Here is a 57072-nt window from a genome sequence, read left to right on the forward strand (position 1 = left end):
CGCCCTCGCCCGCTCCAACGCCCCCGACGTCTCGGCCTGCACCCGCTCCAACGCGGACGCATAATCCACCAACGCGCTCCCGGTGGCCTCATACCGCGCATACGCCCGCCGGATCTGGGAGACCGTGTCCTCCTTGGTCTCCATCAACGCATCCACCGCCAGGGAGACCGACCCCGCCACATCCAGACGCGACATCGCCCCCGCCGCACCATCGATCGACTCCGCGACCTCCAGATAGTCCTGCCCCCCGGCAAGCACCAGCACCGGATCCCCCGGCGTCGGATCCGCATCCAACCCCACCGGCGACCAGTCCGACGGCCTCACACCGGCCCCCCAAGGACCCGTCGGGGACGCCGTGTCCCCCTGTCGCACCGTCGCCTCGGCCACGTCGTCATCACCCCGTCGTCGTCGGTTCGCAGGTCAGGCGGCGTTTTCGTCTGACTCCTGTCCGATGAGAGAGTAACCGTGACCGGCGGTGCGTGACCATGGCAACGGCCGAGCCGCGCGATCCGCTGAGTTCGGGGACCCGCGCCCGGGTACACCGACTAAACTCGCCCACGTCGTGCCCAGCGGGCGCGACCGTCCCCCGGCCGGGCACCGGGGCGGCGACACCACGAGCCCACCCACCCGTCACGAAAGGACCCTCCGTGCTCCGCACCCACACGGCCGGCTCACTGCGGGCCGAGCACATCGGCCAGACCGTCACCCTCACCGGGTGGGTCGATCGCCGGCGGGATCACGGGGGAGTGGCCTTCATCGACCTGCGGGACGCGTCGGGCATCGCCCAGGTCGTCATCCGGGACGAGGCGGTCGCCCACCCGCTGCGCGCGGAGTTCGTGCTCCAGGTGACCGGTGAGGTCGGACGGCGTCCCGAGGGCAACGCGAACCCGAACCTCGCCACGGGTGAGGTCGAGCTCACGGCTACCGACGTCGTCGTGCTCAACGAGTCCGCCCCCCTGCCGTTCCAGGTCTCGACGGCGCTGGCGGACACCGAGACGATCGGCGAGGAGGCGCGCCTCGCGCACCGCTACCTCGACATCCGCCGGCCGGCGCAGGCCGCTGCGCTGCGCCTGCGCTCCCAGGTCAACGCCGCCGCGCGCGGCGTCCTGGCCGCGCACGACTTCGTCGAGGTCGAGACGCCGACGCTGACCCGGTCGACGCCCGAGGGCGCCCGTGACTTCCTGGTCCCCGCACGGCTGGCCCCCGGCTCCTGGTACGCGCTGCCGCAGAGCCCGCAGCTGTTCAAGCAGCTGCTCATGGTGGGCGGTCTCGAGCGCTACTACCAGATCGCCCGCTGCTACCGCGACGAGGACTTCCGCGCGGACCGCCAGCCGGAGTTCACGCAGCTCGACGTCGAGATGAGCTTCGTGGAGCAGGACGACGTCATCGCGCTCGCCGAGCAGGTCCTGGTCGCGCTGTGGAAGCTGGTCGACGTCGAGGTCCCGACGCCGATCGCCCGGATGACGTTCGCCGACGCCATGCGGCTGTACGGCACGGACAAGCCCGACCTGCGGTTCGGCAACCCGCTCGTCGAGCTCACGGACTACTTCGCGAGCACGCCGTTCCGGGTGTTCCAGGCCGAGTACGTGGGCGCCGTCGTGATGGCCGGCGGGGCCTCCCAGCCGCGCCGCCAGTTCGACGCCTGGCAGGAGTGGGCCAAGCAGCGCGGCGCCAAGGGCCTCGCGTACGTGACGTACGGCGAGGACGGCACGCTGGGCGGCCCGGTGGCCAAGAACCTGTCCGACGCCGAGCGGGACGGCCTCGCCGCCGCGACCGGCGCGCAGCCGGGCGACGCCGTGTTCTTCGCGGCGGGGAAGACGGCGGAGGCGCGTGCCCTGCTGGGCGCTGCGCGCATCGAGATCGCGCACCGCACCGGTCAGGTCGACGAGGACGCCTGGGCGTTCGTGTGGGTCGTGGACGCGCCGCTGTTCAAGCCCACGGGCGAGGCCGCCGACGAGGGTGATGTCGCGCTCGGCCACTCCGCCTGGACCGCCGTGCACCACGCGTTCACGTCGCCCAAGCCGGAGTGGCTGGACCGCTTCGAGTCCGACCCCGGCAACGCGCTGGCGTACGCCTACGACATCGTGTGCAACGGCAACGAGATCGGCGGCGGCTCGATCCGTATCCACCGTCGCGACGTGCAGGAGCGGGTCTTCGACGTCATGGGCATCGGCCCGGCCGAGGCGCAGGAGAAGTTCGGGTTCCTGCTCGACGCGTTCAAGTTCGGTGCCCCGCCGCACGGCGGCATCGCGTTCGGCTGGGACCGCATCGTCGCGCTGCTGACGAAGTCGCCCTCGATCCGCGACGTCATCGCCTTCCCGAAGTCGGGCGGCGGCTACGACCCGCTGACGCAGGCGCCCGCCCCGATCACCCCGGAGCAGCGCGAGGAGGCCGGGGTCGACGCGGTCCCGGAGCCCGTCGAGTCCTGAGCCCGAACAGCACCGACGCCGGGAGCGTCACCCCCGCGGGTGACGCTCCCGGCGTCGTCTGCGCCCGGCCGCGGCCACCGTCCCGCAGGTGCCGCGATCGGACAGACGGGGAAAGGGTGACCTCTGGACCACCTCAAGTGCCTGTCGCCCGCAGCGTGGTGCCCGCCATGATGACGGTGCAACGGCGACGTCGGGGGGTGTCGTCGTTCGCAACGGCCGCTCGGATCGGTCGGAGACGACGCGAGCAGAGGTGACGGCGATGCGCATCCTGGTGACCGGTGGCGCAGGCTACCTCGGGTCACACGTGACGGTGGCGCTGACCGAGCGCGGACATGACGTCGTCGTGGTCGACGACCTCTCGGCCGGAAATCCCGCCGCGGTGTCGCGCGCGGAGGCCCTCACGGGAGCCAGGATCCCGCTGCACGCCGTCGACGTGGCCGACATCGACGCGTTGGAGCGCATCTTCGACACCGAACGGGTCGAGGCCGTGGTGCACCTCGCGGGGCGTCGACCGTCCGGCGGGCGGGCGCACGGGCCGCTGGACTACTACGAGACGAACCTCGGTGCCACGTTCACCCTGCTGCGATGCATGGTCTGGTACGGCGTGGACCGGCTCGTGGCGGCGTCGACGGGGGCCGTCTACGGTTCGGACCCCGTGGTGCCCTCGCACGAGTCCGGCCCGCGGGCCGACTCCTCGTTCGGCCGGGCGGCGCTGATGGCCGAGCAGGTGCTGGCCGACGTCGCGCGTGCGAACCGGGGCCTGCGCACGGCGGCGCTGCGCTGCTTCAGCGTGGCGGGCGCGCACCCCTCGGGCACTATCGGTGAGCACGCCCCCCGGGGCGGGGGCCTCTTCTCGATGCTGGGGCAGGTCGCGCTCGGCCAGCGCGACGAGCTCGACGTCCATGGCGGCGACCACCCCACCCCCGACGGCACGCCCGTGCGCGACGTCGTGCACGTCGACGACGTCGCGGGGGCGTTCGTGGCGGCGCTGGACGCCCTGGGCCGGACCGACCGCCCGTTCTCGGCGTGGAACGCCGGGTCCGGGCGCCCGGCGAGCGTGCTGGAGCTCGTGCGTACCTTCGCCGAAGCCGTCGGGCAGCGGATCCCGTACCGGGTCGTCGACCGCCGCCCCGGTGACGTCGCGGTGTCGTGCGCCGACCCGACGCTCGCCGCGGAAGAGCTCGGCTGGCGCCCGCGCCGCACCCTCGAGGACGCGTGCGTCGACCACTGGCGCTGGCAGAGCCGCAACCCGGCCGGGTACCCCGGGCTCATCGGCGGGGAACGACCCTGGCGCGGTGGAGTGGGGCACCGCCTGCGGGTGGTGCCGCCGCTGCGGGTGGGCCACGGGGCCTGAGCCCGGCCCGGGGAGGCTGCCGGCGTGCAGGCTCGCCTTCCCCAGGGGTTACGTCTTGGTGTCCCGGAAGTACCGCAGGGCGCCCGGGTGCAGGGGGACCGGGTCGGTGAAGATGGCGCGGGCCCGGTCGAGCAGGGCGGCGGAGGGCACCGTCGCGGTGATCTGCGACCGGGCGTCGAACAGCGTCTCGACGAGCACCCGGACCACCGGCTCGGGCATGTCCGTGCGGACCACGAGGAAGTTGGGCACCGCGAGCGTCGCCACGGGCTGAGCCCCGCCGTACATGCCCTGCGGCACGACGCCGTGGCGGTAGCCGCCGCCGTGCTGCACCCGGACGTCCTCGACGAGGTCCCCGAGCGGCACGAGCTGGATCGGGAGCTCGTCGGCCAGCTCCGTCAGTCCGGGCGTGCGCAGCCCGCCCGACCAGAAGAACGCGTCGATGTCCCCGGCCCGCAGGGAGTCGATCGACTCGGCGAGGCCCAGGGAACGGGTGTCGAGCTCGTCCTCGCCGACCTCGGCCGCGGCGAGCACGCGGTGCGCGATGAGGGCGGTGCCCGAGGCGGGCGCGCCGAGCGAGACCGTCCGCCCGCGCAGGTCGCCGATGGTCTCGACGGGGGACTCGGCGCGCACGACGAGGTGCACGAAGTCGTCGTACACGCGGGCCAGCGCGCTGACGGGCACCGGCTCGGAGAAGTCGCCGCGCCCGGCCACGGCGTCGGCCACGGCATCGGCGGCGCTGAACCCGACCTGCGCGGTCCCGTCGGCCAGGCGCTGCAGGTTCTCGATCGACCCGCCGGACTCGGACTCGCTGACCGGCACGCCGTAGCGGCGCTCCAGCACGTCACCGACCGCGGCCCCGTACCCGTGGTAGATGCCGGAGGCGCTGCCGGTCGTGATGACCAGCGACGACGGCCGCGCCCCGTCCCACGGGTCGGACGTGCGCACGCCGCCGAGCGCGCCGGTGAGGACCAGGACCACCCCGAGCGCGACGAGGACGCCGGCCACGACCGCGACGAGGTACGCCCGTCCGCGACGCCGCCCGCGACCCCGTCCACGAGCAGAGCCGGTCGAGGGCCGCTCGGACGGGGACCGCTCCGTCGTGCGCGGGTCGGTCGTGCGCCGGTCGTCCGGGGGCGTGGCAGGCACGGGTCAGACCCCCCTCGCGTCGGCCGGGTCGACGGCGTCGCACCGTGGCACCCGCAGGGCGACCCGCAGGCCGCCGTCGTCGGGCAGGGTCAGCGCCACCTGGCCGCCGCCGGTGGCGAGGATCTCGGCCGCGATGGCGAGCCCGAGCCCGGAGCCGGCGATCGAGCTGTGCCCGGGGCTGCGCCAGAACCGTTCGGTGAGCAGGGTGAGCTCGGCCGGCGGTACGCCCGGCCCGTGGTCGCGGACGGTGACCTCGATGGTCCCCTGTGAGTCGGGTCCGCCATCGCGCGAGCCGACGGAGACCTCCAGGGGCGCGTCCGGCGGGCCGTACTTCAGCGCGTTGTCCAGGACGGCGTCGAACGCGCACTCGAGGGCCGTGATGCCCGCGGTGCCCCACAGCGGTGCGGAGGGTGCGTCCAGCAGGATCGTCCGCTCCGGCGCGAGGCCGCGCCAGGAGTCGACTCGGCGCACCACGAGCTCGCCGACGTCGAGCGGGTGGACCTCACCGCCTCGGTCCGCGTCGTCGGCCAGCAGCAGGAGGGCATCGAGGATCTGCTTCATGCGCACCGCCTCCGCGCGGACGTGCGCGACCTCCGTCGCGTGCTCCGGCGGGGTGGTCATCGCCAGGTCCTCGATCCGCAGCATCAGCGCGTTGAGCGGGTTGCGCAGCTCGTGCGAGGCATTCGAGACGAACTCCTGCTGGCGTCGCATCAGGTACTCCACCCGGGCCGCCATCTCGTTGAACCGCGTCACCACGGCACGCAGCTCCGGCGGGCCCGTCGACGACGGGATGCGTGCGTCGAGCCGGCCGGAACCGATCTGGGCCATGGCGCGGTCGACGGCGGCGACCGGCCGCATGACCCACCCGGCGGTGCGGTGTGCCAGGCCCGCGGCGAGCAGGCAGACCAGGGCGGCGCCGGCGAGCAGCATGGCCCAGCTCAGCCACACCCCCCGCGTCAGGTCGCCGGCGTGCGACACGGTGACGACCGCGCCCACGAGGTCGCCGCCGTCGAACACGGGCTCGGCCACCACGACGCGGCCCACGGTCCAGGGCAGCAGGCCCGGCTCGAGCTCGCTGCGGCGCCCGGCGAGCGCCGCGGTGCGCTGCTCGACCTCGGTGGCCTCGAGCCCGTTGGACGCCCACGTCCCGCCGGACTGGTCGAGCACCGCCGCGTCGATCCCGTACACGTCCCGGTACCGGTCGAGGTCTCCCTCGACGATCTCCGGGTTGTCGGCGAGCAGGGACTGACGGGCGGTGATGACGAGATACCCGGTGTCGGCGAGCCGGTCGAGGTAGACCGACTGCTGGTCCGCGCGCGCGACGCTCACGGCGTACGCGGTGCCCACGACCGCGAGCACGATCAGGAGCGGCACGAACAGGATGACGGCGAGACGGGTCCGCAACCGACGCCCCTCAGTGCTTGCCGGGCACGCGGTAGCCCACCCCGCGCACGGTCTGGACGACGTCGGTGCCGCTGCCGTCGTCCGCGGCGGCCACGAGCTTGCGGCGCAGGGACGCGACGTGCACCTCGAGGGTGCGGCCCAGGCCCTTCCAGCTCGAGCCCCACACCTCCCGCAGGATGCGCTCGCGGTGCAGCGCCACGCCGGCGTGCCGCGCGAGCAGCGCCAGCAGGTCGAACTCCTTGCGCGACAGCGTCACCGGCTCGCCCTGCGGCCCGGTGACCTCGTGGGCCGCGAGGTCGATCGTGAACCCGCAGACGGCGATGCGGGCGACGTCCGCGCGCTCGTCCCACTCGCTGGGGCGGCCGCGGCGCAGCACGGCGTCGATGCGCGCCAGCACCTCCGGCACGTCGTAGGGCTTGGTGACGTAGTCGTCCGCGCCGAGGCGCAGCCCCTTGACCCGGGCGTCGAGCTCGGTGCGGGCGGTGACCATGATGATGGGCACCTGGGAGACGGCCCGCATGCGGCGGCACACCTCGAACCCGTCCGTGTCCGGCAGGGCGAGGTCGAGCAGCACGAGGTCGGTGCGCGGCCCGAGCGCGGCGAGCGCGGACGCACCGTCCGGGGCGTGCAGCACCTCGAAACCGTGCCGCGTCAGGACGGACACGAGCGCTGCTGCGACGTGCTGGTTGTCCTCCACCACCAGCAGCTGCATGTGTCCCACCTCACTCCCGGTCGCCCTGAGGGTAGCCGAGCCGGGACGCACGGGGAACGGCGTCCTGCTGCTCAGGCTCCCAGGCGTCCGAGAGGTAGCCGTCGGGACGGACCAGGAGCGTGCCGGCCCGCCCGTCCGCGCGGTGCACGACGACGCGGTCGCCGACGTCCGTCTCCCCGGGGTGGGGCGCGGGGCCGGGGTCGGGGGCACCGTCGGCGCCGCCGTGCGGGGCCGGCCGCACCAGCACGAACCGACCGGCGTGCAGCGCCTCCGCGAGCCGTGCGGGGCCACCCGTGCCGTCCGCACCGCCTGCCAGCGGCAGGTCCGGGACCCGGCGTCCGGCGGCGCGGTGGGCGCCGGACGGGGGGTCGTAGCGGACACCGAGGGCGGAGATCGTCAGCGCGGCACGGCGCCGGACGGCCCCGAGCCGCGACAGCGCGAAGGTCACCAGTCCCCGCGCGGCTGCGACCAGCGGCCCTCGGCGGGTCGCGAGCCGCAGGATCGTGCCGCTGGCGCGGAGCACCTGGGTGCCCACCGGATGCCGCTCGTCCGCGTAGCCGTCGAGCAGCTCGTCCGGCGCGCCGCGGACCACGCCGGCCAGCCGCCAGGACAGGTTCGCGGCGTCCTGCATCCCGGTGTTCATGCCCAGGCCGCCGGCCGGGCTGTGCGCGTGGGCGGCGTCGCCCGCCAGCAGCACGCGCCCCGCCCGGTAGCGGGGCGCCTGGCGCTCGTCGGCGGCGAACCGGTCGGCGAAGCGGAGGTCGTGCATGCCGTGGTCGTCGCCGAGCGTGGCCCGGGCCACGGCACGGACCTCGTCCAGCGTGACCGGACGATCCACCTGCTCCTCGCCGGCCCACCCGATGAACCGGTACCAGCCGTCGCCGAAGGGCACCATGAACCCGAGGGAGCCGCGCCGGGCCGCCACCGTCAGGACGTCCGGCGGCGGTGTCGTGAGCCGGACGTCCGCCAGGATCATCGCGCTGATGACGGTCTCGCCCGGGAACGGGATGCCCACGGCGGCGCGCACCGTCGATCGCACGCCGTCGGCACCGACCACCCACCCGGCGCGCAGCGACGCCCGCCTCGAGGTCCCGGCCGCGCCACCGTCCGGCGTGCCGGACGTCGTGAGCGTCACCCCGTCCTCGTCCTGGCGCAGCCCCAGCACCCGCACGTCGTGGCGGAACGTGGCGCCCGCCGCCTCGGCCCGCCGCCGCAGCAGGCGCTCCACCTCGTACTGCGGCGTCGACAGGACGAAGCCGAACCGGCTGGGCAGGTCGTCGAGGCGCAGCGTGATCCGGTCGAACAGCCGCAGCGTCGTCACGCGTCGCCCGGTCGCGACGAGCTCGTCGGCGAGGCCACGGGCGTCCAGCACCTCCAGGCTGCGCGCGTGCACCGCGAAGGCGCGGGTGAGGTTGCTCAGCCCGGCCGGGCGGCGGTCCACCACCAGGACACGCACCCCGGCCGTGGCCAGGTCGCCGGCGAGCAGGAGGCCGGTCGGCCCGGCCCCCACGACGACGACGTCGGCGTCCCGTGCGGTGCTCGGCGACTGCGGGAAGGGCATGGCCTCATCCTGCACCCGGCGTCTCCGACGAGCGTGCCGGGGGTGTCGGCCCGGGTCCGTAGGCTGGGTCCATGGACCTGTTCGACACGGCGACGACCGGAGAGCACGGCACCCCGGCGGTCGAGCGCCGGGGTCCGGGCGCCCCGCTGGCCGTGCGCATGCGCCCCGCCACCCTCGACGAGGTGGCCGGGCAGGCGCACCTGCTCGTCTCCGGCTCGCCGCTGCACCGCCTCGTGTCGCCGGCGGACGGCGCGGCCCGTCGGGCCGCCCCGGGGTCGGTGATCCTGTGGGGGCCGCCCGGTGTCGGCAAGACGACGCTGGCCTACCTCGTCGCCACGGTGTCCGGTCGCCGCTTCGTCGAGCTGTCGGCCGTCACCGCGGGGGTCAAGGACGTGCGGCAGGTGATCGAGGACGCCCGCCGGCGGCTCGCCACCAGCGGCGAGGAGACCGTGCTGTTCATCGACGAGGTGCACCGGTTCTCCAAGACGCAGCAGGACGCGCTCCTGCCCAGCGTCGAGAACCGGTGGGTGACCCTCGTGGCCGCCACCACCGAGAACCCGTCGTTCTCCGTGAACTCCCCGCTGCTGAGCCGCTCGCTGCTCCTGACCCTGCGGTCGCTGACCGACGACGACGTGCGCGCGCTCGTGCGCCGCGCCGTCGTCGACGAGCGCGGGCTGGGCGGCACGGTGCTGCTCGCCGACGACGCCGAGGACCAGCTCGTGCGTATGGCCGGGGGAGACGCCCGCAAGGCGCTGACCGTGCTCGAGGCGGCCGCGGGTGCGGCGCTCGCGGACGCCGACCCGGGCCGTGCGCCCGACGCGCAGGTCGACGTGGACCTCGCCACGGTGGAGCGGGCCGTCGACGTCGCCGCCGTGCGCTACGACCGGGACGGCGACCAGCACTACGACGTCGTCTCGGCGTTCATCAAGTCGATCCGTGGCTCCGACGTCGACGCGTCGCTGCACTACCTCGCGCGGATGGTCGCGGCCGGCGAGGACCCGCGGTTCATCGCGCGCCGGCTCGTGATCTCCGCGGCGGAGGACGTCGGGCTGGCCGACCCGTCGGCGCTGCAGACGGCGGTCGCTGCCGCGCAGGCCGTCCAGCTCATCGGGATGCCCGAGGGGCGGATCGTCCTCGCCGAGGCCGTGGTGCACCTGGCCACGGCGCCCAAGTCGAACGCCGCCTACCTCGGGGTCGACGCCGCGCTCGCCGACGTGCGCGCGGGCAGGGCGGGCGTCGTGCCCCCGCACCTGCGTGACGCGCACTACGCCGGGGCGCAGGGACTGGGCCACGGCAAGGGGTACCGGTACGCGCACGACGCCCCGCACGCCGTGGCGGCGCAGCAGTACCTGCCCGACGAGCTGGTCGGGCGCCGCTACTACACCCCGAGCGACCGCGGGTTCGAGCGCCAGGTGACCGACCGCCTCGAGCGGATCCGCGAGATCCTCGAGGGCTGACGGGCGCGACCGCGCCGGCCACCCTGCGCACGGAGACCCGCGGACGTCGCCCTGCGGCCGCCGGGGCGCGGCTCCGGATGCGTTAGGATGGTGCGGTTGCCGTTTCGGCGACCGCCTGGGACCTCGGCCCCGTGAGCTGCCCCCGCGGGTAGCTCCATCGGCTGGTCCCGCACCCGACCTTCCATCGCGGATCGTCTCGGGTGTGACCTCAACCATCACGACAGGACAGGAAGCCCAGTGACCTCTGTCACCAAGTCGCGCCGCCAGGTGCGCCTCAGCCGCAAGCTCGGCCTCGCGCTGACGCCGAAGGCCGTCCGGCACTTCGAGAAGCGCCCGTACCCCCCGGGTGAGCACGGCCGCGCCCGTCGCCGCACCGAGTCGGACTACGCGGTCCGTCTGCGCGAGAAGCAGCGTCTGCGCGCCCAGTACATGCTGCGCGAGAAGCAGCTCGTCAAGGTCTACGAGACCGCCCGCAAGCACCCCGGCCTGACCGGTGAGGTCATGGTCGAGGACCTCGAGACCCGCCTCGACGCCCTCGTGCTGCGCGCCGGGTTCGGCCGCACCATGCTGCAGGCGCGCCAGGCCGTGACCCACCGTCACATCCTGGTCGACGGCAAGATCGTGGACCGCCCGTCGTTCCGCGTGAAGCCGGGGCAGACCATCCAGGTCAAGCCGAAGTCGCAGGCGACCACGCCGTTCCAGGTCGCCGCCGCCGGCGCGCACCGCGACGTGCTCCCGACCGTCCCGGGCTACCTGGACGTCTCGCTGGAGAAGCTCTCGGCCACGCTGACCCGTGCACCGAAGCGCTCCGAGGTCCCCGTGACCTGCGAGGTCCAGCTCGTCGTCGAGTTCTACGCGCGCTGACCCGTCGCAGACCTCCGTGCCGCAGCCTGTCTGCGGCTGCCGTACCGGACGCCCCGTCACCCGCCGCGCGCGGTGGCGGGGCGTCCGCCGTACCACCGGGGCCTGCCGGGATAGGGTGACGACCGTCCGAGAAGAACCTGTGCGAGGAGAGATCTGATGTCGGCTGGTGATGTGGCCGGGCTCATCGCGGCTGTCGCGTTCGTGCTGCTGGTGGGGTTGCTCGCGGTACCGCTGGTGAAGCTCGGGCGGGTCTTCGACGAGGCGACCCGGAGCATCCGGGAGGTCACCGAGCACTCGGTGCCCATCCTGGACGAGGCCGCGACGACGGTCGCCTCCACGAACGACCAGCTGGTGAAGGTGGACACCATCACCACCGCCGCCGCCCAGGTGAGCGAGAACGTCTCCGCGCTGACCGGCCTGTACGCCGCGACGCTGGGCCGTCCGCTGGTGAAGGTCGCCGCCTTCTCCTACGGCGTGCGGCAGGCCTTCGCCGGCGCCACGCGCAAGGCGCGCGGCGAGGACGCCGGAGCCGGCCGATGACGCGGCGCCTGTTCTGGGTCGGGGTCGGCGTCGTCGTCACGGTCGTCGTCATCCAGCGCGGCCGCAAGGTGGTCGCGCAGTACGCGCCGGAGGCGGTCGTGGAGCGGGCGGAGCGCGCCGCGCAGGACGCCGGGCGCCGCGCCGAGACGTTCCTGGGAGCGTTCCGTGGCGAGTTCACCGAGGCGCGCCGCCGCCGCGAGGCCGAGCTGACCGCCGCGCTGCTGGCCGAGGGCCAGCCGGACCCCGAGGACGTGCGCGCGAGCGGGCTCAGCCCGCGCGACGTCCGCGCAGGGACGCACCCGCGGCACGCCGCGAGGGCGCCGCGCGACCCGCAGGCCGAGATCGACGCCGACGAGGCGGAGCTCGGCTACTCGTTCTGAGCATTTTCGTTTCCGACCACCTCCCCGCTCGCGGGACAATGGGGCAGGGCCCAGCGCCGTCCGGTTCCCGCCCGCACCCGCCGCACCACACGAAGGACACCATGCGCACCGCCGAGATCCGTCAGCGTTGGCTCGACTACTTCGGGTCGAAGGGGCACGAGATCGTGCCCAGCGTCCCCCTGGTCTCGCCCGACCCGTCGATCCTGTTCACGATCGCGGGCATGGTGCCCTTCATCCCGTACATCCTCGGCACCGAGAAGGCGCCCTGGCCGCGCGCCGCGAGCGTGCAGAAGTGCATCCGCACCAACGACATCGAGAACGTCGGCCGCACCACGCGGCACGGCACGTTCTTCCAGATGAACGGCAACTTCTCGTTCGGCGACTACTTCAAGCGCGAGGCGATCGACTTCGCGTGGGAGCTGCTCACCACGGAGCAGGCCGCCGGCGGCTACGGCCTCGACGGCGACCGGATGTGGGTGACCATCTGGGACCAGGACGACGAGGCCTTCGACGCCCTGACCCGGGGGGTCGGCATCGACCCGCGGCACGTCGTGCGGCTGCCGCGCGAGGAGAACTTCTGGGACACGGGTCAGCCCGGTCCCGCCGGCCCGTGCGCCGAGTGGCACTACGACCGCGGCCCCGCCTACGGGCCGGACGCCGTCGGCGGCACCGTGGACCCGGGCGGTGACCGGTACCTGGAGATCTGGAACCTCGTGTTCGACCAGTTCGTGCGCGGCGAGGGGCAGGGCAAGAACTACCCGCTGCTCGGCGAGCTCGAGCACAAGAGCATCGACACCGGCGCGGGCCTGGAGCGCATCGCCTACCTGCTGCAGGGCAAGGAGAACCTTTTCGAGATCGACGAGGTCTACCCCGTCATCGCCCGCGTGGAGGAGATGAGCGGCAAGCGCTACGGCGCCGACGCCGAGGACGACGTGCGCATGCGTGTCGTCGCCGACCACGTCCGCTCGGCGCTCATGGTCATCGGCGACGGCGTGCGGCCGTCGAACGAGGGCCGCGGGTACGTGCTGCGCCGCCTCATCCGCCGTGCGGTGCGCTCGGTGCGCCTGCTCGGCGTGGACGACGTCGCGCTGCCCTCGCTGCTGCCCGTGTCCAAGGACTCGATGAAGGCCTCCTACCCGGAGCTCGAGGCCGAGTTCGGGCGGATCAGCGACGTCGCCTACGCCGAGGAGGACGCGTTCCGGCGCACCCTCGCGGCCGGGACGACGATCCTCGACACGGCCGTGAGCCGCGTCAAGCAGGGCTCGGACGGCGTCACGCCCGTGCTCGGGGGCGCCGAGGCGTTCCAGCTGCACGACACCTACGGCTTCCCGATCGACCTCACGCTCGAGATGGCGGCCGAGCAGGGCGTGCAGGTCGACGAGAAGGCCTTCCGCGACCTCATGGCCGCTCAGAAGCAGCGCGCCCGTGCCGACGCGCTCGCCAAGAAGACCGGGCACGCGGACCTGCGCGCCTACGAGTCGCTGTCGAAGGAGCTGGCCGCCCCGGTCGAGTTCCTCGGGTACACCGACCGCGAGTCGGCCGTCACGGTGGCCGGCCTGCTGGTCGACGGGGTGCCCGCGCCGGCCGCGACCGCGCCCGCCGACGTCGAGGTGGTGCTCGACCGCACCCCCTTCTACGCCGAGGCCGGTGGCCAGCTCGCCGACCAGGGCACGATCGTGCTCGACGGTGGCGCCACGATCGAGGTCGACGACGTGCAGCGTCCCGTCGCGGGCCTGTCCGTGCACCGCGGCCGCCTCGTGGAGGGCACGGTCGCGCTCGGCGACCCGGGCCTGGCGACGATCGACCTCTCGCGGCGCGTGGCGATCAGCCGCGCCCACTCGGCCACGCACATGATCCACAAGGCGCTGCACGAGCTCGTCGGCCAGGACCGCACGCAGGCCGGCTCGGAGAACGCCCCGAGCCGGGTGCGCTTCGACTTCCGCTCGCCGACCGCGGTGGACGCGGGCGCGCTCGGCGACATCGAGGCGCGCGTGAACGAGCGGCTCGTGGACAACCTCGAGGTGACCGACTCCGTGATGTCGCTGGCGCAGGCCCGCGAGCTCGGCGCGATGGCCCTGTTCGGCGAGAAGTACGGCGACCGGGTGCGCGTCGTGTCGATCGGCGGCGACTGGTCGCGCGAGCTCTGCGGCGGCACCCACGTCAAGGCGTCGGGCGAGATCGGCCGCGTCGCGCTGCTGGGCGAGTCGTCCATCGGCTCGGGCGTGCGTCGCGTCGACGCGCTCGTCGGCGACGGCGCGTACGGCTTCCAGGCCAAGGAGCACGCGCTCGTCGGCCAGCTCACCGGGCTTCTCGGGGCGCGCCCCGACGAGCTGGCGGAGCGGGTGGGCTCGCTGCTGACACGCCTCAAGGAGACCGAGAAGGAGCTCACGGGGATGCGCCAGGCCCAGCTCCTGGGCGCCGCGGCCGGGCTCGCCGCCGGTGCGCGCCGCGTGGGCGAGGTGCGGGTCGTCTCGCACGACGCGGGTGAGGTCGCGTCCGCGGACGACCTGCGTGCCCTCGCGCTCGACGTGCGGGGACGTCTCGGTGACGGCGAGCCCGCCGTGGTCGCGGTGGGCGGTGTCGCCGGCGGACGCCCGCTGGTGGCGGTGGCCACGAACGCGGGCGCCCGTGAGGCGGGCCTGCGGGCGGGCGACTTCGTCAAGGCCGCGGCGAAGACCCTCGGCGGCGGGGGTGGCGGCAAGCCGGACCTCGCGCAGGGCGGCGGCACCGACGCCTCGGCGCTGCCCGCGGCCCTCGAGGGCGTCGTGACGGCGGTCGCCGGCGCGGCGCGGTGAGCCCGCAGCCCTCCGACGGCGTCCCCGGGGCACTTCCCCGGGGCGCCCGCCTGGGCGTGGACGTGGGCAAGGCCCGGATCGGCCTGGCGGGCAGCGACCCGGACGGCCTGGTCGCCACCCCCGTGGAGACCGTGCCGCGCGTGCTCGACGTCCCGGCCACGCCTGACGACACGCCGGGTGTCACGGCAGACGTGGCCCGCATCGCGGCCGAGGTGGACGAGCGGCTCGCCGCCGTCGTCTACGTCGGCCTGCCGCGGCACCTGTCCGGTGCGGAGGGCGCAGCGACCGAGGACGCGCGTGATTTCGCGGTCCGGCTCGCGACGGCGATCGCCCCGGTCGAGGTGCGGATGGTCGACGAGCGCATGACGACGGTGGCGGCCCACGCACAGCTGCGGTCAGCCGGACGCCGTACCAGAAATCACAGGTCTGTCATCGACCAGGCCGCAGCCGTTATCATTCTGCAATCTGCACTCGACGCGGAGCGGGCAGCCCAGAGGCGTGCCGGCGAGCACGTCGACGTGCGGGGCGCGGACGTGTGAACGCCGCGACAGCAGCGGACCTGACCAGTACCGGCTCTCATCCAAGGAAGTTCTCGGCGTGACCGACCTCTTCGAGCACCCAGCCCTGCAGCAGCCCCCGGCGCCCTCGTCGCGCAGCCGCTCCTCGGCGGGCAAGCGCGCCGCGGCCAAGCGGCGGCGCCGTAGGCAGCAGCGCACGGCGGTCGTCCTGGTCGTCGTCCTGGGCGTCGTCGGCGCGGGCGGCTACCTGCTGTGGGACCAGGTGGACGACTTCGCCGGTGACCTGGCCTTCTGGAACTCCTCCGCGGAGGACTACCCCGGCCCCGGCGGGGAAGCGGTCGAGGTGGTGATCCCCGAGGGCGCGACCGGCGGTCAGATGGGCGGCGTGCTGCACGACGCGGGCGTCGTCGCCAGCGTCGACGCCTTCACGCAGGCGTTCGGCGCCAACCCGGCCGCGTCCGGCATCCAGCCGGGCACCTACCAGCTGCTGTCCCAGATGAAGGCGTCCGACGCCGTCGCGGCCCTGGTCAAGAACGAGAAGGTGCAGACGGACGTCACCATTCCCGAGGGATACACCGTCGCGCAGATCGTCGACCGCGTCGCGTCCGTCACGACGATCACGGCCGAGGAGCTCGAGGCCGCGCTCGAGGACTGGGAGTCGATCGGGCTGCCGAAGCAGGCGGACGGCAACGCCGAGGGCTGGCTGTTCCCGAAGACGTACACCGTGCAGCCGGACGACGACGCCACGAGCCTGCTGTCGGCCATGGTCGAGCAGACGAAGGCGGAGCTTGAGGAAGCGGGCGTCGACAAGGCGGACTGGGAAGAGACGCTGATCATCGCGTCGCTCATCGAGCGTGAGGCCAAGCACGACGAGGACCGACCGAAGATGGTGCGCGCGATCCTGAACCGCATCGAACAGGGCATGCCGCTGCAGATCGATGCGACGAGCGCCTACGGTCTGAACAAGCCCGGCACGGAGCTGTCGTCCGAGGACGTCCGCAATGCTGATGACCCCTACTCCACGTACGCCCACGTTGGGCTGCCGCCGACGCCGATCTCCAATCCCGGCGCCGCCTCGATCGATGCCGTCGGGCACCCGGCGGACGGCGACTGGTTGTTCTGGATCACCGTGAACCTGGACACCGGAGAGACGAAGTTCTCCTCGACCAACGCTCAGCACGAGGAGTACAGGCAAGAGCTGAGGGCCTGGCAAGCAGAGAACGGCTCCTGAGCCGGTGGTCACGATCCGACGGGCTGCGGTGCTCGGCCACCCCGTCGCACACTCCCTGTCGCCCGTGCTGCACCGGGCCGCGTACGAGGCGCTGGGCCTGGACGGCTGGCAGTACTCGGCGATCGACACGACCGTCGAGGACCTGCCCGCGTTCGTGCGCGAGCTCGACCTCGGCTGGGCCGGGCTCAGCCTCACCATGCCGCTCAAGCAGGCGATCATCGACCTGGTCGACCACGTCGACCCGTTGGCGGTCGCGGTCGGTGCGGTGAACACCGTCCTGGTGGCGCCGGCGCAGCGCGGGGTGATGCTGACCGGCACGAACACCGACGTGCACGGCCTGGTCGCCGCGTTGCGCGAGGGCTTCGCCGTCCAGGGTCTGGGCAGCGACGCGCGGGCGTCGTCCGCCGTGGTGCTCGGCGGGGGTGCGACCGCCGCCTCCACGCTGGCCGCTCTCGGGGAGCTCGGCTGCACCGAGCCCTTGGTGCTGGTGCGCTCGCTCGCGCGCACGGGTGCTCTGCAGGAGGCGGCCGCCCGCATGGGCGTCACGCCGCGCTTCGAGGTGCTCGGGCCCCAGGCGTCCCTCGGCGGCCTGCTCGAGGCCGACGTCGTCGTCTCGACCATGCCCGCCTACGCCGCGGACCCGGTCGGATCGGCCCTGACCGCGCACGGCGCGACGCCGTCGGGCGTCCTGCTCGACGTGGTCTACGACCCGCGCCCCACCGCGCTGTCGCAGGCCTGGTCGGCCGCGGGCGGCACCGTCGTCGGCGGCGAGCGGATGCTGCTGCACCAGGCGGTGGAGCAGGTGCGGCTCATGACGGGCCGCCCGGCCCCGCTGGCCGCGATGGGTGCGGCCCTCGACGACGTGCTGGCGGCTACCGCCGCCTGAGCCGAGCCCGGGTCGAGCCCGTCCCGAACCGTGACCGCGTGACCGGGTGGACACGCCGCCCGTGAAAGAATCGGGCCCATGCTGCGCTGGATGACGTCGGGGGAGTCGCACGGTCCGTCGCTCGTGGGGGTGATGGAAGGCCTGCCCGCCGGGGTGGAGCTCGTGACCGCCGACATCCAGGCGGCGCTGGCCCGCCGTCGGCTGGGGTACGGGCGCGGGTCGCGCATGAAGTTCGAGCAGGACGCCGTGCGCGTGCTCGGTGGCCTGCGCCACGGCGTCACGCAGGGCGGTCCGCTCGCCATCGAGATCGGCAACACCGAGTGGCCCAAGTGGACCGAGGTCATGTCGGCGGACCCGGTGCCGCCGGACGCCCTGCTGGTCGACGCGGGTACGGGGGACGAGCGCGAGATCGCTCGCAACCGGCCGCTGACCCGCCCGCGCCCGGGGCACGCGGACCTCGTGGGGATGCGCAAGTACGGTTTCGCGGACGCCCGGCCGGTGCTGGAGCGCGCGTCGGCGCGGGAGACCGCGACCAGGGTCGCGCTCGGCGTCGCCGCCGCGAGCTTCCTGGAGCAGGCGCTCGGGGTGCGGCTCGTGTCCCACGTGGTGGCGATCGGTCCCGTCGAGGTGCCCGAGGGCGCCGACCTGCCGTCTCCCGACGACGTCGCCGCGCTGGACGCCGACCCGGTGCGCTGCTTCGACGCCGCCACGAGCGCGGCGATGGTGGCGGAGATCGACGAGTGCCGCAAGGACGGCGACACGCTGGGCGGCGTCGTCGAGGTCCTGGCCTACGGAGTGCCGTCGGGCCTCGGCTCGTACGTGCACGGCGACCGCCGCCTCGACGCCCGGCTCGCGGCCGCGCTCATGGGCATCCAGGCGATCAAGGGCGTCGAGGTCGGCGACGGCTTCCGCACCGCGCGCCGCCGGGGCACGGCCGCGCACGACGAGATCGCGCGCGGCGCCGACGGCCGCATCGAGCGCAGCTCCAACCGCGCGGGCGGCATCGAGGGCGGCATGACCAACGGCGAGGTCGTGCGCGTGCGGGCCGCGATGAAGCCCATCTCCACGGTCCCGCGCGCCCTCGCCACCGTCGACGTCGCCACCGGCGAGCCGGTGACGGCCCACCACCAGCGTTCCGACGTGTGCGCGGTGCCGCCGGCAGCCGTCGTCGCGGAGGCGATGGTCGCGCTCGAGCTCGCGCAGGCGGCGGTGGAGAAGTTCGGTGGCGACTCGGTCGCGGAGGTGCGCCGCAACGCGGAGGCCTACCTCGCCTCGGTCCCCGAGCTGCTCCGATGAGCGCGCACGGTCCCGTCGCGGTCCTCATCGGACCGCCCGGCTCCGGCAAGACGACGCAGGGCCGGCTGCTGGCCGCGCACTGGGGCGTCGGGTTCCGGGACACGGACGCCGACGTCGAGGAGGCCGCCGGCAAGGCGGTCGCCGACATCTTCGTCGAGGACGGAGAGCCGGCGTTCCGCGACCTCGAGCGCGAGGCGGTCGCCGCCGCGCTGGAGGACCACACCGGGGTCCTCGCCCTCGGCGGGGGAGCCGTGATGGACGCCGGTACGCAGCGCGCGCTGGAGGACTACGCCGCGGCGGGGGGCGTCGTCGTCTTCCTCGACGTGTCGCTCGCGCACGCGGCCCCGCGCGTCGGGTTCAACCGCTCCCGCCCGCTGCTCGTGGGGAACCCGCGGGCGCGCTGGGCCGAGCTCATGGCCGCCCGGCGGCCCACCTACGAGCGGCTCGCCACCGTGCAGGTCGCGTCCGACGACCGCCGACCGGGCGAGGTCGCCACCCAGCTGATCCAGGAGGTCGAAGCATGCCGGTCCGTGTGACCGTGTCGGGGGCAGCCCCGTACGACGTCGTCGTGGGACGACACCTGCTCGGGGAGCTGCCGGGCCTGCTCGGCGAGAGCGTGCGGCGGGTGCTCGTGATGCACCCGGCGTCGCTCGCGACCACCGGCGAGGCGGTCCGCGAGGACCTGGCCGCCCAGGGCTACGAGGCGTTCGCCGTCGAGCTTCCCGACGCCGAGGAGCAGAAGACGGCGCAGGTCGCGGCGTTCTGCTGGCAGGTGCTCGGCCAGGCGGACTTCACGCGCTCGGACGCGATCGTGTCCGTGGGCGGGGGCGCGACGACGGACCTGGCGGGGTTCGTCGCGGCCACCTGGCTGCGCGGGCTCAAGGTCGTGCACCTGCCGACGACGCTCCTCGCGATGGTCGACGCCGCCGTGGGCGGCAAGACCGGCATCAACACCGCCGAGGGCAAGAACCTCGTAGGCGCCTTCCACCCGCCGGCGGGTGTGCTGTGCGACCTCGCGGCCCTGGAGTCGCTCGACCGCTGGGACCTGGTGGCGGGCATGGCGGAGGTCGTCAAGACCGGCTTCATCGCCGACCCCCGCATCCTCGAGCTCGTCGAGGAGCACGCGGACGAGCTGCGCGGGTGGCGCGGTGCGGACGCGTCCGAGGAGACCTGGGCCGCGCTGGCCGAGCTCATCGAGCGGTCGGTGCGCGTCAAGGCGCGGGTCGTGGGGGAGGACCTCACGGAGCAGGGCCTGCGCGAGATCCTCAACTACGGGCACACCCTGGGCCACGCGATCGAGCTCACCGAGCGATACCAGTGGCGACACGGGGCCGCCGTCGCCGTGGGGATGGTGTTCGCGGCGGAGCTGGCACGGCTGGGCGGCAAGCTCGACGACGCGATCGTGGACCGTCATCGGGCGATCCTGGAGTCGATCGGCCTGCCCACCACCTACCGCGGGGACCGCTGGGACAAGCTCCTCGCGGCGATGCAGCGGGACAAGAAGACGCGGGGGAACCTGCTGCGGTTCGTCGTGCTCGACGACGTCGCCAAGCCGACACGGCTCGAGGGGCCGGACCCGACGCTGCTCGCCGCCGCGTACGCGGAGATCTCCAAGGAGCCCCCGACCGGCAACCCGGGCGTGTCGGTCCAGCTCGGCCTCTGACCGCTCACAGCGGTCAGGCGGGCCAGAGGTCGCACTCGCGCAGGACGTCGCGCAGCAGGTCCGCACGGTCGGTGACGATGCCGTCGACGCCGAGGTCGACGAGGCGCCGCATCTCCGCGGCGTCGTTGATGGTCCACACGTGCACGGCCTTGCCCGCGCGGTGCGCGGCCGCGACCGTCGTGCGGTCCACGACGGTGACCGAGCCGTCGGTGACCGGCACCTGCAGCGCGTCGGCGTCGCGCAGGGCCCGGCGGGCCAGCACGTCGACCCGCAGCCGCGCGGCCGCGAGGAACGGGATCACCTCGGCCCGTCCGGCCGACGTCGCGACCGGGCGCGACAACCGCTCGACGGTCGCGCGCCGGCGCCGCACGGAGAACGACGTCACGCACACCCGGTCGTGCGCCCCGGTGCGCTCGATCGCCGCGGCCACGGGTTCCACGCCGGAGTCGGCCTTGACGTCGACGTTGACGCGCAGCTCGGGCCAGCTGCCCAGCACGTCCTCGAGCAGCGGCACCGGTTCGACGCCCCCGATGCGCGCCCGCCGCACGCGCGACCACGGCAGGTCCGCCACCAGCCCGGAACCGTCGGTGGTGCGGTCCAGGGCGTCGTCGTGCAGCGCGACCGCGACGCCGTCGGCCGTGCCGTGGGCGTCCGTCTCGACGTAGCGGAAGCCCAGGCGGACGGCGTCGGCGAACGCGGTCATGGAGTTCTCCAGGCCCGAGTCCACCCCGCCCGCCCGCGCGAACCCCCGGTGCGCGAGGGCGGCGACCGCGCGGCGCGCCCCGTCCGGGCGCGGCGCCTCGAAGTACGGCGGCAGGTCCCGCGTGCTCATGCGTCCTCCGTCCGGCCCGGCACGGGCAGCCGCTCGGCGACCCAGCCCAGGGCGCTCTCCAGGTAGACGGCCCGCGGGCCGGACGCCGACAGCGTCAGGTCGTGCACGCCGTCGGGCACGACGAGCTCGGTCACGTCGGCACCCAGGCGCCGGGAGAGCGTCGCGATGCGCGCGACGTCGAGCACCGTGTCCTGGGCGTCGAGCGACGGGTTCGCGGGGCTGTCCGGCCCGGACCGCGCACTGCGGGCCACGAGCACCGGGCACCCGATCCCGAGGCCGCGCGCGACGCGCAGCTGCGCGTGCCGCACGGCACGGAGCCACGCCGCCCGGGCCGGCAGCCCGGCGGGCCGCTTGAGCTCCGTGTCGAAATCCCACCGACCACCCGAGCTCACGTGCTGGTACGTCGCGTACATCGACGGCGAGGCGCTGACCACGGCCAGGGGCCGGCGTCGGCCGAGCACCTCCACGACCGAGGTCCGGGCGGCCCGCTGCAGCCACGGACCGTGGAGGTCGAGGAACGGCGAGTTCAGCACCAGCAGGTCGGGGCGTGCCGTCGCGTCCTGACGCACCGCGAACGACCACAGAGCTGCGGTGAGCCCTCCCGTGGAGTGCGCGTGCACCACGAGCGGGAGCCCCGGCTCCAGGGCACGGACGGCGCGGGCGGCCGCGGTGAGGTCCTCGCCCGGCTCCCGCAGCGTCGTCATGAAGTGCGGCGGCGTGGGGTCGTCGGCGCTCCGTCGTGCGAGGGACCGCCCCGCCCGGCGCAGGTCGACGGCGTAGAACGCGTGGCCCGCGTCGCCGAACGCGTCGGCCAGGTGCCGCTGGAAGAAGTAGTCGTTGTAGCCGTGCACGTGCAGCACCGCGGCCCGGGGGCGCTCCGGGGGGTGCGGCCGGTCCGGGGGGCGGCGCAGCGGACGGACCAGGGTCGCGGGGCCCAGGGGCGCCTGCTCGGCGAAGCCCGGCAGGAGCGGGTCGTCCGCCCAGGCGAGCCCCGCAGGCGGACCGGCGGGCGGGGCGGACGACGACACGCACGGATCGTATGCCGCTTTCGTCGCCTGTGCGTCGCGGGCCGGCTACCTGGTGCTCGCCCCGGTGCGGCAGACTCCGGCCATGAACGATGCGCATGCCGCGCCGACGCCGTCGTCGGACCAGGACCCCGTCACGCCCGGCGGCACTCCGCAGGTTGGACCCGGCCGCGTCCCACGTCGCCAGGTCGTCTCCTGGGCGCTGTGGGACTGGGCCACCCAACCGTTCAACACGGTCGTCACGACGTTCGTCTTCACGGCGTTGTACCTGACGACCGACGCGTTCCTCCAGCCGGAGGTGGCGGCGCTCGCCGACACCGACCCGGTCAAGGAACGCGCGCTGGCCGGCCTGACCAGCGGGCTCGGCGTCTGGATCGCGGTCGGCGGTCTGCTCATCGCGCTCCTCGCCCCGGTGCTCGGCCGGCGGGCCGACGTCGACGGACGCCGCAAGGCCTGGCTCGGCGGTGCGACGATCGTGCTCGTGGCCTGCATGTTCGGCCTGGGCCTGGTGCGGGCCGACCCGGCGTACTTCGTGCTCGGTGCCGCCCTCATCTCGGTGGGCAGCGTCGCGAGCGAGATCGCCGGGGTGAACTACAACGCGATGCTCGTCCAGGTCTCCACCCCGCGGACCGTCGGCAAGGTCTCCGGTCTCGGCTGGGGCCTCGGCTACGTGGGCGGCATCGTCGCGCTCGTGATCGTCGTCGTGGCCACGGCCTTCGACTGGTGGGGGATGCCCACCGACGACGGGCTGGCCTTCCGGGTCATCGCCGTGGGCTGCGGGGTGTGGGCCGTCGCGTTCGGCTGGCCGCTGTTCCGCGACGTGCCGGAGGCCCCCGCCGCCGCCGGCCGCGCGAAGGTGGGCTTCTTCGCCAGCTACGCCGAGCTCGTGCGCGACATCGTCGAGCTGTGGCGCACGTCGCGCGAGACCGTGGGGTTCCTGCTGGCCAGCGCGGTGTACCGCGACGGGCTCTCCGCGGTCTTCACCTTCGGCGCGGTGATCGCCGCCGCGTCGTTCGGGTTCGGCGACAACGCGGTGCTCGCCTTCGGCATCGTCGCCAACCTGCTCGCCGGGGTGAGCACCATCCTGGCGGGGCGGCTCGACGACCGGATCGGCCCGCGCGCGGTGATCATCGGCTCGCTGAGCGGGCTGATCCTGTGCGGCCTGGTCGTCGTCGCACTGCACGACGCCGGCCCCGTGGTCTTCTGGGTCGCCGGCCTCCTGCTGACGTGCTTCGTCGGGCCCGCCCAGGCAGCATCGCGCTCGTTGCTGGCCCGGGTGAGCCCGGCCGGGCGGGAGTCGGAGATCTTCGGCCTCTACGCCACCACCGGCCGCGCGGCGTCCTTCATGGCGCCGACGCTGTGGGCCGTGATCATCGCGGCCACCGGCGCCACGATCTGGGGCGTGCTCGGCATCATCGCCGTGCTCGTCGTGGGCCTGGTCCTCATGGTCGTGGTCACGGCTCCGCGACGGGTCCGCGGCCCTGCCGGTCGTGGTCCTGCCGGTCGTGGTCCTGCCCACCGCGGCGGCGCGGCGACGCGGCCTTGAGGGCGGCCGCGACGGCGGTCAGGTCGGCCAGCGGCCCCAGGTGGCCGAGCTTCTCCGGGTTGATGACGCCGCGCACGGCGACGATCTGCCCGCCGGCGATGTCGATCGCGTAGGCCCCCAGGACGCCGCCCCCGACCGACGCGTCGGCGTGCACGAGCACGCCCGGCGCACCGTTGACGAGGGCCGCCTCCATGCGTGCGGGGGCACCGCGCCGCGTGAAGCCCAGGAGCAGCCGCGCGACGGCGACGCTCCCGCTGACGGCGCGGGACACCGACATCCCGGGCGGGACCTTGCCGCCACCGTCGCCGACGAGCTCGACATCGTCGGCGAGCAGCTCCAGCAACGACTCCAGGTCGCCCTCGGCGGTGGCCGCGATGAAGCGGTCCACCAGCTCCTGCGCGCGCGGGTCTCGCGGCGGGGCGGGCACGGGGCCGTCGCCGACGTGGCTCCCGCGGCGCTCGGCGACCCGGCGGCGGGCGCGCGACGCCAGCTGGCGGGCCGCGAGCTCCGTCGTGCCGATCACCTCCGCGGCCTGCCGGTGCGGGTAGCCGAGGACGTCGTGCAGCAGAAACGCCGCCCGCTCGCTCGGCGTGAGCGTCTCGAGCAGCACGAGGAACGCCGTGGACAGGTCGTCGGCGAGCTCGGCGTGCTCCGCGGCGTCCGCGGGGGCGCTCGCGGACGCCACGACGTCGCCCACGAGCGGTTCGGGCAGCCATTCGCCCACGTAGGTCTCCCGGCGCACCCGGGCCGAGCGCAGCACGTCCAGCGCGATCCGGGTGGCCACGGTGGTGGTGAACGCCTCGGGGTTGCGCACGTCGTCGGCGAGCGTGCCGTCCGGGGCGATCCGCAGGAGGCAGTCCTGTGCCACGTCCTCGGCCTCGGCCACGCTCCCGAGCATCCGGTACGCCGCCAGGAAGGCGACCCTGCGCAGCCGTTCCAGCAGGTCGTCGCCGCCGGCCCTGGCCGGCGTGCCGTGCACGGTCATGAAGCCATCCTCGCTCATGCTCCCTCGACGAGAGGGGCGTGCCGGACGTGACGCCGCGCGTCGGGCACCGGTCACGGCGCGCTGTGCGCGCTGTGCGCGCACAGCGCGCACCGCGGACCCGGTCGCGCGCGCAGCCCGGGCAGGGCACGCTCGTGCCCATGGCCGACGAGACCTCCGTCACCGACGAGATCGCGGCGCTCGCGGGCCCGCACCGCGATGCCGTCGCCCACGTCTACGCCCGCGCCCGAGCCCTCGTGCCCGACGCCGTCGAGGGCCGCAGCTACGGCATGCCCGCCCTGCGGTACCGGGGCAGCCCGCTCCTGAGCGTCCAGGTGACGAGGCGGCACATCGGGATCTACCCGTTCAGCCCTGCCGTCATCGAGGAGTACGCGGACGAGCTCGCCGACTACCGGGTCACCAAGGGCTCGATCGCGTTCCAGCCCGGCAGGCCGGTGCCGGACGACGTGCTCGACGGGATCGTCGCGGCCCGCCGGGACGAGATCGACGCGATGACGCACCGCCACTGACGCCGTCTCAGGCTGGGAGCACGTTGACGTTGCCGCGGAACACGTTGTCCGGGTCGTACGCGCGCTTGACCGCCGCCAGACGGTCCCACGTCGTGCCGGGATACGCGGCACGCGCGGTGTCGGGCCCGCCGTCGAGGGCGAAGTTGGCGTAGACCCCCTCGCGGCCCCCGCGGAGCCGGTCGGCGAGCGCCTCGACCCAGGGGGTGTATCCGGCCGCCGCGGAGGCGGTCGGCGCGACGGCCGCGACGTTGCCGAGCAGGCGGGCCCCGCGGTGGGCGTAGGCCGTGGCCTCGGGGGCCACGTCGGCGACGGCGCCGCCCAGGACACGCAGCTGTGCGGCGCGCATCATCGCGTCGCACGACTCGAGCTCCGCCAGCAGGTGCGCGGCGGCGGACTCGTCGAGGCCGTCGGCGAAGAAGGTGCGGCCGGTGGCGACGGCGGTCCCGGACGGCGGGCCACCCTCGAACAGCCCGGCGTAGGGGCCGGTACGGACCCCGTCCACGAGGGCACCGCCGGCGGCGGTCACGACGTCGCGCAGCGGCGCGAGCGCGGCGTCCGCGCCGGACGTCGTGCCGGACCAGCAAAGGTTCGCCATGAGCACGAGGCGGCCGTGCCACTCGGCGGGGATCATGGGCATCGGCGGCGCGGTCATGACCATGAGGATGACGGTGAGCTCGCGCGGGGCGGCGTCGGCGGCCGCGACGATGCCGGCGACGGAGGCCGGGGTCGCCGGGGCCAGCAGGGTGCCGCCGACGACGTCGGAGATCTCCCCGAGGGCGAACCGGAGCCGGGTCGCCACGCCGAAGTTGCCGCCGCCGCCGCGCACGGCCCAGAACAGGTCGGGATGCTCCTCGTCGTCGACCTGCAGCACCTCGCCGTCGGCCGTGACGATCTCGGCGCCGAGCAGGTTGTCGATGGTCATGCCGCGCGCCCGGGAGAGGAGGCCCACGCCGCCGCCGAGCGTGATGCCTCCGATGCCGACGCCGCCGGTGTCGCCGAACGGGGTGGCCAGGCCGTGGGCGCCCGCGGCCCGGGTGTAGGCGCCGGCGGTGACGCCGCCGCCCGCGGTCGCGGTGCGTCCCGAGACGTCGAGGTCGAGGGAGTCGAGCCCGCGCAGGTCGAGGCCGAGGACGCCGTCGCGCGTCCCGAGCCCGAACACGGAGTGGCCGCCGGAACGGACGGCGACCTCCGCCCCGGCCTCGCGGGCGAAGCGCAGCGCCCGGACGACGCCGGCGGTGTCGGTGGGGCGCACGATCGCGGCCGGGCGGTGCTCGATGCCGCCGGGCTCGACCCGGCGTGCGTCCTCGTAGCCGTCGTCGTCCGGGACGACGAGGGGTGCCGTGCCGTCGAGCGCGGTGCGGAGGTCGGTGGGCGACCAGGTGAGGATGGACATGCTCTCTCCACTTCGTCGGGGGTGCGTGGGTGGGGACGGCGTGCGCTCAGGTGGACGCCGGGAGGGGCGCGGACTCATCGTCAGCCTCCTGCGACGACGGTGGGTGCGCGAGACTTTTTGTGACCCGGGGCCGGGTGCGTCCGGCGAGCACGGCGGCCGACGCGGCGAGGAGCGCACCCAGCGCGAGGCACACGGCGTACGCGCCCAGCCCGAGGTGGTCCCGCAGGGGCCACAGCACGGCGCCGGTGACGGAGAGGGCCGCGGCGGCCGCGGCGGTGTCGGCCACCTGGAGGGCGGACATGGTCGTGCCCTGCCCGTTCGTGGGCGCGAGCTCGAGCGCCAGCAGGCTGAGGGTCGGGTAGGACAGCCCCATGCCGAGGCCGGCCAGGGCCCAGGGGGCAGCCCCGACCGCCAGCGGGACGCCAGGCACCGTCACGAGCGCGACCCCCGCGACCCCGGCCGCGAGGCTGGCCCCGCCGAGGCGCAGGAAGCCGGCGTGGGACAGCCCGCGAGCGCCCCGGCCACGGAGCCAGGACCCGGTGGACCAGCCGAGGACGTGCAGGGTCAGGACGGCACCCGCGACGGTGGGGGCCAGACCGCGCTCGTGCACGAGGGCCAGCGGCACCAGCACCTCGGCCCCGACGAACGCGGCCGAGAGGAGCACGCGGACCAGGACGACGGTGCCCAGCCCGCGGGCCCCGCGCAGGACCGGTCGCACGATGTCGCGCACGGGCACCGGAGCAGTGGGCTCTGCGGCGCCGGTGGGGTCGTCGGGACCCCGGGCGGCGTGGAGGCCGGGTCGCAGGGCGAGCAGCGCCGGGAGCGCCAGCACCGGCACCGCCAGGAACACCCACCGCCAGCCCAGGTGCTGCGTGACGAGGCCCGCGACCAGGGGGCCCACCACGCCGGGAACCACCCATGCGGCCGCGAACCAGGCGAAGACCTTCGGCCGGCGGGTCTCCGGGAAGACCTTGGCGACCAGGACGTACAGGGCGACGCCCTCCAGCCCGGAGCCGACCCCCTGCAGGACCCGGCCGGCCAGAAGCACCCCCATGTCGGGCGCGAGCCCGGCCATCAGCAGGCCGGTGAGGAACAGGGCGATCCCCGTCCAGAGCACCGGCGTGGGGCCGCGACGGTCGGTCCAGCGGCCCGCGACGACGATGCCGGCCACCGCGGCGGCCGAGGTGGCGGCGAAGGCGTAGGTGTACAGGCGCAGGCCGTCGAGCTCGGCGGCCACGGCGGGCATCGCGGTGGCCACGGCCAGGGCCTCGAACGCGCCCAGCGCGATGTACGCCACCATCCCGACCAGCACGGTCCGTTGTGCCCGGGGTCCCAGGACGGCGGTCACACGAGCACGACCTTGCCGGCGGTGCGATGCTCCTCGTCCTCGCGGTGCGCGCCCACGGCTCCGTCCGGGAGGCTCTCGACGAGGGAGCGCTGGAGCGGTCGGGCGGCAGGCCCGCAGACGGCGTTCATGGGCCTATCGTTGAACCTCGACTCCAGTTGAGGTCAAGGGGTGTGCGAAAGATGTCGCCGAAAGGGGCCAACCCGGTGCCGTGGGACCACACCGAGCTGAGCGTGGGCGAGGTGGCGGCTCGCAGCGGGGTGTCGGTGTCCGCCCTGCACTTCTACGAGCGGCAGGGGCTCATCACCAGCCGGCGGACCGCGGGCAACCAGCGGCGCTACCGGCGCGACGTGCTGCGCCGGGTCGCGTTCGTGCGGGTGTCCCAGCGGGTCGGCGTCCCGCTCGCCCGGATCGCCGAGGCACTGTCGACCCTGCCGGACGACCGTGCCCCCAGCGTGCGTGACTGGGAGCGCCTGTCGCGGACCTGGCGCACGGAGCTCGACGCGCGCATCGCCCAGCTCCAGCGCCTGCGGGACGACCTCACCGACTGCATCGGCTGCGGCTGCCTCTCCCTGAGCCGGTGCGTGCTCGCCAACCCGCGCGACGAGATGGGCGAGGAGGGCCCGGGGCCCCGTCGGCTCCTGGTCGACGAGCCGGGCTGAGCGCCGTCCGCGGCTCGCCGCGCTGCCCTACCCTCGGGGCATGACTCAGGTGCTGATCCTCAACGGACCCAACCTCGGCCGGCTCGGCGTGCGCGAGCCGGAGATCTACGGTCACCAGTCGATGGCGGAGCTCGAGCGCGCGGCGGCGCGGTGGGGTGCGGACCTGGGCCTCGAGATCGACGTGCGGCAGACCGACGACGAGGCGACGCTCGTGGGCTGGCTGCACGAGGCGGTCGACGCGCGCGCCCACGTGATCCTCAACCCTGCAGCCTTTACCCATTACAGCTACGCGCTGCGGGACTCCGCCGCGCAGGTGACGTCGGCCGGCCTGCTGCTCGTGGAGGTACACCTGTCGAACCCGGCTGCCCGCGAGTCCTTCCGCCACTACTCGGTGGTCGCAGGGATCGCCACGGGCACGATCGCGGGGTTCGGGTTCGGTTCCTACCGGCTGGCGGTCCAGGCGATCAGCGACAAGCTTGCAGACTAGATCTGGGAGATTCAAGGGAAGATGCTTGAGCATTCTTGATCAAGGATCTATGCTTGAGCGGTGATCGTCATTACCGCGGACCAGCGGGGGAGCACCGGGAACGCCGACCGTGTCCCCGAGGTGCTCGACGCGCTCGCCCGGCGCACGGCCGGCCACGCCGGAGTCGTGCTCGGCTTCGAGCGCACGGTCGGCGACGAGGTCCAGGGCGTGCTCGACGCCGACGAGGGCGCCGCGCTCGCCGTCGACCTCGTGCTCGACCTGGTCCGGGACGGCGGGTGGTCGGTCGGTGTCGGTCTCGGCGCCGTCGACGAGCCCCTGCCCGAGGTGTCGCGCGCAGCGTCCGGGGCGGCGTTCGTCCGGGCTCGTCGAGCCGTTGAGCGGGCCAAGGGGCGAGGCAGTGCGGTACCGGTCGCCGTCGCGGGCTCCCCGCGGGAGCCGTACGCGACCGTGGCGTCGGACGCCGAGGCGCTGCTCCGCCTGTTGGGGGCCGTGGTGGCGCGTCGCACCGAGCCCGGGTGGGAGGCGGTCGATACGCTCGCCGGGCACGCAGGGGAGCCGGGGCCGCAGCGCGCGACCGCGGCGTCGCTCGGCGTCAGCGAGCAGGCGGTGAGCCAGCGGCTGCGCGCGGCACTGTGGGCGGAGGACGCAGCGGTGCGGCCGCTGGCCGCCCGGCTCCTGCGGGCCGGCGCCGGCGAGCGGCCCGACGACAAGACCGACGACGAGACCGACGACGAGACCGACGAGGGAGTCCAGGGATGAGCGGAGCGACGATCGCGTGGGTCGCCGTCGTGTGGGTCGTCGTGCCGGCGCTGAGTGTCGGCCTCGGGGCGTGGGTGGTGCCGTGGGTGCTGCGGCACGCCGAGAGCGAGCCCCGCGTGGAGGCCGAGGCGATGACGGTCCTGCAGGGCGGCACGTGGATCGGCCTGCTCGAACGGCTCTCGGTCACCGGGACGCTGCTCGCCGGCTACCCGGAGGGCGTCGCGATCGTCGTCGCCGTCAAGGGGCTGGGCCGGTTCCCGGAGCTGCGGGAGCACCCGGTCGCGAGCGAGCGGTTCGTGGTCGGCACGCTGGCGTCGCTCGTGTGGGCCGTCGGGCTGGGGCTCGCGGGTCGCCTGCTGATCGGCATCCTGGTCACCGGTGAGGTCCCGACCCCGCCGGGCTGAGCGTCCCGCCCGCGGGGTGGGAGCCGGGGGCCGGCCGGACGAGTAGACTAGTCCGGGCCCTCTGCGGGCCCCCGCCTGTGACTATTCGATTGTGACGACGCGTCCGGACGCCGGTCCGACGCGAGACCCCGCCCCCGATCCTGAGGACTTCAGAACGTGGCTACCACCAACGACATCAAGAACGGCACCGTGCTCCGCATCGACGGTCAGCTCTGGTCGATCATCGAGTTCCAGCACGTCAAGCCGGGCAAGGGTGGGGCGTTCGTCCGCACGAAGATGAAGAACGTGGTGTCGGGCAAGACCGTCGACAAGACGTTCAACGCAGGGCTCAAGATCGAGACCGCGAACGTGGACCGCCGCGACTTCCAGTACCTGTACATGGACGGCGACGACTACGTGTTCATGGACACCGCCACGTACGACCAGATCACGGTCCCGGCCGCCACCGTCGGCGACGCCAAGGACTACATGCTCGAGGGCATGAACATCATGGTCGCGTCGAACGAGGGCACCCCGCTCTACGTCGAGCTGCCGTCGTCGGTCGTCCTCGAGATCACCTACACCGAGCCCGGCCTGCAGGGCGACCGCTCCACCGGCGGCACCAAGCCCGCCACCGTGGAGACGGGCGCCGAGATCCAGGTCCCGCTGTTCCTCGAGCAGGGCACCAAGGTCAAGGTCGACACGCGTGACGGGTCGTACCTCGGCCGTGTGAACGACTGAGGCCACGCAGCGACATGGGAGCACGGACCAAGGCGCGCAAGCGCGCCGTCGACATCCTCTTCGAGGCCGAGCAGCGCGGCGTCGACCCGCAGGTGCTGCTGGCCGACCGCGTGATCGAGCCGCACACGGAGGCCGCGGTGCCGCAGTACTCGGTCGAGCTCGTGGAGGGCGTCCTCGCGCACGCGGAGCGGATCGACGAGCTGCTCGCGACGTACTCCCACGGGTGGACGGTCGAGCGCATGCCCGCCGTGGACCGCGCCCTGCTGCGGGTCGGGACGTGGGAGCTGCTCTACAACGACGACGTCCCGGACGCCGTCGCGGTGGACGAGGCCGTGGACCTGGCCCGCCAGCTCTCGACGGACGAGTCGCCCAGCTTCGTCAACGGGCTGCTCGGCCGGCTGGTCGACATCAAGCCGACGCTTCTCGCCTGACGACACCGCACGCCGCACAGGCGGCTGCTCGCGCACCCACGGCCCCCGGCCGGGTCGCCCGAGCGGCCGCCTGTCGTGCGTCCGGGGCCGTCCGGGACGGGGCTCCCCGTGCAGCATCGGGGGCAGAGGCGGGTGTGACGCACGCCGCGCCCGGATGGTGGGCACCTCGGGGCCGCGCCCCGGTCGCGGGGCTAGGCTGGGGCCCGTCCACGACAGACACCCTTTAAGCCCGTCCCGTGAGGCGGGGAAGGAGGTCGCCAGTGCACGCTGGCACCGGTATGCCCGGAACCCCTGAAGACCCGACGACCTCGGCGCCCGACGCCGACGGCACCGTCGTCCTCGGCGCGAGCGACGTCGCCCGCGCCCTGACCAGGATCGCCCACGAGATCGTGGAGCGCGCCAAGGGAGCCCAGGACGTCGTCCTGCTCGGCATCCCCACCCGCGGGGTGACGCTCGCCGCCCGGCTCGCGGAGCGGCTCGCCGCGATCGACCCGGACTTCGACCCGACCAGGGACGTCGGCGAGCTCGACGTCACCATGTACCGCGACGACCTGCGTCGCCAGCCCACCCGTGCGGTCGGCGTGACGCGCCTGCCCGCGGCCGGCATCGAGGGCAAGACGGTCGTGCTCGTCGACGACGTCCTGTACTCCGGGCGCACGATCCGTGCGGCGCTCGACGCGATCGGCGACCTGGGCCGCCCGCGGGCCGTGCGGCTCGCCGCCCTGGTGGACCGCGGGCACCGCGAGCTGCCCATCCGCCCCGACTTCGTGGGCAAGAACCTCCCGACCGCCACGTCGGAACGCGTGCGGGTGCGCCTGGCCGAGGTCGACGGCGAGGACGCGGTGCTGATCAGCGGGCGCTCGTCCGGCGACGCGGGGGAGGGCCGGCGATGAAGCACCTGCTGTCCACCGCGGACCTGAGCCGCGACGAGGCGATCGGCGTGCTCGACACGGCGGCCCAGATGGCCGCCACCCAGTCGCGCGAGATCAAGAAGCTGCCCACCCTGCGGGGGCGCACCGTGGTGAACCTGTTCTTCGAGGACTCCACGCGCACCCGCATCTCGTTCGAGACGGCGGCCAAGCGGCTGTCCGCGGACGTCATCAACTTCTCGGCCAAGGGCTCAAGCGTGTCCAAGGGCGAGTCGCTCAAGGACACGGCGCTGACCCTGCACGCCATGGGCGCGGACGCGGTCGTGGTGCGGCACTGGGCGTCGGGGGCACCGGCACAGCTCGCGCACGCGGGCTGGCTGGACGCCGCGATCCTCAACGCCGGCGACGGCACCCACATGCACCCCACCCAGGCGCTGCTCGACGCCTACACGATCCGCCGCCACCTGGCCGGCCCGGGCGCGCCCCGCGGCGGGGCCGGGGACGAGGGCGTCGGCGCGGACCTCGCCGGCATCCGGGTCGCGATCGTCGGTGACGTGCTCCACTCGCGGGTGGCCCGCGCGAACGTGCGCCTGCTGCACACGCTCGGCGCCGAGGTCACGCTGGTGTCCCCGCCGACGCTGCTGCCGGTCGGCGTCCACACGTGGCCGTGCCGCACGTCCTACGACCTGGACGCCACCCTCGCCGGCTGGCAGCCCGACGCCGTGATGATGCTGCGCGTGCAGCGCGAGCGGATGTCGGGCGGGTCCGGCGCGTTCTTCCCGAGCCCGCTGGAGTACACCCGGTACTTCGGTCTCGACGCGCGGCGCCTGGCCCTCCTGGGCGACCACGCCATCGTCATGCACCCCGGCCCGATGAACCGCGGGCTGGAGATCTCGGCCGAGGCCGCGGACTCCGACCGCGCGGTCATCGTCGAGCAGGTCGCCAACGGGGTGGCCGTGCGCATGGCTGCCCTGTACCTGCTGCTGTCCGGCACCACCGAAGGGATCAGCCTGTGACCACCACCTACGTGCTGCGCGGAGCGCGGCCGCTCGGGGGCGAGGCCGCCGACGTCGTGCTCGCCGACGGGATCGTGCACGAGATCACCGCGCCCGGCGCGGCGGGGGTGCCCGACGGCGCCGTCGTCGTCGACGCGATCGACCACGTTCTCCTGCCCGGCCTGGTGGACCTGCACACGCACCTGCGCGAGCCGGGCCGCGAGGACGCCGAGACCGTCGCGTCAGGCACCCGGGCCGCGGCCGCGGGCGGCTTCACCGCCGTGCACGCCATGGCGAACACCTCACCGGTCGCGGACACCGCGGGTGTCGTGGAGCAGGTGTGGCGCCTGGGCCGCCAGGCCGGCTGGGTGGACGTCCACCCCGTCGGTGCCGTCACCGTCGGCCTCGGCGGCGACCGGCTCGCCGAGCTCGGCGCGATGGCGGACTCGCCCGCCCGCGTGCGGGTGTTCTCCGACGACGGCAGGTGCGTGCACGACCCGATCCTGATGCGCCGTGCCCTGGAGTACGTCAAGGCGTTCGACGGGGTCGTGGCCCAGCACGCCCAGGAGCCGCGCCTCACCGAGGGCGCGCAGATGAACGAGGGCGTCGTCTCCGCCGAGATCGGCCTCGCGGGCTGGCCCGCCGTCGCCGAGGAGGCGATCATCGCCCGTGACGTGCTGCTCGCCGAGCACGTCGGGTCCCGCCTGCACGTGTGCCACCTCTCGACCGCCGGGTCCGTGGAGATCGTGCGCTGGGCCAAGGGCCGGGGCATCGACGTGACCGCCGAGGTGACGCCGCACCACCTGGTCCTCACCGACGAGCTCGCGCGCAGCTACGACCCGGCGTTCAAGGTCAACCCGCCGCTGCGCACCGCGGCCGACGTCGAGGCGGTCCGTGCCGGCCTGGCCGACGGCACCATCGACATCGTCGCCACCGACCACGCCCCCCACACCCGCGAGGACAAGGACTGCGAGTGGGGCGCGGCCGCGTTCGGCATGACCGGGCTGGAGACGGCGCTGAGCGTCGTCCAGCAGACCATGGTCGATTCCGGCCGCCTCACGTGGGCCGACGTCGCGCGCGTGCTGTCCACCACCCCGGCCCGGATCGGCCGCGTCGACGCCGAGCACGGCCGCCCGATCGCCGTCGGCGAGCCCGCGAACCTCACCCTGGTCGACCCGGCGGCGCGCCGCACCGTCGACGGCGCGGCCCAGGCGACCGCGAGCGCCAACACGCCCTTCGCGGGGTACGAGCTGCCCGGGCGCGTCGTCGCGACGTTCCTGCGCGGCCGCGCCACCGTGCTCGACGGTGCCCCCGTCGAGCGCACCGACCTTGCCATCGAGGGAGCTGCACGATGACCATGCCCGTCGCCGTCGGGATCTGGGTCGCGCTCGGCGTGGTCCTGCTGCTCCTGGTGCTCACCGGACGCCGCCGCCTCGCCGCCCGCACGCGGCAGACGGTCCCGCCGCCGCCCGCGGTGCCCGCCGGCCTCGGCGCGCTGCGCCTCGGTCCGGTGGCGGCCACCTACGTCTCCAGCACCCTGTCGGGCGACTGGCTCGCCCGTGTCGGGGCGCACTCGCTCGGCGACCGTGCCGCCGGCCAGGTGTCCGTGCACGACGCCGGCGTGCTCGTCGAGCGCGACGGCGCCCCCGACGTCTTCGTGCCGACCGCCGCGCTGCGCGACGTCGGGCTCGCACCCGGCATGGCGGGCAAGTTCGTGGGCACCGACGGGCTCGTCGTCGTGACGTGGGAGGACCCCGCCGCCGACGACGTGCCCGCCGTGGTCCTCGACACCGGGCTGCGCACCCGGCTGGCCACGGACCGGGCCCGCCTGGTCGACGCCGTGCGCCACCTCATGACCTCCGCCCCCGCACCGAAGGACCCCCAGTGACCTCCACCACCGCCCCCACCGCCGGCCCGGCCGTCCTGGTCCTCGAGGACGGCACGGTCGTGCGCGGCCGCGCCTACGGCGCGCGCGGCGTCACCTTCGGCGAGATCGTGTTCTCCACCGGCATGACCGGGTACCAGGAGACCCTCACCGACCCCTCCTACCACCGCCAGATCGTGGTGATGACGGCCCCGCACGTGGGCAACACCGGCATCAACGACGAGGACCCGGAGTCGGGCAAGATCTGGGTGGCCGGCTACGTGCTGCGCGACCCCGCGCGGCGGGTGTCCTCCTGGCGCGCCGACCGCTCCCTCGAGGACGAGCTCGTCGCCCAGGGCGTCGTGGGCATCAGCGAGGTCGACACCCGCTTCCTCACCCGCCACCTGCGCGAGCTCGGCGTGATGCGCGCCGGCGTCTTCTCCGGCGACGCGCTGCTCGGCGCCACCGGGCTCGAGCGCCCCGTCGCGGAGCTCGTCGCGCAGGTGCAGGGCTCGCCGCAGATGGCGGGCGCCAACCTCGCGCCCGAGGTGACGACCGCCGAGGCGTACGTCGTCGAGCCCGCCGGGCGGTTCGCCGGGGCCGAGCCGCTCGCGACCGTCGTCGCCCTGGACCTGGGCATCAAGGCCATGACGCCGCAGCGGCTGTCCGAGCGCGGCGTGCGGGTGCACGTCCTGCCGCAGTCCGCGTCCATCGAGGACGTCACCTCGCGGCTGCCCGGCGACGGCTCGCCGGTCGGCGTGTTCTTCTCCAACGGCCCCGGCGACCCGTCGTCGGCCGAGCACGAGATCGACCTGCTGCGCGGCGTGCTGGACCGCGGCATCCCGTTCTTCGGGATCTGCTTCGGCAACCAGCTCCTGGGCCGTGCCCTGGGGTACGGCACCTACAAGCTCGGCTACGGGCACCGCGGCATCAACCAGCCGGTGATGGACCGCACCACGGGCAAGGTCGAGGTCACCGCGCACAACCACGGCTTCGCCGTCGACGCCCCGCTCGACGCCGTGAGCACCGCGCCGTACGACGCCGAGCGGGCCGACGAGGGGCGCTACGGGCGCGTCATCGTCTCGCACGTGGGCCTCAACGACCAGGTGGTCGAGGGCCTCACCGCGCTCGACGTGCCGGCGTTCTCCGTGCAGTACCACCCCGAGGCCGCCGCCGGCCCGCACGACAGCGCGTACCTCTTCGACCGCTTCGTCACCCTCATGACCACCCGCCAGCCCGTGACCGTGCCCGACAGCGCCCTCGCCGCGCTGGCCGCCACCGGCGAGAAGGAGAACTGATGCCCCGCCGTTCCGACCTCTCCTCCGTCCTGGTCATCGGGTCGGGCCCGATCGTCATCGGCCAGGCCTGCGAGTTCGACTACTCGGGCACCCAGGCGTGCCGCGTGCTCAAGGAGGAGGGCCTGCGCGTCATCCTCGTGAACTCCAACCCGGCCACGATCATGACCGACCCGGAGTTCGCCGACGCCACCTACGTCGAGCCGATCACCACCGAGGTCCTCACCACGATCATCGCCAAGGAGCGCCCCGACGCGCTGCTGCCCACCCTGGGCGGGCAGACGGCGCTCAACGCGGCCATCGCCCTGGACGAGGCGGGCGTGCTCGCGCAGTACGACGTCGAGCTCATCGGCGCGAACATCGCCGCCATCCAGAAGGGTGAGGACCGCCAGCAGTTCAAGGACGTGGTGGCCACGTGCGGCGGCGAGTCGGCCCGCTCCGTCATCGTGCACACCGTCGACGAGGCCCTCGCCGCGGCCACCGACCTGGGCTACCCGATGGTGGTGCGCCCCTCGTTCACGATGGGCGGCCTGGGCTCGGGCTTCGCCTACGACGAGACCGAGCTGCGCCGCATCGTCGGCCAGGGCCTGCACTACTCGCCGACCACCGAGGTGCTCCTGGAGGAGTCCATCCTCGGCTGGAAGGAGTACGAGCTCGAGCTCATGCGCGACAAGGACGACAACGTCGTGGTCGTCTGCTCCATCGAGAACGTGGACCCGGTGGGCGTGCACACCGGCGACTCGGTCACCGTCGCCCCCGCGATGACGCTCACCGACCGCGAGTACCAGAAGCTGCGCGACATCGGCATCGCCGTCATCCGCGAGGTGGGCGTCGACACCGGCGGGTGCAACATCCAGTTCGCCGTCGACCCGGACACGGGCCGCATCATCGTCATCGAGATGAACCCGCGCGTGTCGCGCTCCTCCGCGCTGGCGTCGAAGGCCACGGGCTTCCCGATCGCCAAGATCGCCGCCAAGCTCGCCATCGGCTACACGCTCGACGAGATCCCGAACGACATCACCCGCGTCACGCCCGCCAGCTTCGAGCCCACGCTCGACTACGTGGTCGTCAAGGTGCCGCGGTTCGCGTTCGAGAAGTTCCCGGCCGCCGACGCCACCCTGACCACCACCATGAAGTCCGTCGGCGAGGCCATGGCGCTCGGGCGCAACTTCACCGAGGCGCTCGGCAAGGCGCTGCGGTCCATCGACAAGGGCGGCGTCGCGTTCCACTGGGACGGCGAGGCGCCGTCAGGCGCCGGCCTGGACGCGCTCCTGGCCGAGATCCCGCGGCCCACCGAGCAGCGCATGGTGGGCGTGCAGCAGGCCCTGCGCGCCGTGCTGGCGGGGCACACGACCCTGGAGGCGGTGTTCGAGGCCACCAAGATCGATCCCTGGTTCCTCGACCAGATCCTGCTCATGAACGAGGTGGCCGCCGAGGTCGCCGCGAGCGCCACCCTCACCGAGGACGTCCTGCGGCGCGCCAAGCGGCACGGCCTGTCCGACGCCCAGGTCGCCCGCCTGCGGGGCATGGGCCCGGCGGGGGAGTCCACCGTGCGCGAGGTGCGCCACGCCCTCGGGGTGCGCCCCGTGTACAAGACGGTGGACACCTGCGCCGCCGAGTTCGCCGCCACCACGCCGTACCACTACTCGTCCTACGACACCGAGACCGAGGTCGCCCCCCGCGAGCGCGAGGCCGTCATCATCCTCGGCTCCGGCCCGAACCGCATCGGCCAGGGCATCGAGTTCGACTACTCGTGCGTGCACGCTGCCCTCACGCTCTCGCAGCAGTACGAGACGATCATGGTCAACTGCAACCCCGAGACGGTCTCGACCGACTACGACACCTCCGACCGGCTGTACTTCGAGCCCCTCACCTTCGAGGACGTCCTCGAGGTGTACGCCGCGGAGGTCGCCGCCGGCCCGGTCAAGGGCGTCATCGTCCAGCTCGGCGGGCAGACGCCGCTGGCGCTCGCGCAGCGGCTCGCCGACGCCGGTGTCCCCATCCTCGGCACGTCCCCGGAGGCCATCGACGCCGCCGAGGACCGCGGCATCTTCGGCCAGGTGCTGATGGACGCCGGGCTGCCCGCCCCCGCGTTCGGCACCGCCCGCTCGCTCGGTCAGGCGCGGGAGGTCGCCGCGCGCATCGGCTACCCGGTGCTCGTGCGCCCGTCCTACGTGCTCGGCGGCCGCGGCATGGAGATCGTCTACTCCGTCGACCAGCTCACCGAGTACGTCGAGCGGGCGCTCGCGGCCGCCGCGGCCGACGAGCGCACCGCGGGCGGCCTGCTGCCCGCCCCGCTGCTCATCGACCGTTTCCTCGACGACGCGATGGAGATCGACGTCGACGCGCTCTTCGACGGCACCGAGCTGTTCCTCGGCGGCGTCATGGAGCACATCGAGGAGGCCGGCATCCACTCCGGCGACTCGGCGTGCGTGCTGCCGCCGGTGTCGCTGTCGACCGCCGAGATCGAGCGGATCCGCCGCTCGACCGAGGCGATCGCGCGGGGCGTCGGCGTGCGGGGCCTGCTCAACGTGCAGTACGCGCTCGTGTCCGACGTGCTGTACGTGCTCGAGGCCAACCCGCGCGCGTCCCGGACCGTGCCGTTCGTGTCCAAGGCGACGGGCACGTCGCTGGCGAAGGCGGCCGCCCGCGTCATGGTCGGGGAGTCGATCGCCGAGCTGCGCGCCGCGGGCGTCCTGCCGGCCACCGGCGACGGCGGCACCCTCGACCTGGACGCGCCGCTCGCCGTGAAGGAGGCGGTGCTGCCGTTCAAGCGGTTCCGCACCGCCGAGGGCCAGGTCGTCGACACCGTGCTCGGCCCGGAGATGCGCTCGACGGGCGAGGTCATGGGCTTCGACAAGGACTTCCCGCACGCGTTCGCCAAGTCGCAGGCGGCCGCCTTCGGGGGCCTGCCGACGTCGGGCCGGGTGTTCGTCTCGGTCGCGGACCGCGACAAGCGCTCCATCGTGTTCCCGGTCAAGCGGCTCGCGGAGCTCGGCTTCGAGGTGCTGGCCACGGCGGGCACCGCGCAGGTGCTGCGCCGCAACGGGATCGGGTGCACCGTCGTGCGCAAGTTCTCCGCCGGCCGCGGGCCCGACGGCGAGCCGACGATCGTGGACCTCATCACCGACGGCCAGGTCGACCTCGTGGTCAACTCGCCGTCGGGCCAGGGAGCCCGCGCCGACGGCTACGAGATCCGGGCCGCGACGACGGCGGCCGACAAGCCGATGATCACCACGGTCGACCAGCTCGCCGCGGCGGTGCAGGGCATCGAGGTGGTCCGCCACGGCCCGTTCGACGTCGCCAGCCTGCAGGAGCACACGGCGGCCACCCGCGACCGGCTCGCGGGCGAGCCGGCGCCGGCCGTGGTGGGGGCGTGAGCGCCGTGGCGCCCTTCGGGGCGCGCCTGGCCGCGGCCATGGACGCGCACGGTCCGCTGTGCGTGGGCATCGACCCGCACGTGCCGCTCCTGCACGACTGGGGCCTGTCCGACGACGCGGCGGGGGTGCGGGAGTTCGGCCTGCGCGTGGTGGAGGCCCTGGGCGGCCGCGTGGCGGCCCTCAAGCCGCAGGCGGCGTTCTTCGAGCGGCACGGGTCCGCCGGCGTCGCGGCCCTGGAGGACGTGCTCGCGGCCGCCCGCGCGGCGGGCACGCTGACGATCGTCGACGCCAAGCGCGGCGACATCGGCTCGACCATGGGCGCGTACGCCGACGCCTTCCTCGCGGACGGATCTCCGCTGGCGGGCGACGCGGTGACCCTGTCCCCGTACCTCGGTTTCGGCTCCCTCGCACCGGCCGCGGACCTGGCCGCCCGCACCGGGCGGGGCATCTTCGTGCTGTGCCTCACGTCGAACTCCGAGGGCCACGAGGTGCAGCATGCCGTCGGGCCCGACGGCGTGAGCGTCGCCGCCTCGATCGCCGCCCAGGCGGCGGTCCTCAACTCGGGCGCCGCGTCGCACGGGCTGGCGATGGGATCGGTGGGTCTGGTCGTGGGCGCGACGGTCGGCGACGCCGCCCGCGCCACGGGCACGGACCTGCAGGCCGTGCACGGCCCGCTGCTCGCCCCGGGCGTCGGGGCGCAGGGAGCGGGGGAGCGCGAGCTCGCCGCCGTCTTCGGCCCGGCGCGGCGCCAGGTCCTGGCGTCGTCGTCGCGCGGCGTGCTCTCGGCCGGGCCGGCGGCGGCGGGCCTGCGGGACGCCGCCGCGCGGGCCGCTGAGCAGGCCACGAGCGCGCTGCGCGGCTGACGGGGCGGCCGGCCGCGTCCGTCTTGGCCCGGATTGGCCGGATCTTGCCGCCGGGACGGGCGCGCCGGGCACCTCCCCCGATTGCCGACGGTGCAGGTCGTGGCTACTTTCGAGAATGAAGTTCACACGTCCAGCGGCTCGACAAGAGTAGGTGACTTGCGTGGCTCTCCCCCCACTCACCCCGGAACAGCGTGCAGCGGCCCTCGAGAAGGCGGCCGAGGCGCGGCGCGTCCGCGCGGAGATCAAGAACCGGTTGAAGTACTCGCAGGGCTCGCTCGAGGAGGTGATCACCCAGGGGCAGACCGACGACGTCGTGGGCAAGCTCAAGGTCGTCTCGCTGCTGGAGTCGCTCCCGGGTGTCGGTAAGGTGAAGGCTCGGGCGATCATGGAAGAGATCGGGATCGCCGAGACCCGTCGCGTGCGTGGCCTGGGGCCGCACCAGAGGCACGCGCTCATCGAGAGGTTTGGCTGACATCTCCGCACCACCGGCCGGTCGCCCGGCATCGCAGGACTCGTACGACGGCACCGTCGCGGCGGCGCCGGACACCGCCCCCGACGGCGTGGAGCGGACGCCGGCGCGCACCCGCCTGACGGTGCTGGCCGGGCCGACGGCGGTGGGCAAGGGCACGGTGTCCGCCGACATCCGCGCCCGCTACCCGCAGGTGTGGCTGTCGGTGTCGGCGACGACCCGGCCGCCGCGCCCCGGCGAGGTGCACGGTGTGCACTACCTGTTCGTCGAGCCCGAGGAGTTCGACCAGATGGTCGCCGCGGGCGACATGCTCGAGTGGGCGGTCGTGCACGGACGCCACCGCTACGGCACGCCGCGGGGGCCGGTCGAGGCGCACCTGGCGCGGGGCATCCCGACGCTGCTCGAGATCGACCTGCAGGGCGCCCGCCAGGTGCGGGAGGCCGCGAGCGTGCGCGGGCTGGACGCGCAGTTCGTCTTCCTGTCCCCGCCGAGCTTCGACGAGCTCGTGCGACGGCTGGTGGGGCGCGGCACGGAGAGCGCCGAGGAGCGTGAGCGGCGGCTGCGCACGGCGCGCACCGAGCTGGCCGCCGAGTCCGAGTTCGACGTGACGATCGTCAACGACGACGTCACGCACGCCACGGACGAGCTCGCCCGCGTGATGGGTGTGACGACCGTGACACCGCAGGTCGCCCGCTGACAACGGGTGGACAACGGGTAGAGTGGTGCGTTGACCCCCGACTTTTTGGAGAGTGACCCATGGCCGGAACCGTGGCCCAGCCGATCGGCATCACCGACCCGCCCATCGACGAGCTGCTGCAGCGCACCGACTCCAAGTACGGGCTGGTGCTCTACGCCGCGCAGCGTGCGCGCCAGATCAACGCCTACTACTCGCAGCTCAACGAGGGCCTGCTGGAGAACGTCGGCCCCCTCGTGGAGACGCGCAACCAGGAGAAGCCGCTGTCGATCGCGATGCGCGAGATCAACGACGGCCTGCTGACCTCCACCCCGGTGGAGGAGAAGCCCGAGGACGCCACCGTCGCCGAGCCGGTCATCGACTTCGGCGACCCGGACGTCCTCGGCGACACGTCGTCCCTCTGAGCACCCCGCCGCGCCGATGAGGATCCTGCTCGGGGTCAGCGGGGGCATCGCCGCGTACAAGTCCGTGCTCCTGCTCCGCCTCCTGCGTGAGCAGGGGCACGCGGTGCGCGTGCTGCCCACCGCCTCGGCGCTGCAGTTCGTCGGCGCCCCCACGTTCGAGGCGCTGTCGGGCGAGCCGGTGACCCCGGAGGTCTTCGAGGACGTCGCCCACGTGCCCCACGTGGCGCTCGGTCAGGGCGCCGACCTCGTCGTCGTGGCCCCGGCCACCGCGGACCTCATGGCACGCGCCGCCACCGGCCGCGCGGACGACCTGCTCACCTCGACGCTGCTGACGGCGCGCTGCCCCGTGGTCATGGCCCCGGCCATGCACACCGAGATGTGGGAGCACCCCGCCACCCGCGCCAACGTCGCCACGCTGCGCGCCCGCGGCGTGGTCGTCGTCGAGCCGGCCAGCGGGCGGCTCACCGGCGCCGACACGGGTCCCGGGCGCCTGCCCGAGCCCGAGGAGATCGCGCGGGTGGCCCTGGCACTGGTCGGCGCCGCCCCTGGTGGGCCCGGAGCGCCCGCGGCCACGGATGACGGCGCGGCCACGGACGACGGAGCCGGTGACCTCGCCGCACGGCGCGTCGTGGTGTCGGCCGGCGGCACCCGCGAGCCGATCGACCCGGTCCGGTTCATCGGGAACCGGTCCAGCGGCCGCCAGGGCGTCGCCCTCGCCCTTGCCGCGCGGGCACGCGGCGCGCAGGTGACCCTCGTCGCCGCGAACCTGGACGTGGCCCTCACGGCTCAGGCGCGGGCCGTCGGCATCGACGTGGCCGACGTCGAGACCGCCGCGCAGCTGCGCTCCGCGGTCCGCGAGGCCGCGGGCGCCGCGGACGTCGTCGTCATGGCCGCCGCCGTCGCGGACTTCCGCCCGGCCGCCGTGCCCGACGCGAAGATCAAGAAGGTGCCGGGCGAGGGCCCCGCGCCCATCGAGCTGGTCCAGAACCCCGACGTCCTCGCCGAGCTCGCGCACCAGCGGCTGCGCGCCGGGCAGGTGGTGGTGGGCTTCGCCGCCGAGACCGGGGACGCCGAGGGCACCGTGCTGGAGCACGGGCGCGCCAAGGCCCGGCGCAAGGGGGCCGACCTGCTGGCCGTCAACGCCGTCGGGGGCGGTCGCGGTTTCGCGGTGGACACCAACGAGGTGACGATCCTGGACGGCTCCGGCGAGGAGGTCGCGCGGGCGTCCGGGACAAAGCGCGCGGTCGCCGACGGCATCTGGGACGCCGTGGCCGACATCCTCCCGGCGACCTGACGTCCCCGACATCCCGAACATCCACGGAGACGCCCGCATCCTGAGACAGATCCCAGGATGCGGGCGTTTCGCCCGTTGTCGACGCAGAGATTCCGGCCCTGCGCCCGTAGGCTGTCCGCCATGACCGATGCGCTGCGTCTCTTCACGTCCGAGTCCGTGACCGAGGGACACCCGGACAAGGTGTGCGACCAGATCTCCGACGCCATCCTCGACGCCCTGCTCACCCAGGACCCGCGGTCGCGCGTCGCGGTGGAGACCATGGTCACCACGGGCCTCGTGCACGTCGCCGGAGAGGTGACGACGGACGCCTACGTCGAGATCCCGCAGATCGTGCGCGAGGTCGTGCGCAGCATCGGCTACACGTCGTCGGCCATCGGCTTTGACGGCGACTCCTGCGGGGTGTCGGTCTCGATCGGCCAGCAGTCGCCGGACATCGCGCAGGGCGTCGACAAGAGCATCGAGGAGCGTGACGACTCCGCCGGGCCGAGCAGCACGCGCGACCCGCTCGACGCGCAGGGGGCGGGCGACCAGGGCCTGATGTTCGGCTACGCCAGCGACGAGACGCCGTCCCTGATGCCGGTACCGATCTGGACGGCGCACCGCCTCGCCGAGCGCCTCGCCTCCGTGCGGCGCACGGGGGAGCTGCCCGGCCTGCGGCCCGACGGCAAGACCCAGGTGACGGTCGGCTACGACGGCGACCGTCCGGTGCGCATCGACACGGTCGTGCTCTCGACGCAGCACGACGCGGACGTCGTGCAGGACAAGCTCGAGCGCGAGGTCGCCGAGCACGTCATCGCCCCCGTGCTGGCCGACGTCGCGGAGCTGGTCGGGCTCGACACCGGCGGCGCCCGCCTCATCGTGAACCCGACCGGCAAGTTCGTCGTCGGAGGCCCGCAGGGAGACGCCGGCCTCACCGGACGCAAGATCATCGTCGACACCTACGGCGGCATGGCCCGGCACGGCGGCGGGGCGTTCTCCGGCAAGGACCCGTCGAAGGTGGACCGGTCGGCCGCGTACGCGATGCGGTGGGTGGCCAAGAACGTGGTCGCGGCGGGCCTGGCGCGCCGGTGCGAGGTGCAGGTGGCCTACGCCATCGGCAAGGCCCACCCCGTAGGCCTGTACGTGGAGACGTTCGGCACCGAGACCGTGCCCGTCGAGCGTATCGGCGCGGCGATCGACACGGTGTTCGACCTGCGCCCGGCCGCCATCGTGCGTGACCTGGACCTGCTGCGGCCCGTGTACGCCAAGACCGCCACGTACGGTCACTTCGGCCGCGAGCTGCCCGGCTTCACCTGGGAGCGCACCGACCGGACCGACGCCCTGCGTGCGGCGGTCTGAGCACCTGACCCGCTCCCGCCCGCCGCTCGCAGGAGCGGGCCGCGCATGTCGGTCGCGTGGCTCCGGTGTCCCCGGGGCGTGATGGGATGGTGCCCGTGACCGACGTCGACGAGCCCGAGCAGCCCGCGCTGCTCGGGCTCGACGACGTCCAGGGGCCGGCCCGCGGGCGCAAGGACAAGGGCAAGGCCCGCAGGACGCCCCTCGGGGCGCAGGAGATGGCCACGGAGCTGCCGGTGGCCCGGGTCGTGCTCGACCTGCAGCCCGCGCACCTGGACCGCGAGTACGACTACCTCGTGCCCGCCGTGATGTCCGACGCGGCGCGCCCGGGCGTGCGCGTCCGCGCCCGGTTCGGCCCCCAGGAGGTGTCCGGGTACGTCGTCGGGCGCGCTGAGACGTCCGAGCACACGGGGCGCCTGGTGCCTCTCAAGCGGCTCGTCTCGCCCGACCCCGTCCTCAGCGCACCGGTGCTGCGGCTCGCACGCGCCGTCGCCGAGCGGTACGCCGGCACCCTCGCGGACGTGCTGCGGCTCGCCGTCCCCCCGCGGCACGCGCGGGTGGAGAAGGAGATCCTCGCGGTGCTCGCCGAGCAGCACGAAGATCCCGTCGACGGTGCCGAGGCACACGACGGGGCGAGGACCGGCCGCGCCGGTGATGGCGGCGACGACCCGGCGCGGCCGGGGCCGCCGCCCGGCGACGGCCCTCAGGAGGACCCCTGGGCGGCGTACCGGGGCGGTGCGGCGTTCTGCCGGCACCTGCTGGCCGGCGGTGCCCCCAGGGCCGTCTGGACGCCCCTGCCGGGCCTCGCGCCCCCCGGGGGCCCCGCCGGTCGCCGTGACGGCTCTGACGGACCGGGCGCACCGACCGCCGCGGGCGGCGCCACCTCCGCGGGGGTGCCCGTGCCGCAGCCGGTGCCGCAGACCGTGCCGCACTGGGCGGCGGGGATCGCGCAGGCCGTGCGCGCCACCCTCGCCGGCGGGCGCCGCACGCTGGTGGTGGCGCCCGACGCCCGGGACGTGGACCGGGTCTGCGCGGCCCTGGACGCCGCCGGGGTGAGCGACCACGTGCGCCTGCTCGCCGACGACGGCCCGGCGCCCCGCTACCGCGCGTTCCTGCGTGCCCGGCACGGCCTGGCGTCCGTCGTCGTGGGGACCCGCGCGGCGATGTTCGCCCCCGTGCCGCACCTGGGGCTCGTGGTGCTGTGGGGGGACGGGGAGGACACCCTCGCCGAGCCGCACGCCCCGTACCCCCACGTGCGCGAGGTGCTGGCACTGCGCAGCGAGCTCGAGAGCGCGGCCTACCTGCTCGCGTCGCCCGGCCGCACCGTCCAGGCGCAGGCGCTGCTCGCGGCCGGGTGGGCGCACGAGATCGCGGCCACCCGCGACGTGCTGCGGGCGCGCGCCCCCCGCGTGCGGGCGCTGACCTCCACCGAGCTGGCGTCGGAGGGCCCGGGCGCCGCCGCCCGCCTGCCCACGGCCGCCTGGCGGGTGGCGCGCGCCGCCCTGGAGCACGGGCCCGTGCTCGTCCAGGTGCCGCGCACCGGCTACCTGCCCGTGGTGGCGTGCGGGCGCTGCCGCACGGCCGCACGCTGCGGCGCCTGCCACGGCCCCCTCGGGCTGCCCGGCACGGCCGCCGCCCCCCAGTGCGCCTGGTGCGGGCGCCTCGCCGGGGGCTGGCGCTGCGACGAGTGCGGCGACACCCGGCTCCGGGCCGTGCGGGTCGGCTCCGACCGCACCGCCGAGGAGCTCGGCCGCGCGTTCCCCGGCACCACGGTGCGCCTGTCCGCGTCGACGGCGCCCGGAGGAGTCCTCGACCACGTGCCCGCCGCGCCCGCGCTCGTCGTCAGCACGCCCGGTGCCGAGCCCGTGGCCGCCGGCGGGTACGCGGCAGCGCTGCTGCTCGACGCCGCCGTCGCGACGTCGGGCACCGGCCTGGCCACCGCCACCGACGCCCTGCACCGATGGCTCGCGGCCGCCTCCCTGGTGCGCGCCGCCTCCGACGGCGGGCAGGTGCTGCTCGTCGGGGACGCCGCACCCGCGCCCACGGGCGCGCTCGTGCGGTTCGACCCCGGTGGCCTCGCCGACCGTGAGCTCGCCGAGCGTCACGAGCTCGGGCTCCCGCCAGCGGTGCGGGTCGCGGCCGTGACGGGGGAGCGCCAGGCCGTCGCGGCGGTCGTCGGGCGGGTGCCGCTCGCGGCCGGCGACGCCCTGCTGGGCCCCGTCGAGCAGCCGGCGCCCGGCGGTGCCGCCCGCGACGTCACGCTCGACCCGGGGGTGCGGGTGGTCCTGCGCGTCCCGCTGGCCCGCGGCGCCGAGCTCGCGGCACAGCTGCGCGCGTCCCTCGCGGTGCGGTCCGCCCGGCGCGAGGGCGGTACCGTCCGCGTCCAGCTCGACCCCAAGGAGATGCTCTGAGGATGCAGCCCGACCCTCCGCCCGGTCCCGACCCCCGGAACGATCCTGAGGACGGCCCGACGAGCGGAACCGTGATCGACACCGTCGTCTACGACTTCGGCAACGTCCTGGTCGGATGGGACCCCTACGGCGCGTTCCGCGGCCGTCCCCGCGCCGAGGTGGACGCCTGGATGGCCGAGATCGACTTCCCGGCCTTCAACCTCGCCCAGGACGCCGGCCGCTCCTGGGCGCGGGCGCGCGCGGCGCTCGCGGACCGCCCGCACCTGCTGCCGCTGCTCGACGAGTACGTGGCGCAGTTCGCCGCGACCCTCACCGGCCCCGTCCCCGGCTCGGCGGAGCTCGTGGAGGAGCTCCGCGGGTCCGGTTTGCGCCTGCTCGGCCTGACGAACTGGTCCGCCGAGCTCTTCGTGCACGCCGCGCGGTCCGCACCCGCGACGACGCTCATGGACGACGTCGTGGTCTCCGGGCGGGTGGGGCTCGCCAAGCCCGACCCGGCGATCTTCGCCCACCTCGTCGCCGTGCACGCCGTCGAGCCCGCCCGCGCGGTGTTCGTGGACGACAGCCCGGTCAACGTCGCCGCGGCCCGCGACGCGGGACTGCACGCCCTGCACTTCACCGGCACGCCCGGGCTGCGGCGCGACCTGCGGGCCCTCGGCGTGCCGGTGAGCGCCTAGGGCAGCTCTGCGGGCCGGGGCGCGGACTCCGACGCCGTCGGGCCCCAGCCACCGAGGGCACCTGACGCAAGGACCCGGTCGTGCCGGGACCGCAGGTCCGGGGCACGTCGAGGTGCGGTCATCGTCACAGCCCCGGCCCCGGCGCCGCCACTAGGATCGGGTGGTGCGCCTGCTCTTCGCCGGTACCCCCGAGCCCGCCGTCCCGTCCCTTCGCGCCCTGCTCGCCTCGCGCCACGAGGTCGTCGCCGTCCTGACCCGTGCGGACGCCCGTGCCGGCCGCGGGCGCCACCTCGTGCCGAGCCCGGTGCGCGTCGCCGCCGAGGAAGCGGGCATCCCGGTGCTCACCGACGTGCCCCGGGGGGAGGAGTTCGTCGCCACCCTGCACGACCTCGACGTCGACGCCGCCCCCGTGGTCGCGTACGGGCACCTGCTGCGCCCCGAGGTGCTCGCCGTCCCCCGCCTCGGGTGGATCAACCTGCACTTCTCCGTGCTGCCCGCCTGGCGGGGCGCGGCGCCCGTGCAGCACGCCGTCCTCGCCGGCGACGAGGTCACCGGCGCCACCACGTTCCTCCTCGACGAGGGGATGGACACCGGGCCGGTCCTCGGCACCGCCACCGAGACCGTCCGCCCCCGGGACACCTCCGGCGACCTGCTGGGCAGGCTCGCCGACAGCGGCTCCGGCCTGCTCGTCGCCACCCTCGACGCGCTCGAGGACGGCGAGCTGCGACCGCAGCCGCAGCCGACCGACGGCGTGAGCCTCGCCCCGAAGATCAGCACCGACGACGCCCGCGTGCGCTGGGAGGACCCGGCCCTCGCCGTCGACCGGCGGGTGCGGGCGGTCACTCCCGCCCCCGGGGCATGGACAGCCCTGCCCGACGGCGCCCGCCTCGGCCTGGGCCCCGTGACGCCGCGCCCCGACGTCACCGACCTGGGCCCCGGCCAGGTGCGTGCCGGCAAGCGGGAGGTGCTCGTCGGTACAGCCACCCACGCCGTGCAGCTCGGCGAGGTCAAGCCCGTCGGCAAGACGTTCATGGCCGCCCCCGACTGGGCCCGCGGGGCAGGCCGCGCCGTCCTGGAGGCACACCCGGTCCTCGGCGCCCCCTCGTCGTAGGGGTCAGGCACCCCCGGGGCAGGGCACCGTAGGATCTCGGGGTGAACGAACGCTCCGGACCGTCCGACCGCCGCGACTCCAGCGGCCGCCAGCGCGGGGCCGCGCGCCACCGCGGGGATCGGCACCGCACCGCGCAGGCCCCCGCCGAGCGCCGTCGCCGTACCGACCCCGCGCGGACCGCGGCCTTCGACGTCCTGCGACAGGTGGACGGGTCCGACGCGTACGCCAACCTCGTGCTGCCGCCGCTGCTGCGCGAACGCCACCTCACCGGCCGGGACGCCGCCTTCGCCACCGAGCTCGCCTACGGCACGCTGCGCCTGCGCGGGCGCTACGACGCCATCCTCTCCCGGTGCGTCAGCCGCCCCCTGGACCGACTCGACCCCGAGGTGCTCGACGTGCTGCGCCTCGGCGCCCACCAGGTCCTCGGCATGCGGGTGCCCCCGCACGCCGCGGTGTCCGAGACCGTCGCCCTCGCGCGCGACCGCGTCGGCGCCGGACCCGCTCAGATGGTCAACGCCGTCCTGCGGGCCGTCGGGCGCACCTCGCTCGACGACTGGCTCGAGCGGCTGCGCACCGAGGCGCCTGACGCCGTCAGCGGGCTCGCCGACACCGGCTCCCACCCCGCGTGGGTCGTGCGCGCCCTGCGGGAGGCCCTCGTCGGGCACGGCCGCACCCCCGACGAGATCACCGACCTGCTCGAGGCGGACAACGCTGCCCCCCGCGTCACGCTCGTCGCCCGGCCGGGCCTCGTCAGCCCCGAGCAGCTCGACGACGACGCCCGCGACGCCGGGGTGCGCCTCGAGCCCGGGCGCTGGGCGCCCACCGCCGGCATCCTCGCCGGCGGCTCGGACCCCGCGGGCCTGCCAGCCGTCGCGGACGGCCTCGCCGGGGTGCAGGACGAGGGCTCCCAGCTCGTCACGCTGGCGCTCGCGGCCGTGGGCCTGTCGGGTGCCAACGGTGCCGACGGTGCCGACGGTGCCGACGGTGCCGACGGGGGTGCTCCCGAGCGCTGGCTCGACCTGTGCGCCGGCCCCGGGGGCAAGGCGGCGCTGCTCGCGGCGCTCGCGGACTCCCACGGCGCGACCCTCGTGGCCAACGAGGTCGCGCCGCACCGGTCACGGCTCGTGGAGCGGGCCCTGCGCGCCGTCCCGGCGGACCTCGTCGAGCGCGTGCGCACCGGTGACGGCCGGGAGATCGGCGCCGACGAGCCGGGCGCCTACGACCGGGTCCTCGTCGACGCGCCCTGCACGGGCCTCGGGGCGCTGCGCCGTCGGCCCGAGTCGCGCTGGCGCCGCACGCCCGCCGACCTGGCCGGGCTCACGACGCTCCAGCGCGAGCTGCTCGGGTCGGCGCTCGACGCCGTGCGTCCCGGGGGAGTGGTCGCCTACGTGACGTGCTCCCCGCACCTGGCCGAGACGCGGCTCGCCGTGGACGACGTGCTGCGCCACCGTGACGACGTCGAGCGCATCGACGCGCGCGCCGCCGTGCGTGCGGTGCTGGTGCCCGGTGCGCAGATCGACCTCGGGGCGGACGACGGCGGAGCCGACGGTCTCGACGTGCAGCTGTGGCCGCACGTGCACGGCACTGACGCGATGCACCTGACGCTGCTGCGCCGCACGGCATAGCCCGCCTCCACGAGGTGTCAGGGCCATGTGCACGTCCCCGTGCCCCGGTACCTGACGACTGGTGGGCGGCGGGGCGCCCCGGCTCAGGCGAGGGAGCGCTGGAGCAGCATGGTGCTCACGCTGCGGCCGTGCTTCACCCCGACGTCCCGCAGGACGCCGACGACCTCGAAGCCGAAGCGCCGGTGCAGGGGGAGGGAGCCGGCGGCGGCCGGGTCCTCCGCGACGACGGCGACGACCTGCCGCACGCCCGCCAGGGAGCAGGCGTCGAGCAGCGCGGAGAGCAGCCGGGTCCCCACCCCGCGGCCCTGGGCCTCGGGGGCGAGGTAGACGGTGTCCTCCACCGTGTACCGGTAGGCGGCCTTGGGGCGCCACGGGGTGGCGTACGCGTAGCCGACGACGGCGCCCTCCTCCTCGGCAACGAGGAACGGCAGGCCGCGCGCCGAGAGGTCCGCGAACCGGCTCGCCCAGGCGTCCAGGGACGGCGGGTCCTCGTCGAAGGTCACGGCCGTGCCGGTGACGTACGGCTCGAGGATCGCCGCGACGGCCGGCAGGTCTCCGGGCAGGGCAGGGCGGACCGTGGTCCTGGGGCGCGGCACGTCGTCGTGCGGCTCGCCGGGGGGAGGTCCGGCGGGGGAGTGGAGCGGGAGCACGGGGCGAGCGTAGTGGATCGCAGCGGGCAGGGCGTGCGCCGCTCCTCCGCTCCTCGCCGGCAGGGCGCGGCGGCCTACGCTGTGTCCATGCCTGCGCTGATCAACCCGAGCATCCTGTCCGCCGACTTCGCGAACCTCGAGCGCGACCTCGGGAAGATCTCGACGGCGGACTACGCGCACGTCGACGTGATGGACAACCACTTCGTGCCCAACCTGACGCTGGGGCTGCCGGTGTTCGAGCGCCTGGCGCAGGTGTCGCCGGTCCCGCTGGACGCGCACCTGATGATCGAGGACCCCGACCGCTGGGCACCGCAGTACGCGGAGGCAGGGGCGGCGTCGGTGACCTTCCACGCGGAGGCCGCGTCGGCCCCGGTGCGACTGGCGCGCGAGCTGCGCCGGCTCGGTGCGCGGGCGGGGGTGGCGCTGCGGCCCGCGACGCCGGTGGAGCCCTATCTCGACCTGTTGTCGGAGGTCGACCTGATCCTCGTGATGACGGTCGAGCCGGGCTTCGGCGGCCAGTCGTTCATCGAGGGGACCCTGCCCAAGATCCGCCGGGCGCGCCAGGCGGTGAGCGAGGCGGGTCTGGACGTGTGGATCCAGGTCGACGGGGGAGTGTCGCGCTCGACGATCGAGCGGGCTGCGGACGCGGGGGCGAACGTCTTCGTCGCCGGGTCGGCGGTGTACGGGGCGGACGACGTGCCGGCGGAGATCGCGGCGCTGCGGGAGCTCGCCGGGGCCCACGTCCACTGACGGGCAGCTCCTCCGCTTCGAGGGACACGCCACGTTCTCGCTCCTGAAAATAGTATGCCAAGCGGGGTGTACCCCCTGTGACCTCCATCCCGGAAAGCGGAACCGAGCCCGGAGCCGGGGGGCCGGCGTCTACGCTGATCGGGTGAAGACCTTCGACTCTCTGTTCGCCGAGCTCTCCGAGAAGGCCGTGACCCGTCCCGCTGGGTCGGGGACCGTGGCCGAGCTGGACGCCGGTGTGCATGCGATCGGCAAGAAGATCGTGGAGGAGGCCGCCGAGGTCTGGATGGCCGCCGAGCACGAGACGCAGGAGGCCGCCGCCGAGGAGATCTCCCAGCTGCTCTACCACGTGCAGGTGCTGATGCTGGCCAAGGGGATGACGCTGGAGGACGTGTACACGCATCTGTGAGCGCCCGGTCGAGCCGGCCACGCCCGGCCGCGACCGTCGAGCGCGCTCTGCGTCCACACGTCACCCACGTCCGTCCCACCCACGCCTGACCACCGAACGAGGTTTCCCGTGCTCCGTATCGCCGTCCCCAACAAGGGTTCCCTGTCCGGCCCCGCCAGCGACATGCTGCGCGAGGCCGGCTACCGCCAGCGCCGAGACACCCGCGAGCTCGTGCTCGCCGACCCGGACAACGGCGTGGAGTTCTTCTTCCTGCGCCCTCGCGACGTCGCGGTCTACGTCGGCTCCGGCACGGTCGACGCCGGCATCACCGGCCGCGACCTGCTCCTCGACTCGGGAGCGGACGCGGTCGAGCACCTGCCGCTGAGGTTCGCCGGTTCGACGTTCCGGTTCGCGGCGCCGGCCGGGACCGTGACCGAGGTGTCGCAGCTCGCGGGGAAGCGGATCGCGTCGTCGTACACCACGCTGGTGCGCGCCCACCTGGCCACGAAGGGGATCGAGCCGGCGGCCGTGGTGCACCTGGACGGCGCCGTCGAGAGCTCGGTGCGTCTCGGCGTCGCGGACGTCATCGCCGACGTCGTGGAGACGGGCACGACCCTGCGCGCCGCGGGGCTGGAGATCTTCGGGGAGCCGATCCTGCGGTCGGAGGCCGTGCTGGTCCGCCGGACGGGGGAGGAGCCCCCCGCGGGGCTCGAGGTCGTCACGCGCCGCCTGCAGGGCGTCATCACGGCGCACGAGTACGTGCTCATGGACTACGACGTCCCCGTCGAGCTGGTCGACGCGGCGGTGGCGGTGACGCCGGGGTTCGAGTCGCCGACGGTCTCGCCGCTGCACAACGGAGAGTCGGCGGCGGTGCGCGCCATGGTGCGACGCGGTGACACCAACCGGGTCATGGACGCGCTGTACGAGGTGGGTGCACGCGGGATCATCGTGACCTCGATCCACGCCTGCCGGCTCTGACCTTGGCCGAGAGGACTGTCGAGCACGGCACCGACATGGCAACGTGACGGCATGAGCACCGCCGACGACCGGGACACGCCCTCCGGGCGGCCGCCCGCGGGCACGTCCCGCTGGCGCCCGTTCCGGCCGCTGTGGGGTCAGGTGTCCGCCTGGTTCGTGGGGGTCGTCACGGTGGGCGGGAGCCTCTTCGTCGGGCTGGTCTCCGACGGACCTCTCGGAGCCCTCCCGGCGACCAAGGTGTCCTTCGTCCTCTTCGCCGCCGCGGCCGCCGTGCTGCTCTGGCGCCTCGGCGGCGTCCATGCCGTCCCGGACGCGGACGGGCTCACCGTGCGCAACGTCGTGCGCAGGCGCCGGCTGGGCTGGGCGGAGGTGGTCGAGGTCCGGCTCGGGCCGAACGACCCCTGGGTGCGGCTCGACCTGGCCGACGGCGACACCCTGGCCGTCATGGGCGTCCAGCGCGCCGACGGCGAGCGGGGGATGGCCGAGGCCCGGCGTCTGCGAGCTCTCGTCATCGAGCTGGGCGAGGCGCCGGACCCGACCGTCCCGGGAGCGCACTAGGCGTTCCTCCTCATGAGGGCGGGTGTCGACACCCGCCGGATCCGGTCACGACCTGTCGGCGCCCTCCTGCAGGTGGAGCCACTCGAGAATCAGGTTCGTGGCCTCCTCCGGCAGCTCCTGCTGGATCCAGTGGCCGCAGTCCAGCTCCACGACCTCCACGCGCGGGACGAACGCCTCGAGGTTCGGCGCCTTCATGACCGTGTCACGGGAGCCGTAGATCATCAGTGCCGGCTGGCGGACGACCGGGTCGACGTCCCGCATCAGCTCCCAGTTGCGGTCCACGTTGCGGTACCAGTTCACGCTCGGGGTGAAGCCCGACGCCTCGAACGCGTCGACGAACACCGCCAGCTCGCCGTCGCTCATCACGGGCTCCCCGCGCGGGGTCTCGGCCTGGGCGAGGTTGAGGAGCGGCATGCCCGGCTCCGGGTCGGCCGCGGGCTCGTTCTTGCGGTACAGGTTGCGCAGGAACTGGCGGGTGTTCGCGTCGAACACGGCGTCCGCCACCCCGGGCCGGCGGTTGAAGTGGACGAAGTACGAGTCGGGGCCGACGACCGCCTCGATGAACGCGACGGGCGGGATCTCGCCGCGCTCCATGTACGGCACACTGAGCGCGACCACCTTGCTCACCCGGGTCGGATGCAGCACGGCGGTGTTCCACACCACGTTCGCGCCCCAGTCGTGGCCCACGAACGTGGCGTCCTCGTATCCGAAGTGGTCCAGGAGGCCGACGAGGTCGCCGGACAGGTGCACGATGTCGTAGTCGGAGACCGTGGCGGGGCGCGACGAGCTGCCGTACCCGCGCTGGTTGGGTGCGATGACGTGGTAGCCGGCGGCCGCGAGCGCCGCCATCTGACGGCGCCACGAGAAGGCCAGCTCCGGCCAGCCGTGGCAGAGGACGAGGGGGTGGCCGACGTTCTCCTGTCCGGCCTCGAAGGCCTCGAGCTCGATGCCGTTGACGGCGATCATGCTCGGCTGGGGGAAGTCGAGGGGGTCTGACATGGCGTGTCCTCTCAGCGACGGGGCCGATGCGCGGGTGCGGCGATCGGTCGGTGCGACCGTAGAACCGGTCGCGGACAGGAGCTGTCCTCGATGCCTGGCAGCCTGGGGACATGTCGGCAGACCCCACGGGGCGGGCGCTCACGCTGCTCTCGTTGCTCCAGACCCACCGGTTCTGGAGCTGCACGGAGCTCGCTGCCCGCCTCGACGTGACCGAGCGGACGGTGCGCCGCGACGTGGACCGCCTGCGGGGGCTCGGCTATCCCGTCGCCGCCACCTCGGGCAGGTACGGGGGCTATCGACTCGAGTCCGGAGCGCACATGCCGCCGCTCATGGTCGACGACGAGGAGGCCGTCGCGCTCGCCGTGGGGCTCCGCTACGCGGCCGCCGCTGCCGTCGAGGGGATGGAGGAGACGTCGCTGCGGGCCCTCACCAAGATCGAGGGTCTGCTGCCGCACCGTCTTCGTCGGCGGGTGGCGGCACTGCACTCCAGCGTCACGTCCGTGCCTTCACCCCCCGGCGGGGAGCTGGTCGACCCGGAGCTGCTCAGCGTGCTCGCGGCGGCGTGCCGCGACCATGAGCTCGCGCGCTTCGGCTACCGGTCTGGGGAGGGCGGCGAAACCCGGCGCCTGGTCGAGCCGCACCGGCTCGTCACCGCCGGACGCCGGTGGTACCTCGTCGCGTGGGACCGGGACCGTGAGGACTGGCGCACCTTCCGGCTCGACCGGCTCACGCGCCCGTGGGCGACGGGGGGTCGCTTCACCCCTCGCGGGGTCCCTGGCGGGGCGGCGGCGTACGTCGCGCGCGCCGTCGGTCCGATCCCCCGTGAGGGGGTCGCCACCCTCTCGCTGGGCGCCGGGGTCGGCGACCTCGCCGAGGTGCTCCGGTGGGTGGACCACGACGTGGTCGAGGCCACGGCGAGGACCACGGTGATCCGGATCCGTGGTGAGGACGAGGGTCGGCTGGCCATGACGGTCGCCCGCATCGCTCTCGCCGCCCCCGTGCGGGTGGTCGAGCCCGGCGCACTCGCGCGCGCCGTCGAGCGCCTGGGTGCCCACCTGACGCCCGGGCATCGGCCATGACCGCGATGCCGCCGGACGGATGACCGCGCCGGGTCGCGGACCCGCGGACGACGAAGCGGGGGGCGGGGCGCGCGGGGCCCCGCGGGCGGGCGCGGCGGGGGGGGGCGGGCCCGCGCGGCCGCCCCCCCCGGCCCCGCCCTCGGTCTCCCGAGGGCGGCGCGCGCTTCGTGGTGTCAGCCGGTCAGCCGGTCAGCGGGCGTTCGCCGGGTGACGCTCCGTGCGCGGTGCACGACGCTCGGGCGCGCCCTTGTCGACCGAGATCCGCAGCGCCTTGCCCGCGACGTGCGCGCGGCCGATGCGGTCCATGGTGGCGCCGTCGAGCGGCCGCGTGATGTCGACGAGGGAGAAGTTCCCGAAGATGTCGATCTTGCCGATGTCGCTGCCGGACAGGCCGCCCTCGTGGGTGAGGGCGCCGACGATGCCGCGCGGCTGGGCGCCGTGCGAGTGGCCGACGGAGATGCGGTACCGGGTGCCGTCCGCCGGACGGCGGATGCCGCGGCCACGGTCGTCCCGGTCGGCGCGGGGGTGGCGGCCGGTCCGGTCGCCGTCCCGCTCGGTGCGCTCGGCGCGGTGCGTCTCGCGGGTGCGCCCGCCCTTCGCCTCGGCCCGCTCCCGGTCGTGCTCCTCCTGCGCGGCACGCTGCTGGGGGCCGTCGTCGCCGACCGCGAGCGCCAGGAGGGCGGCCGCGACCTGCAGGACGTCGGCGTCGGGGGCGGTGGTGACGGTGTCACCGGCCTCCGTGGTGGTGGTCTCCGGAGCGGCGTCCTGCGCGGCGGCCCGCTCCTGCAGCATCTGCGCGTACATGTCGAGACGCCCGGACTCGATGCGGGTGCTGACGGCGTCGAGCAGTCGGCGGGCGCGGTGCTGGGAGACGTCCCGCGGGGACGGGACCTCGACCTCGACGAGCTGGGCGCGGATGGTGCGCTCGATGTGCTTGAGCTTGCCGCGCTCGTGCGGGGTGACGAACGACAGGGCGCGGCCGGTGCGGCCGGCGCGGCCCGTTCGGCCGATGCGGTGCACGTAGGCCTCGGCCTCGCG

56 protein-coding genes (1 of these 56 only partly in view) are annotated in these 57072 nt (G+C 74.5%); 42 read left to right on the forward strand and 14 right to left on the reverse strand.

From position 1 onward, the window contains the following. Positions 1-324 (reverse strand): hypothetical protein (locus LEP48_RS15055; protein WP_225566318.1); only part of this gene is annotated, 324 nt, incomplete at its 3' end. A 323-nt stretch (positions 325-647) separates the two neighbouring features. Here LEP48_RS15055 and aspS point away from each other — a divergent pair. Together aspS and galE are read left to right on the forward strand one after the other, a co-directional pair. Next, positions 648-2429 carry an aspartate--tRNA ligase gene (aspS, locus tag LEP48_RS15060; RefSeq protein WP_225566391.1) on the forward strand — a complete coding sequence of 594 codons (1782 nt, stop codon included), beginning with the start codon at positions 648-650 and terminating at the stop codon, positions 2427-2429. 259 nt (positions 2430-2688) lie between these two features. Further along, positions 2689-3783, forward strand: coding sequence for a UDP-glucose 4-epimerase GalE (galE, locus tag LEP48_RS15065; protein WP_225566392.1), 1095 nt, complete (start codon positions 2689-2691; stop codon positions 3781-3783). Positions 3784-3831: 48 nt separating this feature from the next. On the opposite strand, the gene LEP48_RS15070 is transcribed toward galE, so the two are convergent. Genes LEP48_RS15070 through LEP48_RS15085 form a run of 4 tightly spaced genes read right to left on the reverse strand, consistent with a single transcriptional unit; the run spans position 3832 to position 8606 of the window. After that, the gene (locus tag LEP48_RS15070) at positions 3832-4929 is read right to left on the reverse strand and encodes a TAXI family TRAP transporter solute-binding subunit (protein ID WP_225566393.1); all 1098 of its coding nucleotides are present in this window, start codon (positions 4927-4929) and stop codon (positions 3832-3834) included. Positions 4930-4932: 3 nt separating this feature from the next. Then, positions 4933-6333 (reverse strand): sensor histidine kinase, encoded by a 1401-nt coding sequence (locus LEP48_RS15075; RefSeq protein ID WP_225566394.1) that lies wholly within the window; start codon positions 6331-6333, stop codon positions 4933-4935. Between the two features lie 10 nt (positions 6334-6343). Further along, positions 6344-7045 carry a response regulator transcription factor gene (locus tag LEP48_RS15080; protein WP_225566395.1) on the reverse strand — a complete coding sequence of 234 codons (702 nt, stop codon included), beginning with the start codon at positions 7043-7045 and terminating at the stop codon, positions 6344-6346. Positions 7046-7055: 10 nt separating this feature from the next. Further along, positions 7056-8606 carry an FAD-dependent monooxygenase gene (locus LEP48_RS15085; protein WP_340162851.1) on the reverse strand — a complete coding sequence of 517 codons (1551 nt, stop codon included), beginning with the start codon at positions 8604-8606 and terminating at the stop codon, positions 7056-7058. A 71-nt stretch (positions 8607-8677) separates the two neighbouring features. Here LEP48_RS15085 and LEP48_RS15090 point away from each other — a divergent pair, with 71 nt between their 5' ends. From LEP48_RS15090 to aroB, 11 genes are all read left to right on the forward strand, one after another. After that, positions 8678-10063, forward strand: a complete 1386-nt coding sequence (locus tag LEP48_RS15090; RefSeq protein WP_225566397.1) for a replication-associated recombination protein A — start codon at positions 8678-8680, stop codon at positions 10061-10063. 237 nt (positions 10064-10300) lie between these two features. Then, on the forward strand, positions 10301-10927 hold the full coding sequence (gene rpsD / locus LEP48_RS15095) for a 30S ribosomal protein S4 (protein ID WP_225566398.1): 627 nt from the start codon (positions 10301-10303) through the stop codon (positions 10925-10927). Positions 10928-11083: 156 nt separating this feature from the next. Continuing rightward, positions 11084-11467, forward strand: coding sequence for a DUF948 domain-containing protein (locus LEP48_RS15100; protein WP_225566399.1), 384 nt, complete (start codon positions 11084-11086; stop codon positions 11465-11467). Further along, the gene (locus tag LEP48_RS15105) at positions 11464-11847 is read left to right on the forward strand and encodes a hypothetical protein (protein ID WP_225566400.1); all 384 of its coding nucleotides are present in this window, start codon (positions 11464-11466) and stop codon (positions 11845-11847) included. The genes LEP48_RS15100 and LEP48_RS15105 overlap by 4 nt, the downstream gene beginning before the upstream one ends. A gap of 101 nt (positions 11848-11948) precedes the next feature. After that, complete coding sequence (alaS, locus tag LEP48_RS15110) at positions 11949-14642, forward strand: alanine--tRNA ligase (protein WP_225566401.1); 2694 nt, start codon at positions 11949-11951, stop codon at positions 14640-14642. Continuing rightward, positions 14639-15181, forward strand: coding sequence for a Holliday junction resolvase RuvX (gene ruvX, locus LEP48_RS15115; RefSeq protein ID WP_225566402.1), 543 nt, complete (start codon positions 14639-14641; stop codon positions 15179-15181). Before alaS ends, ruvX begins: the two co-directional genes overlap by 4 nt. A 58-nt stretch (positions 15182-15239) precedes the next feature. After that, the gene (gene mltG / locus LEP48_RS15120) at positions 15240-16391 is read left to right on the forward strand and encodes an endolytic transglycosylase MltG (protein WP_225566403.1); all 1152 of its coding nucleotides are present in this window, start codon (positions 15240-15242) and stop codon (positions 16389-16391) included. A gap of 4 nt (positions 16392-16395) precedes the next feature. Continuing rightward, complete coding sequence (locus LEP48_RS15125) at positions 16396-17277, forward strand: shikimate dehydrogenase (RefSeq protein WP_225566404.1); 882 nt, start codon at positions 16396-16398, stop codon at positions 17275-17277. 78 nt (positions 17278-17355) lie between these two features. Further along, positions 17356-18573 carry a chorismate synthase gene (aroC, locus tag LEP48_RS15130; protein WP_225566405.1) on the forward strand — a complete coding sequence of 406 codons (1218 nt, stop codon included), beginning with the start codon at positions 17356-17358 and terminating at the stop codon, positions 18571-18573. Continuing rightward, a complete protein-coding gene (locus LEP48_RS15135) occupies positions 18570-19109 on the forward strand; it encodes a shikimate kinase (RefSeq protein WP_225566406.1) in 540 nt (179 codons plus the stop codon). The genes aroC and LEP48_RS15135 overlap by 4 nt, the downstream gene beginning before the upstream one ends. Continuing rightward, positions 19094-20236 carry a 3-dehydroquinate synthase gene (gene aroB, locus LEP48_RS15140; RefSeq protein WP_225566407.1) on the forward strand — a complete coding sequence of 381 codons (1143 nt, stop codon included), beginning with the start codon at positions 19094-19096 and terminating at the stop codon, positions 20234-20236. The genes LEP48_RS15135 and aroB overlap by 16 nt, the downstream gene beginning before the upstream one ends. Before the next feature lie 13 nt (positions 20237-20249). Here the strand turns inward: aroB and LEP48_RS15145 are convergent, their stop codons facing one another. Next, complete coding sequence (locus LEP48_RS15145; RefSeq protein ID WP_225566408.1) at positions 20250-21068, reverse strand: glycerophosphodiester phosphodiesterase family protein; 819 nt, start codon at positions 21066-21068, stop codon at positions 20250-20252. Beyond that, positions 21065-22096, reverse strand: coding sequence for an alpha/beta hydrolase (locus tag LEP48_RS15150; protein WP_225566409.1), 1032 nt, complete (start codon positions 22094-22096; stop codon positions 21065-21067). Before LEP48_RS15150 ends, LEP48_RS15145 begins: the two co-directional genes overlap by 4 nt. 82 nt (positions 22097-22178) lie before the next feature. Here LEP48_RS15150 and LEP48_RS15155 point away from each other — a divergent pair, with 82 nt between their 5' ends. Next, positions 22179-23639, forward strand: a complete 1461-nt coding sequence (locus LEP48_RS15155) for an MFS transporter (RefSeq protein WP_225566410.1) — start codon at positions 22179-22181, stop codon at positions 23637-23639. Here the strand turns inward: LEP48_RS15155 and sigJ are convergent. Continuing rightward, entirely contained in the window at positions 23548-24642 is a 1095-nt protein-coding gene (gene sigJ, locus LEP48_RS15160; protein WP_225566411.1) for an RNA polymerase sigma factor SigJ, read from the reverse strand. The genes LEP48_RS15155 and sigJ overlap by 92 nt on opposite strands. Before the next feature lie 140 nt (positions 24643-24782). On the opposite strand from sigJ, the gene LEP48_RS15165 reads away from it, so the two are divergent. Further along, entirely contained in the window at positions 24783-25151 is a 369-nt protein-coding gene (locus LEP48_RS15165; RefSeq protein WP_225566412.1) for an iron chaperone, read from the forward strand. A 7-nt stretch (positions 25152-25158) separates the two neighbouring features. Here LEP48_RS15165 and LEP48_RS15170 read toward each other — a convergent pair whose 3' ends face one another. The 3 genes from LEP48_RS15170 to LEP48_RS18555 are packed head-to-tail and all read right to left on the reverse strand — an operon-like array spanning position 25159 to position 28020. Next, complete coding sequence (locus LEP48_RS15170; RefSeq protein ID WP_225566413.1) at positions 25159-26544, reverse strand: FAD-binding oxidoreductase; 1386 nt, start codon at positions 26542-26544, stop codon at positions 25159-25161. A gap of 46 nt (positions 26545-26590) precedes the next feature. Continuing rightward, entirely contained in the window at positions 26591-27892 is a 1302-nt protein-coding gene (locus tag LEP48_RS15175; protein ID WP_225566414.1) for an MFS transporter, read from the reverse strand. Then, complete coding sequence (locus LEP48_RS18555) at positions 27889-28020, reverse strand: hypothetical protein (protein WP_255641528.1); 132 nt, start codon at positions 28018-28020, stop codon at positions 27889-27891. The genes LEP48_RS15175 and LEP48_RS18555 overlap by 4 nt, the downstream gene beginning before the upstream one ends. A 51-nt stretch (positions 28021-28071) precedes the next feature. Between LEP48_RS18555 and soxR the strand changes: the two genes are divergently transcribed. The 22 genes from soxR (at position 28072) to LEP48_RS15285 (ending at position 50635) form a co-directional block, all read left to right on the forward strand. Then, the gene (gene soxR, locus LEP48_RS15180; protein ID WP_225566415.1) at positions 28072-28551 is read left to right on the forward strand and encodes a redox-sensitive transcriptional activator SoxR; all 480 of its coding nucleotides are present in this window, start codon (positions 28072-28074) and stop codon (positions 28549-28551) included. A gap of 40 nt (positions 28552-28591) precedes the next feature. Continuing rightward, entirely contained in the window at positions 28592-29038 is a 447-nt protein-coding gene (locus tag LEP48_RS15185; RefSeq protein ID WP_225566417.1) for a type II 3-dehydroquinate dehydratase, read from the forward strand. A 60-nt stretch (positions 29039-29098) separates the two neighbouring features. Next, positions 29099-29797, forward strand: a complete 699-nt coding sequence (locus tag LEP48_RS15190; protein ID WP_225566418.1) for a SatD family protein — start codon at positions 29099-29101, stop codon at positions 29795-29797. Further along, positions 29794-30201: a hypothetical protein gene (locus tag LEP48_RS15195; RefSeq protein WP_225566419.1), complete on the forward strand. Its 408-nt coding sequence runs from the start codon at positions 29794-29796 to the stop codon at positions 30199-30201. Before LEP48_RS15190 ends, LEP48_RS15195 begins: the two co-directional genes overlap by 4 nt. 156 nt (positions 30202-30357) lie before the next feature. Next, entirely contained in the window at positions 30358-30921 is a 564-nt protein-coding gene (gene efp / locus LEP48_RS15200) for an elongation factor P (RefSeq protein WP_225566420.1), read from the forward strand. Between the two features lie 14 nt (positions 30922-30935). Beyond that, positions 30936-31352, forward strand: a complete 417-nt coding sequence (nusB, locus tag LEP48_RS15205) for a transcription antitermination factor NusB (RefSeq protein ID WP_225566421.1) — start codon at positions 30936-30938, stop codon at positions 31350-31352. 278 nt (positions 31353-31630) lie between these two features. After that, positions 31631-32245, forward strand: coding sequence for a bifunctional pyr operon transcriptional regulator/uracil phosphoribosyltransferase PyrR (gene pyrR, locus LEP48_RS15210; RefSeq protein WP_225566422.1), 615 nt, complete (start codon positions 31631-31633; stop codon positions 32243-32245). Beyond that, on the forward strand, positions 32242-33237 hold the full coding sequence (locus LEP48_RS15215) for an aspartate carbamoyltransferase catalytic subunit (protein ID WP_225566423.1): 996 nt from the start codon (positions 32242-32244) through the stop codon (positions 33235-33237). Before pyrR ends, LEP48_RS15215 begins: the two co-directional genes overlap by 4 nt. Beyond that, positions 33234-34571 carry a dihydroorotase gene (locus LEP48_RS15220; protein WP_225566424.1) on the forward strand — a complete coding sequence of 446 codons (1338 nt, stop codon included), beginning with the start codon at positions 33234-33236 and terminating at the stop codon, positions 34569-34571. Before LEP48_RS15215 ends, LEP48_RS15220 begins: the two co-directional genes overlap by 4 nt. Next, on the forward strand, positions 34568-35104 hold the full coding sequence (locus LEP48_RS15225; RefSeq protein WP_225566425.1) for a PH-like domain-containing protein: 537 nt from the start codon (positions 34568-34570) through the stop codon (positions 35102-35104). The genes LEP48_RS15220 and LEP48_RS15225 overlap by 4 nt, the downstream gene beginning before the upstream one ends. Continuing rightward, the gene (gene carA / locus LEP48_RS15230; protein ID WP_225566426.1) at positions 35101-36378 is read left to right on the forward strand and encodes a glutamine-hydrolyzing carbamoyl-phosphate synthase small subunit; all 1278 of its coding nucleotides are present in this window, start codon (positions 35101-35103) and stop codon (positions 36376-36378) included. Before LEP48_RS15225 ends, carA begins: the two co-directional genes overlap by 4 nt. Beyond that, on the forward strand, positions 36378-39755 hold the full coding sequence (gene carB, locus LEP48_RS15235; protein ID WP_225566427.1) for a carbamoyl-phosphate synthase large subunit: 3378 nt from the start codon (positions 36378-36380) through the stop codon (positions 39753-39755). The genes carA and carB overlap by 1 nt, the downstream gene beginning before the upstream one ends. Then, positions 39752-40618 (forward strand): orotidine-5'-phosphate decarboxylase, encoded by an 867-nt coding sequence (gene pyrF, locus LEP48_RS15240; RefSeq protein WP_225566429.1) that lies wholly within the window; start codon positions 39752-39754, stop codon positions 40616-40618. Before carB ends, pyrF begins: the two co-directional genes overlap by 4 nt. A gap of 160 nt (positions 40619-40778) precedes the next feature. Beyond that, positions 40779-41090 (forward strand): integration host factor, actinobacterial type, encoded by a 312-nt coding sequence (gene mihF, locus LEP48_RS15245; RefSeq protein ID WP_225566430.1) that lies wholly within the window; start codon positions 40779-40781, stop codon positions 41088-41090. Positions 41091-41178: 88 nt separating this feature from the next. After that, positions 41179-41784 (forward strand): guanylate kinase, encoded by a 606-nt coding sequence (gene gmk / locus LEP48_RS15250; protein ID WP_225566506.1) that lies wholly within the window; start codon positions 41179-41181, stop codon positions 41782-41784. A gap of 59 nt (positions 41785-41843) precedes the next feature. After that, on the forward strand, positions 41844-42185 hold the full coding sequence (rpoZ, locus tag LEP48_RS15255; RefSeq protein ID WP_225566431.1) for a DNA-directed RNA polymerase subunit omega: 342 nt from the start codon (positions 41844-41846) through the stop codon (positions 42183-42185). A gap of 16 nt (positions 42186-42201) precedes the next feature. Continuing rightward, a complete protein-coding gene (locus LEP48_RS15260) occupies positions 42202-43479 on the forward strand; it encodes a bifunctional phosphopantothenoylcysteine decarboxylase/phosphopantothenate synthase (RefSeq protein WP_225566432.1) in 1278 nt (425 codons plus the stop codon). 120 nt (positions 43480-43599) lie between these two features. Continuing rightward, entirely contained in the window at positions 43600-44817 is a 1218-nt protein-coding gene (metK, locus tag LEP48_RS15265; RefSeq protein WP_225566433.1) for a methionine adenosyltransferase, read from the forward strand. Positions 44818-44903: 86 nt separating this feature from the next. Next, entirely contained in the window at positions 44904-47225 is a 2322-nt protein-coding gene (locus tag LEP48_RS15270; protein ID WP_225566434.1) for a primosomal protein N', read from the forward strand. Between the two features lie 71 nt (positions 47226-47296). Beyond that, positions 47297-47899 (forward strand): HAD family hydrolase, encoded by a 603-nt coding sequence (locus tag LEP48_RS15275; RefSeq protein WP_225566435.1) that lies wholly within the window; start codon positions 47297-47299, stop codon positions 47897-47899. A gap of 163 nt (positions 47900-48062) precedes the next feature. Then, positions 48063-49010, forward strand: coding sequence for a methionyl-tRNA formyltransferase (gene fmt / locus LEP48_RS15280; RefSeq protein ID WP_225566436.1), 948 nt, complete (start codon positions 48063-48065; stop codon positions 49008-49010). A gap of 41 nt (positions 49011-49051) precedes the next feature. Further along, positions 49052-50635 (forward strand): RsmB/NOP family class I SAM-dependent RNA methyltransferase, encoded by a 1584-nt coding sequence (locus LEP48_RS15285; protein ID WP_225566437.1) that lies wholly within the window; start codon positions 49052-49054, stop codon positions 50633-50635. Between the two features lie 83 nt (positions 50636-50718). Here LEP48_RS15285 and LEP48_RS15290 read toward each other — a convergent pair whose 3' ends face one another. After that, on the reverse strand, positions 50719-51285 hold the full coding sequence (locus LEP48_RS15290; protein WP_225566439.1) for a GNAT family N-acetyltransferase: 567 nt from the start codon (positions 51283-51285) through the stop codon (positions 50719-50721). 87 nt (positions 51286-51372) lie between these two features. Between LEP48_RS15290 and rpe the strand changes: the two genes are divergently transcribed. The 4 genes from rpe (at position 51373) to LEP48_RS15310 (ending at position 53956) form a co-directional block, all read left to right on the forward strand. After that, positions 51373-52035, forward strand: coding sequence for a ribulose-phosphate 3-epimerase (gene rpe, locus LEP48_RS15295; protein WP_225566441.1), 663 nt, complete (start codon positions 51373-51375; stop codon positions 52033-52035). A 142-nt stretch (positions 52036-52177) separates the two neighbouring features. Continuing rightward, a complete protein-coding gene (locus LEP48_RS15300) occupies positions 52178-52441 on the forward strand; it encodes a phosphoribosyl-ATP diphosphatase (RefSeq protein WP_225566442.1) in 264 nt (87 codons plus the stop codon). Positions 52442-52549: 108 nt separating this feature from the next. Then, positions 52550-53398, forward strand: coding sequence for an ATP phosphoribosyltransferase (hisG, locus tag LEP48_RS15305; protein WP_225566443.1), 849 nt, complete (start codon positions 52550-52552; stop codon positions 53396-53398). A 51-nt stretch (positions 53399-53449) separates the two neighbouring features. Continuing rightward, positions 53450-53956 carry a PH domain-containing protein gene (locus LEP48_RS15310; protein WP_225566444.1) on the forward strand — a complete coding sequence of 169 codons (507 nt, stop codon included), beginning with the start codon at positions 53450-53452 and terminating at the stop codon, positions 53954-53956. Between the two features lie 45 nt (positions 53957-54001). Here LEP48_RS15310 and LEP48_RS15315 read toward each other — a convergent pair whose 3' ends face one another. Beyond that, the gene (locus LEP48_RS15315; protein WP_225566445.1) at positions 54002-54955 is read right to left on the reverse strand and encodes an alpha/beta fold hydrolase; all 954 of its coding nucleotides are present in this window, start codon (positions 54953-54955) and stop codon (positions 54002-54004) included. Positions 54956-55065: 110 nt separating this feature from the next. Between LEP48_RS15315 and LEP48_RS15320 the strand changes: the two genes are divergently transcribed. Next, positions 55066-56034, forward strand: coding sequence for a helix-turn-helix transcriptional regulator (locus LEP48_RS15320; RefSeq protein WP_225566446.1), 969 nt, complete (start codon positions 55066-55068; stop codon positions 56032-56034). Between the two features lie 189 nt (positions 56035-56223). Here LEP48_RS15320 and LEP48_RS15325 read toward each other — a convergent pair whose 3' ends face one another. Beyond that, a protein-coding gene (locus LEP48_RS15325) for a DEAD/DEAH box helicase (protein ID WP_225566447.1) crosses the window boundary here: on the reverse strand, positions 56224-57072 show its 3' end. It continues 1023 nt past the right edge of the window; the window shows 849 of its 1872 coding nt (coding positions 1024-1872); the start codon falls outside the window, past its right edge; the stop codon is at positions 56224-56226.

This window comes from Isoptericola luteus (assembly GCF_020297055.1).
In the GTDB taxonomy this organism is placed as follows: Bacteria; Actinomycetota; Actinomycetes; order Actinomycetales; family Cellulomonadaceae; genus Isoptericola; species Isoptericola luteus.

Coding starts and splice junctions, on each gene's coding strand:
- aroC (WP_225566405.1), top strand. CDS start 17,356: ATGCTGCGCTGGATGACGTCGGGGGAGTCGCACGGTCCGTCGCTCGTG.
- LEP48_RS15145 (WP_225566408.1), bottom strand. CDS start 21,068: ATGAGCACGCGGGACCTGCCGCCGTACTTCGAGGCGCCGCGCCCGGAC.
- LEP48_RS15315 (WP_225566445.1), bottom strand. CDS start 54,955: ATGTCAGACCCCCTCGACTTCCCCCAGCCGAGCATGATCGCCGTCAAC.
- LEP48_RS18555 (WP_255641528.1), bottom strand. CDS start 28,020: ATGAACGCCGTCTGCGGGCCTGCCGCCCGACCGCTCCAGCGCTCCCTC.
- galE (WP_225566392.1), top strand. CDS start 2,689: ATGCGCATCCTGGTGACCGGTGGCGCAGGCTACCTCGGGTCACACGTG.
- LEP48_RS15225 (WP_225566425.1), top strand. CDS start 34,568: ATGACCATGCCCGTCGCCGTCGGGATCTGGGTCGCGCTCGGCGTGGTC.
- alaS (WP_225566401.1), top strand. CDS start 11,949: ATGCGCACCGCCGAGATCCGTCAGCGTTGGCTCGACTACTTCGGGTCG.
- LEP48_RS15215 (WP_225566423.1), top strand. CDS start 32,242: ATGAAGCACCTGCTGTCCACCGCGGACCTGAGCCGCGACGAGGCGATC.
- carB (WP_225566427.1), top strand. CDS start 36,378: ATGCCCCGCCGTTCCGACCTCTCCTCCGTCCTGGTCATCGGGTCGGGC.
- pyrR (WP_225566422.1), top strand. CDS start 31,631: ATGCCCGGAACCCCTGAAGACCCGACGACCTCGGCGCCCGACGCCGAC.
- rpe (WP_225566441.1), top strand. CDS start 51,373: ATGCCTGCGCTGATCAACCCGAGCATCCTGTCCGCCGACTTCGCGAAC.
- LEP48_RS15135 (WP_225566406.1), top strand. CDS start 18,570: ATGAGCGCGCACGGTCCCGTCGCGGTCCTCATCGGACCGCCCGGCTCC.
- LEP48_RS15185 (WP_225566417.1), top strand. CDS start 28,592: ATGACTCAGGTGCTGATCCTCAACGGACCCAACCTCGGCCGGCTCGGC.
- LEP48_RS15165 (WP_225566412.1), top strand. CDS start 24,783: ATGGCCGACGAGACCTCCGTCACCGACGAGATCGCGGCGCTCGCGGGC.
- LEP48_RS15085 (WP_340162851.1), bottom strand. CDS start 8,606: ATGCCCTTCCCGCAGTCGCCGAGCACCGCACGGGACGCCGACGTCGTC.
- metK (WP_225566433.1), top strand. CDS start 43,600: ATGACCGATGCGCTGCGTCTCTTCACGTCCGAGTCCGTGACCGAGGGA.
- nusB (WP_225566421.1), top strand. CDS start 30,936: ATGGGAGCACGGACCAAGGCGCGCAAGCGCGCCGTCGACATCCTCTTC.
- LEP48_RS15090 (WP_225566397.1), top strand. CDS start 8,678: ATGGACCTGTTCGACACGGCGACGACCGGAGAGCACGGCACCCCGGCG.
- LEP48_RS15260 (WP_225566432.1), top strand. CDS start 42,202: ATGAGGATCCTGCTCGGGGTCAGCGGGGGCATCGCCGCGTACAAGTCC.
- LEP48_RS15080 (WP_225566395.1), bottom strand. CDS start 7,045: ATGCAGCTGCTGGTGGTGGAGGACAACCAGCACGTCGCAGCAGCGCTC.
- LEP48_RS15320 (WP_225566446.1), top strand. CDS start 55,066: ATGTCGGCAGACCCCACGGGGCGGGCGCTCACGCTGCTCTCGTTGCTC.
- LEP48_RS15310 (WP_225566444.1), top strand. CDS start 53,450: ATGAGCACCGCCGACGACCGGGACACGCCCTCCGGGCGGCCGCCCGCG.
- LEP48_RS15105 (WP_225566400.1), top strand. CDS start 11,464: ATGACGCGGCGCCTGTTCTGGGTCGGGGTCGGCGTCGTCGTCACGGTC.
- LEP48_RS15195 (WP_225566419.1), top strand. CDS start 29,794: ATGAGCGGAGCGACGATCGCGTGGGTCGCCGTCGTGTGGGTCGTCGTG.
- LEP48_RS15270 (WP_225566434.1), top strand. CDS start 44,904: ATGGTGCCCGTGACCGACGTCGACGAGCCCGAGCAGCCCGCGCTGCTC.
- LEP48_RS15100 (WP_225566399.1), top strand. CDS start 11,084: ATGTCGGCTGGTGATGTGGCCGGGCTCATCGCGGCTGTCGCGTTCGTG.
- soxR (WP_225566415.1), top strand. CDS start 28,072: ATGTCGCCGAAAGGGGCCAACCCGGTGCCGTGGGACCACACCGAGCTG.
- rpoZ (WP_225566431.1), top strand. CDS start 41,844: ATGGCCGGAACCGTGGCCCAGCCGATCGGCATCACCGACCCGCCCATC.
- sigJ (WP_225566411.1), bottom strand. CDS start 24,642: ATGAGCGAGGATGGCTTCATGACCGTGCACGGCACGCCGGCCAGGGCC.
- LEP48_RS15155 (WP_225566410.1), top strand. CDS start 22,179: ATGAACGATGCGCATGCCGCGCCGACGCCGTCGTCGGACCAGGACCCC.
- aroB (WP_225566407.1), top strand. CDS start 19,094: ATGCCGGTCCGTGTGACCGTGTCGGGGGCAGCCCCGTACGACGTCGTC.
- LEP48_RS15170 (WP_225566413.1), bottom strand. CDS start 26,544: ATGTCCATCCTCACCTGGTCGCCCACCGACCTCCGCACCGCGCTCGAC.